28 protein-coding genes and 4 pseudogenes (2 of these 32 cut by a window edge) are annotated in these 57,671 nt (G+C 64.6%); 10 read left to right on the plus strand and 22 right to left on the minus strand.

The features are described 5' to 3' along the window. The 4 genes and pseudogenes from BVH01_RS15080 to BVH01_RS15095 form a co-directional block, all read left to right on the plus strand. Positions 1-371, plus strand: partial view of a sigma-70 family RNA polymerase sigma factor gene (locus BVH01_RS15080; protein WP_075931136.1) — the 3' portion only. It extends 154 nt beyond the left edge of the window; the window shows 371 of its 525 coding nt (coding positions 155-525); the start codon falls outside the window, past its left edge; it ends in the stop codon at positions 369-371. Continuing rightward, positions 368-1,357: a FecR domain-containing protein gene (locus BVH01_RS15085; protein WP_075931137.1), complete on the plus strand. Its 990-nt coding sequence runs from the start codon at positions 368-370 to the stop codon at positions 1,355-1,357. The genes BVH01_RS15080 and BVH01_RS15085 overlap by 4 nt, the downstream gene beginning before the upstream one ends. 327 nt (positions 1,358-1,684) lie before the next feature. Further along, a pseudogene (locus tag BVH01_RS15090) lies at positions 1,685-4,078 on the plus strand (TonB-dependent siderophore receptor). Between the two features lie 196 nt (positions 4,079-4,274). Beyond that, positions 4,275-4,898 (plus strand): LysE family translocator, encoded by a 624-nt coding sequence (locus BVH01_RS15095; protein ID WP_075931138.1) that lies wholly within the window; start codon positions 4,275-4,277, stop codon positions 4,896-4,898. Positions 4,899-4,940: 42 nt separating this feature from the next. On the opposite strand, the gene BVH01_RS25235 is transcribed toward BVH01_RS15095, so the two are convergent. The 13 genes and pseudogenes from BVH01_RS25235 to BVH01_RS15155 all read right to left on the minus strand — a co-directional run bounded on the left by BVH01_RS25235 (position 4,941) and on the right by BVH01_RS15155 (position 18,849). Next, positions 4,941-5,804 (minus strand): methyl-accepting chemotaxis protein, encoded by an 864-nt coding sequence (locus BVH01_RS25235; RefSeq protein WP_371915287.1) that lies wholly within the window; start codon positions 5,802-5,804, stop codon positions 4,941-4,943. Then, a pseudogene (locus BVH01_RS25240) lies at positions 5,796-6,860 on the minus strand (methyl-accepting chemotaxis protein); the annotation flags it as partial. The pseudogene BVH01_RS25240 and the gene BVH01_RS25235, both read right to left, overlap by 9 nt. 359 nt (positions 6,861-7,219) lie before the next feature. After that, positions 7,220-8,452, minus strand: coding sequence for a multidrug effflux MFS transporter (locus tag BVH01_RS15105; protein ID WP_075931140.1), 1,233 nt, complete (start codon positions 8,450-8,452; stop codon positions 7,220-7,222). Positions 8,453-8,482: 30 nt separating this feature from the next. After that, positions 8,483-9,430, minus strand: a complete 948-nt coding sequence (locus BVH01_RS15110; RefSeq protein ID WP_075931141.1) for a helix-turn-helix domain-containing protein — start codon at positions 9,428-9,430, stop codon at positions 8,483-8,485. A gap of 142 nt (positions 9,431-9,572) precedes the next feature. Then, positions 9,573-10,355 (minus strand): 2-keto-4-pentenoate hydratase, encoded by a 783-nt coding sequence (locus tag BVH01_RS15115; protein ID WP_075931142.1) that lies wholly within the window; start codon positions 10,353-10,355, stop codon positions 9,573-9,575. Next, complete coding sequence (locus BVH01_RS15120) at positions 10,352-11,956, minus strand: bifunctional 3-(3-hydroxy-phenyl)propionate/3-hydroxycinnamic acid hydroxylase (protein ID WP_075931143.1); 1,605 nt, start codon at positions 11,954-11,956, stop codon at positions 10,352-10,354. The genes BVH01_RS15115 and BVH01_RS15120 overlap by 4 nt, the downstream gene beginning before the upstream one ends. A 38-nt stretch (positions 11,957-11,994) precedes the next feature. After that, positions 11,995-12,831 (minus strand): alpha/beta fold hydrolase, encoded by an 837-nt coding sequence (locus tag BVH01_RS15125; protein ID WP_075931144.1) that lies wholly within the window; start codon positions 12,829-12,831, stop codon positions 11,995-11,997. A 27-nt stretch (positions 12,832-12,858) separates the two neighbouring features. Next, positions 12,859-13,461 carry an amino acid synthesis family protein gene (locus BVH01_RS15130; protein WP_075931145.1) on the minus strand — a complete coding sequence of 201 codons (603 nt, stop codon included), beginning with the start codon at positions 13,459-13,461 and terminating at the stop codon, positions 12,859-12,861. A gap of 15 nt (positions 13,462-13,476) precedes the next feature. Continuing rightward, entirely contained in the window at positions 13,477-13,926 is a 450-nt protein-coding gene (locus tag BVH01_RS15135; protein WP_027906094.1) for a VOC family protein, read from the minus strand. 10 nt (positions 13,927-13,936) lie between these two features. After that, positions 13,937-14,974, minus strand: a complete 1,038-nt coding sequence (locus BVH01_RS15140; protein WP_075931146.1) for a glycosyl hydrolase — start codon at positions 14,972-14,974, stop codon at positions 13,937-13,939. Positions 14,975-14,984: 10 nt separating this feature from the next. Then, complete coding sequence (locus BVH01_RS15145) at positions 14,985-15,779, minus strand: SDR family NAD(P)-dependent oxidoreductase (protein ID WP_075931147.1); 795 nt, start codon at positions 15,777-15,779, stop codon at positions 14,985-14,987. Positions 15,780-15,804: 25 nt separating this feature from the next. Continuing rightward, complete coding sequence (locus BVH01_RS15150; RefSeq protein WP_075931148.1) at positions 15,805-17,295, minus strand: aldehyde dehydrogenase family protein; 1,491 nt, start codon at positions 17,293-17,295, stop codon at positions 15,805-15,807. Between the two features lie 3 nt (positions 17,296-17,298). Beyond that, positions 17,299-18,849 (minus strand): acetolactate synthase large subunit, encoded by a 1,551-nt coding sequence (locus BVH01_RS15155; protein WP_075931149.1) that lies wholly within the window; start codon positions 18,847-18,849, stop codon positions 17,299-17,301. 251 nt (positions 18,850-19,100) lie between these two features. Here BVH01_RS15155 and BVH01_RS15160 point away from each other — a divergent pair, with 251 nt between their 5' ends. Continuing rightward, positions 19,101-19,865: an IclR family transcriptional regulator gene (locus BVH01_RS15160; RefSeq protein ID WP_075931150.1), complete on the plus strand. Its 765-nt coding sequence runs from the start codon at positions 19,101-19,103 to the stop codon at positions 19,863-19,865. Between the two features lie 320 nt (positions 19,866-20,185). On the opposite strand, the gene BVH01_RS15165 is transcribed toward BVH01_RS15160, so the two are convergent. Then, complete coding sequence (locus BVH01_RS15165; protein ID WP_075931151.1) at positions 20,186-21,529, minus strand: hypothetical protein; 1,344 nt, start codon at positions 21,527-21,529, stop codon at positions 20,186-20,188. A gap of 201 nt (positions 21,530-21,730) precedes the next feature. Then, the gene (locus BVH01_RS15170) at positions 21,731-23,182 is read right to left on the minus strand and encodes an APC family permease (protein WP_075931152.1); all 1,452 of its coding nucleotides are present in this window, start codon (positions 23,180-23,182) and stop codon (positions 21,731-21,733) included. Positions 23,183-23,599: 417 nt separating this feature from the next. Between BVH01_RS15170 and BVH01_RS15175 the strand changes: the two genes are divergently transcribed. The 3 genes and pseudogenes from BVH01_RS15175 to BVH01_RS25250 all read left to right on the plus strand — a co-directional run. Next, complete coding sequence (locus BVH01_RS15175) at positions 23,600-24,658, plus strand: extracellular solute-binding protein (RefSeq protein WP_075931153.1); 1,059 nt, start codon at positions 23,600-23,602, stop codon at positions 24,656-24,658. A 484-nt stretch (positions 24,659-25,142) separates the two neighbouring features. Further along, positions 25,143-26,084, plus strand: a pseudogene (locus BVH01_RS25245) (chemotaxis protein); the annotation flags it as partial. A 390-nt stretch (positions 26,085-26,474) separates the two neighbouring features. Continuing rightward, positions 26,475-26,990 (plus strand): annotated as a pseudogene (locus tag BVH01_RS25250) (methyl-accepting chemotaxis protein); the annotation flags it as partial. Between the two features lie 95 nt (positions 26,991-27,085). Here BVH01_RS25250 and BVH01_RS15185 read toward each other — a convergent pair. The 6 genes from BVH01_RS15185 to BVH01_RS15210 form a co-directional block, all read right to left on the minus strand. Continuing rightward, the gene (locus BVH01_RS15185; protein ID WP_075931155.1) at positions 27,086-33,196 is read right to left on the minus strand and encodes a hemagglutinin repeat-containing protein; all 6,111 of its coding nucleotides are present in this window, start codon (positions 33,194-33,196) and stop codon (positions 27,086-27,088) included. Positions 33,197-33,206: 10 nt separating this feature from the next. Further along, the gene (locus BVH01_RS15190; RefSeq protein ID WP_075931156.1) at positions 33,207-34,970 is read right to left on the minus strand and encodes a ShlB/FhaC/HecB family hemolysin secretion/activation protein; all 1,764 of its coding nucleotides are present in this window, start codon (positions 34,968-34,970) and stop codon (positions 33,207-33,209) included. A 242-nt stretch (positions 34,971-35,212) separates the two neighbouring features. After that, positions 35,213-36,625 carry an HlyD family type I secretion periplasmic adaptor subunit gene (locus BVH01_RS15195; protein ID WP_083659491.1) on the minus strand — a complete coding sequence of 471 codons (1,413 nt, stop codon included), beginning with the start codon at positions 36,623-36,625 and terminating at the stop codon, positions 35,213-35,215. Next, a complete protein-coding gene (locus BVH01_RS15200) occupies positions 36,618-38,303 on the minus strand; it encodes an ATP-binding cassette domain-containing protein (RefSeq protein WP_075931157.1) in 1,686 nt (561 codons plus the stop codon). Before BVH01_RS15200 ends, BVH01_RS15195 begins: the two co-directional genes overlap by 8 nt. Before the next feature lie 49 nt (positions 38,304-38,352). Then, positions 38,353-53,904, minus strand: coding sequence for a Calx-beta domain-containing protein (locus tag BVH01_RS15205; protein ID WP_075931158.1), 15,552 nt, complete (start codon positions 53,902-53,904; stop codon positions 38,353-38,355). Positions 53,905-53,999: 95 nt separating this feature from the next. Further along, positions 54,000-55,382 (minus strand): TolC family protein, encoded by a 1,383-nt coding sequence (locus tag BVH01_RS15210; RefSeq protein ID WP_075931159.1) that lies wholly within the window; start codon positions 55,380-55,382, stop codon positions 54,000-54,002. 222 nt (positions 55,383-55,604) lie between these two features. Between BVH01_RS15210 and BVH01_RS15215 the strand changes: the two genes are divergently transcribed. After that, positions 55,605-56,288 carry a response regulator transcription factor gene (locus BVH01_RS15215; RefSeq protein ID WP_075931160.1) on the plus strand — a complete coding sequence of 228 codons (684 nt, stop codon included), beginning with the start codon at positions 55,605-55,607 and terminating at the stop codon, positions 56,286-56,288. A 17-nt stretch (positions 56,289-56,305) separates the two neighbouring features. On the opposite strand, the gene BVH01_RS15220 is transcribed toward BVH01_RS15215, so the two are convergent. Continuing rightward, complete coding sequence (locus BVH01_RS15220; RefSeq protein WP_256562786.1) at positions 56,306-56,929, minus strand: response regulator transcription factor; 624 nt, start codon at positions 56,927-56,929, stop codon at positions 56,306-56,308. 262 nt (positions 56,930-57,191) lie between these two features. On the opposite strand from BVH01_RS15220, the gene BVH01_RS15225 reads away from it, so the two are divergent. Further along, positions 57,192-57,671 carry the 5' portion of a sensor histidine kinase gene (locus BVH01_RS15225; RefSeq protein WP_075931162.1) on the plus strand. The gene runs 1,509 nt beyond the window's last position, so the window shows 480 of its 1,989 coding nt (coding positions 1-480); the start codon lies at positions 57,192-57,194; the stop codon falls past the right edge of the window.

The following is a 57,671-nucleotide window of genomic DNA, read 5'->3' on the forward strand; positions in this document are numbered from 1 at the left end:
TCGACAGCCACAGCGGCGAACGCTCGTACCTGGCGACCATCGCCCGTGGCCTGAGCATCGATCATTGGCGTCGTAAACAGCTGGAACAGGCCTGGTTGAGCACGCTGGCCAACCGCCCAGAAGCGCGACAGCCGTCGCCGGAGCAGGCCGCGCTGATCATCGAAACCCTGCACGAAGTGGACGCCATGCTGCTGCGCCTGCCCGCGCGGGTGCGCCAGGCGTTTCTGCTCGCCCAGCTCGACGGCCTGCCCTATCGCGAGATCGCCGCGCAGCTCGGCGTGTCCGAGCGCATGGTCAAGAAATACCTGGCCCAGGCGCTGCTGCACTGCGCCCTGCTCGAAGCCGAACTCGACGGGTTGCTGGTCGAATGATCAGCCCGCGCCCCCACACCCTCAGCCACGCCAGCCTGCAGCAGGCCGCCGACTGGTACGTGCGCCTGCACGACGAACAGGCCGATGGCCAGGTGCGCCAGCAATGGCAGCGGTGGCTGGAGCAACACGGCGAACACCGCGACGCCTGGCACTATGTCGAGCGCGTCAGCCAGCGTTTCGGCCAGTTGCAGCAACAGGACGACGGGCAGGCGATGCGCCGTGCCCTGGCCCAGCCGGGTCGCTCCGGCCTGACCCGGCGCGAGGGTTTGAAGAGCCTGTTGATCGTCGGCGCCGGCAGCCTGGTGGCGTGGAGCGCCTGGCGCCACACGGCCCTGCCGCGCCTGGTGGCCGGCTGGAGCGCCGACTTCGCCACCGGTATCGGCGAGGTGCGCGAAGCACGCTTGGCCGACGGCACCCGCCTGTGGCTCAACGCTGGCAGCGCGCTGGATGCCGACTTCGACGGCGCCGTTCGCCTGCTGCACTTGCGCGTTGGCGAAGTGTTGATCGACACCGCCCGCGACTCCCGCCCCTTCTTCATTGCCAGCCGGCACGGCCGCATGCAGGCGTTGGGCACGCGCTTCAGCGTGCGCGAGAGCGATACGCAAACCTGGCTGACGGTGTTCGACGGCACGGTGGAAATCCGCACCGCAGGCAACCAGCAAACCCTGCGCATCCCCGCCGGTCAGCAAGTCACCTTCGACGCCTCGCAGATTGGCGCCGTGCAAGCCGCAACCGGCGCCCGCGAATCATGGACACGCCATGTACTGGCCGCCGAAGGCATGCCGCTGGGCCAGTTGCTCGACGAGCTGGGGCAATTTCGCCGCGGCCACCTGGGCTGCAACCCGGCGGTCGCCAACCTGCCGGTGATGGGCTATTTCCCGCTCGACGACAGCGAGCAAAGCCTGCGCCTGCTGCAGGCCGCCCTGCCGATTCGGGTGCAGCGGCTGACCGACTGGTGGGTAAGCGTCGAACCGAGCGGGGCCTGATCGAAATTAATTCATCGGCGCGGTTCCCTTTTGCAGATCTGGCTCGGTAATCCCTGAGAACCTGTTCAAAGTCTCGCGAGCTAGAGCAATGCAAGGCCTAGGCGGCCCCGCAAAAACAGGCGAGGACGCGGAGTTTACGAGCTGTAAATGAGCAGCCCGACTGGGCTGGCAATCCAGCCTGTTTTTAACGCCGCAGTGCCGACGCGCAGCAGACTTTGGACCAGTTCTGAGAAGCCAACCGATCAGACCACCCCTGGGGCCACCATGCACTTGCCAGCCGCGCACGCGTTCCACCTCTCCCTGCGACCACTCGCCCTGGCGTTGCCCATGGCGCTGTCCCTCGCCCCGACGCTGCTGATCGCCCGGCCGGCCACCGCGCAGGAAAGCCAGGCGGTGCGCACCTACAGCATTGCGCCAGGGCCGCTGAACAGCGTACTCAACCAGTTTTCCGCCCAGGCCGGTATCTACCTCGCCGGCCATAACGACCTGGCCAGCGGCAAGACCAGCCCCGGCCTGAACGGCAGTTACTCGGTCACCACCGGGCTCGCTCTGGTGCTGCAAAACTCCGGGCTGGAGGCAGTCGATCAGGGCGGCGGCGGTTATGTGCTGCGCCCGCTGCCCGCCAGCGGCGCGCTGGAGCTGGACAGCACCACCGTATCCGGCATCGCCCTGGGCAATGCCGAGCTACCGGGCGAGCCGCTGGCCGGCTGCGTGGCCCTGCGCAATAGCAGCGCCACCAAGACCGATACCGCCCTGGTCGATACGCCGCAATCGATCTCGGTGGTCACTCGCGACGAGTTGCGCAATCGCCAGTCGGAGACCCTTTCCCAGGCACTCAGCTACACACCGGGCGTCACCAGCCAGCCGACCAGTTTCAACCGCACGGCGGACCGTTTTCGGATCCGTGGTCTCGATGTCGAGTCCGCCACCGGCGGCTCGCTGCGCGATGGCCTGCGCCTGCAGAACAACTCCTATGACGGCATCCAGGAGCCCTATGGCCTGGAGCGTGTCGAGGTGATTCGCGGCGCGGCTTCGGTGCTCTACGGGCAGCTGTCGCCAGGCGGCATGATCAACGGGGTGAGCAAGCGGCCGACTCGGGAGCCACAGCACGAACTCAACCTGCAGGTCGGCCAGAACGACCGCAAGCAGCTATCCGCCGACTTCAGCGGCCCGCTCGGTGACAGCGATACCCTGAGCTACCGCCTGACCCTGCTCACGCGCGGTAGCGGCACACCCCAGGATCACATCGACGACGACAGGCTCTATATCGCCCCGGCACTGACCTGGCGCCCGAACGAAGACACCTCCCTGACCCTGCTGTCGTTCTACCAGAAGACCGAAACGGGCTTCTCCGCGCCGCTGCCTTACCAGCTGGTCAAGGGCGTGGGCGACGCGGCGTACCAGATCGGTCGCCACGACTTCATCGGCGAGCCCGACTACAACGAGATGAACGGCGAGATGTCGACACTCGGTTACGAGTTCGAGCACCACTTCAACGAGCAGCTGCGCATCAACCACAAGCTGCGTTACTACCAGACCGAAGTGGACTGGAAGTACCTGCAGGTGCGTACCGGCGGTAACGGTCTGAATGCCGCCGTGATCAATCAGGCGGCCACCACAGGCATCCTGCAGCGCCAGTACAGCGACCGCCACGAACGCGCCCGAGGCCTGGCCAGCGACACCAACATCGAGTCGAAATGGCAGCTTGGTGGTGCGCAGCACAGCGTGCTGCTGGGCTTCGATGCCTACGACATGAGCTACGACTCGCACAATTTTCGCGGCGTCGCGCCAGCGCTGGATCTGAGCCGCTACAACTACGGGCAGCCGGTGGTGGTGAACAAGGACCGCAGCCTGGAACGCGGCTCACAGATCGACACCCTGCAAAAAGGCATTTATCTGCAGGATCAGATCAACATCGACGACCGCTGGGTCGCCGTACTCGGCGTGCGCCACGACTGGGCCGACCAGGACCAGCAACAGCATCGCAACGGCGTGCGCACCAGCCAGGACAACGAGGCCACTACCTACCGCGCCGGCCTCGTGTACAAGTTCGATAACGGCCTGGCGCCGTACCTGAGCTACAGCGAATCGTTCTTCCCGGTGTCAGTGGCCGTTGCCGGCGGGCAGAGCTTCGTGCCTACCGAAGGCAAGCAGTACGAAGCAGGGATTCGCTACCAGCCCGAGGGCCGCAACCTGCTGCTCAGTGCGGCGGTTTTCGAGCTGACCCAGCAAAACGTATTCAAGCAGGATCCTGCCACCAACATCGCCTCGCAGACGGGCGAAGTGCGCTCGCGCGGCTTCGAGGCGGAAGCCAAGGCGGACGTGACAGAGGACCTCAGCCTGATCGCCTCCTACGCCTATATCGATGCACGCATTACCTAGAGCAGCATCGCCGGCGAAGTCGGCCAACGCAGCGAGGACACGCCCTATCATCAGGCGGCGCTATGGTTCGACTACAATTTCATGCACCTCAACCTGCCGCAGCTCACCGTCGGTGCAGGCGCCCGCTACAAGGGCACCACCCAGGCCTCCGGCATGGACTCGGCGATGCCCGCCTACACCCTTTTCGATGCCATGGTCAGCTACCAGCTCGACGCGAACTGGGACATCAGCCTCAACGCCAACAACCTCACCAACAAGCGATATACCTATTGCGAGTTCGCCACCTGCACCTATGGCGACGAGCGCCAACTGGTGACCGCGGTGAACTTCCGCTGGTAGCGAACGCCCAGGTCGGCCGCCCCATACGCGGCTGGCCTGGTAACCGGCAGTGGAGGATCTACCGGTCGATATCATGGCGAAATCCGACCTGAGCGATACGGTTGGTAAAACCGCTGCCTGACGATTTCCTTCAATACGGCATAGGTACGGAGCGACAGACTGACGGGCCTTTCTTCCCAGACGAGCGATGCCCGCCATGCAGCAGTTCCTGATCATTGCCGCCGCCCATTTCCTGGCGCTGATTTCCCCCGGTCCGGACTTCTTTCTGGTCGCCCGCACCTCTCTGGCAGCGGGCTGGCGAGTCGCCAGTGGCGCCTGCCTGGGCATCGCCGTGGCCAACGGCGTGTTCATCGTCGCCGCCTTTACCGGCGTGTCGGTGCTACAGCCTGGCAGAGCACCGTTCATCACCCTGCAGCTGGTCGGCTGCCTCTACCTGCTGTATCTGGGCGTGCTGTTCATTCGCCATGCCGGCAGCAGCGTGCTGCAGGCACCGGGCGAGGTGGCGCCGGCCAGCCGAGCCTCCTGGCGGCAGGCGGCCGGCATGGGTTTTCTGTCCGGCATCCTCAACCCCAAGAACGCGCTGTTCTACGTCAGCCTGGCGAGCATGCTAGGCGCCCAGAGCAGTGCCGGCTGGAAGGCGTTCTATGGCCTGTGGATGTTCGCCGTGGTGCTTGGCTGGGATCTGCTGGTGGCCCTGGCCATCGGCAATGGCCGGCTGCTGGGCAACTTCCAGCGCGCCCTGCCGCTGCTCGAACGACTTTCCGGCCTGGTGCTGATCGCCCTGGCCGCGGGCATGCTGGTGATGCTGCTGAAGGGTTGAATGCCCGCAGCGCCAGGAAGCGCTGCAGGCTTTGCCGCCTGATTACACCCGAAAGCGCTGCACCTGGCTCTGCAGTGCACCGCCAAGCTTGGCCAGTTCCTGGCTCGCCTCGCTGGTCTGCTCGCTGGCCGTGTAGGCCTGTTCGGTGATGCTGCGCACGTTCAACACGCTGCGGTTGATTTCCTCGGCCACGGCGCCCTGCTGCTCGGCCGCGGCGGCGATCTGCTGGGTCATGCTCTGCACCGCCGAGATATTCGCGGTGATGCTCGACAACGCCTGCCCGGCATTGCGGGCCAGTTCGACGCTGTCGGTGGTCAGGCTGAGGCTGGCGTCCATGCGCTGCACGGCGTTGCGAGTGCCCTGCTGCAACGCGCCGATCAACCCTTCGATTTCCTGGGTGGACTGCTGGGTGCGCTGTGCCAAGCCACGCACCTCGTCGGCCACCACGGCGAAGCCACGGCCAGCCTCGCCGGCCCGTGCCGCCTCGATGGCGGCGTTGAGGGCCAGCAAATTGGTCTGCTCGGCGACCGACTTGATAACGTCCAGCATGCTGCCGATACGGTCACCCTCGGCAGCCAGGCTGCCGATGGCATCGCTGGTCAGTTGCACCTCGCCGGTGAGGTTCTCGATCTGTTCGATGGCCTTGAGCACGATGCGCGCGCCATCGTTGGCGTCGCGTGCGGCATGATCCACCGCGTTGGCAGTGTCCACGGCGTTACGGGCCACATCGTGCACCGTGGTGGTCATTTCATGCATGGCAGTGGCGACCTGCTCGGTCTCCAGTTTCTGTTCACTGGCCCCGGCGCGGGTCTGCTGGGTGATCGCCGAGAGCTCTTCGGTGGCGCTGGCGATCTGCGTTGCGCCATCGCCGATATGGCCGATCAGCTGGCGCAGGTTGCCGGCCATTTCAGCCAGACCCTGTTCGAGCTGGCCGATCTCGTCGCGGCGCTGCGCGCTGGCCTGGAAGGTGAGATCGCCGCTGGCGATGCGCTGCACGTTCTGCAGGGCCGCACGCAGCGGCGGCGCGATCTGCCGGGTGATCAGCACGGCGCCGAGCACGCCCAGGCTCAATGCCAGAACTAGGCACAGGCCCATGGTCCAGGCGGCGCGATGGGTATCTTCGGCGCGCAGCTGCATCTGGTTGGCATAGAGCGCCTGGCTGATGCTCAGCATGGAATCGCCCTGTTTCTGCACCTCGAAGCTGTCGGCGTCGATCCGCTGCAACGCGCTCTGATGGGTCTGCAGGCTGTCGCGGTAAGCCTGAACGTTGTTGCCCAGCTCGTCGAGCGTGGCCTGCTCGGCACCGCCAAGCGTCTCGCGCAGCACCGCCAGGCTGGCCAGCGTCTGGTCGACGGCCTTGGCCGCCGCCGCGAAGCTCTTGGGGTTGTTGCCGTAGGTGTAGGCACGGGTTTCAAAGCGGGCATAGAGGAACTGCATCTGCAAATCCTTGACCGCCCGGTAGATCCTGTACTGATCCTCGACGCTCATATCGGCGGCGATCAACGTGTCCAGGCCGTCGAGCAACTGCAGTGCCTTGTCGCCGGTGGTTCGCCGCACCAGGCGCGAGGCCTCGATCTGCTGGTAGCTGGTCTTGAGGCCGGCCACCGCGCCCCGATAACCCATCAGGCTCTGCGCCATCTCATCGACGTGCTGGACATTGGCACTGGTGGTGAAGAACGACTGCAGCGCCTGCAGCGTTTTCCCGGTGGCCTCGATTCGGCCATCCAGGGCTTCGGCTTTGTCCACACTGCCCTGGCTCTGCAGGTAACCGGCACGGGCCAGGCGCATGCTGCCCAGCTCGTCCATCAGGCTGTTCACCGCGCTCATGCGATCCATGCGATAGGAAAGCCCGGCGATAGAGCTCCAGCCAGACCAGAAGATCAACAGGCTCATCAGCAATAACAAGCCGAAGCCGATCATCAGTTTCTTCCCAACACTCACGTTCGCGAGCCAGTGATACATGGCAGAAGCTCCTTTCCCCAGACATTGAAAATCACCGCGGCAAGGCGAGCTGCACCCTTATGGTCGATGCTTGCGCCAAACGCGTCGCCCCGGGCGAGCCTGCCCGGTATCGACAGATGCCTGCCAACTGCCGCGCCTGGACAGATCACGGGCAGGCACGAGCGTGCCGCAGATCTGGCCAAGGACAGTTGGAAGCGATGAGCGAATGCAGGCGTACGGCGGGGTCGGAGGCGAGAATGGCAGAGGCCGATAATTCGTTCAAATGCAAATATCCGAGCCTTTATTCCTAATGGCGCATCAATAAATCTAGCGTCGCGACGCGCTTCGGCAGGCCTGAGGCTCTCTTTAGAAGATCCGCCTCAGTTCCCGTTGCCTACCAGAGCGCGATAAAGCTCGGCATGTCGTGGCTTGCGCAATTGATGACGGATGGCCCGGTAACAGGCCAGGCTGCCTAAGCCAGCGAAGCCGATCACCAGACACATGGGCCGTGCCGTGCCGTCGGCCAGCGCGCTGACCACCCAGCTGAACAGCGCGCCACAGGCGAATTGCAGCGAAATGCCCAGGCCCACGGCGGCACCAGCATTACCCGGAAACAGGCTCATCAGGCTGGCGATGCAGTTGGCACCGATCAGGCCGCTGATACCCATGAACAACAGCACGCCAACGGTGATGGAAAACGGCTGCCCCCAGCCGGCCAGGCCAATGACGATCAGCAGTGCGCCAGCGCAGGCGGCTACGGCGCTGCCAACGCCGAGCATCTGCAACGGGCCGAGACGACGCACCAGGCGCGCATTGATGACGGTGGCCAGGATGATGCCGAGGATGTTCAAGCCGAACAGCAGGCTGAAGGCCCGCGGCGAAAAGCCGAAGTGGTGGATGAACAAGAACGGCGACGCGGTGATGAAGGCGAACATGCCGCCCACGGACAGCCCCATGGCGAGGATGTAGCACAGCGCCAACGGGTCGCGCAGCACTGCACCGTAATGAATGAAGGAGGCCAATACCGAACGGGTGCGTGCATCAGCGGGCAAGCTCTCCTGCAGGGACGTCGTCACCGCCAGCAGGCAGGCGCCGCCGAGCAGCGACAGCATGACGAAGATGGTGCGCCAGCCGCCGAGCAGCACCAGATAGGTGCCCAGAATCGGCGCCAGCAACGTGGCGACCATGGCGATCACGTGCATCAGCGACAGCACACGCGCCGCCTCGCTCAGCGGGAACAGGTCACGCACCACGGTTCTGGCCAGCACCAGTGCGCCGGCACCGCCGACCGCCTGCACGAAGCGCAGCACGATCAGTTGCTCGACGCTTGCCACCCAGATGCAGCCCAGCGAAGCGAGGATGTACAACACCAGGCTGCCCAGCAACAGGCGACGGCGCCCGTAGCGATCCGACAGTGGCCCGTACAGCAGCATCCCCGAGCAGAGCCCGGCCAGGAACACGCCGATGGTCAGTTGCACGCGCGCATCCTGAGTACCCAGGTCGCGCGCGATGTCCGGCAGGCTCGGCAGGTAGGTGTCGATGGACAGCGGCGAAAAAGCGGCGAGCGTGGCCAGCAACCACACGAGCCCGCGTGGCCGGGTAAGCGAAGACATTAGGGCGGTCTCGGGTTGGCGAAAAGAGAATCAACCGGAAGCACGGCGGGTTTGCGATGGGTACTCGCCAAACAGGCCGCGGTAGTTTCGCGAGAAGTGGCTCAGGTGATAGAAGCCCATCTGCGCGGCCGCCTCACCGACGCCACACGCGGTTGTCGAGGTGCTGGCCAGGCGCCGACGCACGGCATTGAGGCGCAGGTTGCGTAAATATTCCACCGGTGGAATGCCGGCAACCACCTGGAAGCTGTTCTGCAGTGTGCGGCGGCTGACACGCAGGCGCTCGCACAGATCCAGCACGCTCAGCGGCTCGTCGACGCAGTCTAGGGCCAGCTCCTGGCTCTTCTTCACTAGGTAGGAGCTTACCGCCAGGTTGCCATGGCGCCCGCGATGCTCACGCTGCGCACTGCCGAACAGGTCCAGCAACGCATCGATGAGCCCGTCCTCGAGCAGCCGCTCGGCAGCCACGCTAACGCCCCCAGAGGCCTGCAACAAGTGCTGGAACACCGGATAGACCTGTTGCTGGAAGCGCTTGAGCGCCGCATCCGGCACATCGATCTGCGAAGCACTCTTGAGCAGGTCGAGCTGTTGCTGGGGCAACTCCAGGGCGGCGAGCTTGGCGAAGCGCACGGTGTCCACGGTCACGGCGAAAAAGTGGGTGCCTTCCGGGGCATGCAGCAGAAACTCCTCGCCGTCACGCAGCAGCACCACGCTGTGGGCACCCACCTCGTGCTTCTGCACCACTGGCGCACAGGCCGAGCTGAGCACCAGGGCCAGGCACAGGCGCCCTTTCGGGGCATACCCATGTTGCACGACACGCTTGTCGAGCACTTCCTGGAAGATCTGGAAGCGCTCGGAAGATACCTGCTGCAATTGCGTGCTCAGGCTGCCGCGACCGAGCTGGTCGTACACCTGACGCCAGCCGAGAATCGAGCCGGCGTGTTGTTGCGGGTCATTGAAGGATCGAACTTCTGCGAACATGATCGGTGCACTCCACGGCTTGTGTGTAACGCTTCGCCACACGCGGCTCTGGCGGTGAAAGACGCTGTAGCGAAACGCGCACTTCCCCTTCCCGGCCACATTTATCGTTATTCGCGACACCACCTAAACAGGCGATATGCCACTACAGGCTCTCCGGCCCTTGCCCCGCTTGGAACTGCAGAGCCAAATCCATGCCAAGCATGCTCAGCCGGTAGCCACCAGGCTCGATGGCAACGGGCGGTAACAGCGCACCGGAGAGGATGATCTGTCCGGCACTGAGGCGATGCCCATCGGCCAGCAGCCGGCGGATCAACCAGCAGGCATTGCTCAGCGGCGACTCTTCACCGAGGCTGCTGACTCCGTCGCCCAATGCACGGCCTTCATGCACCAGCCGATACTCCACCTGGGCATGACGCCGCGCGTCGAAGGGCTGGCGAGCGGACAGGCAATAGGCAGCAGCAGCCGAGTTGTCGGCAACGAAAGCGCCGGCCTCGAAACTCCAGTGTTGCCAGCGGCAATCAGCGATTTCGAAGGCCGCAGCCACTTCGCCGATGGCTCTGAGCAACTCCTCATCGCTGTAGAAACCTGGGTTGAGGTCCTGGCCAAGGATCACCGCCAGCTCGATTTCCAGCTTGGGCTGGATCAATTGCGCGAGATCGACCGGCTGCCCCTCGGCAATCGCCATGGCGTCGGTCAACGCGCCATACACCGGCTCGCTCAGGCCGAAACGGCGCTGGGCTGCAGCACCGGCAAAGGCCACCTTCCAGCCGCTCAGCCGTTCATGGCGCGCTTCACGGACCAGCACGCCCAGGCGCTGCAGCTCGTAACCGGCGGCCAGGTTCAGGCCGTCGCCCTGCTCGCGGGGCAGCGCCACCCGCTCACGGGCCGCCTGCAGCAGGCGCTGGGCCAGATTGGCCTGGCTCATGACAGTTGCCCCTGCAGCTTGGCCAGCACGCTTTCGAGGCGCTCGGGCGTGGTGATCGCAGCGACGAAACGGTCCGGGCGTACCACCACCACGCAGTCGCGCACCTTGGAAAACCAGTTGCCGAGCTTGTTATCGACGTCTTCCACGCTGATCACTCCGTCAGCGCTCAGCGGCTGGTTACGGCTGCCGCTGCGCGAGCGATTGACCTGGATGAATCGGGTATTCCAGCGTGCCCAATAGGCCTTGGTTTCGTCGCTGAGCTCGACCGTTGGGTTGACCCGGTAACCGAGCACCGCGTAGGAGTCGCCAAGCACCTCATCGAGCCGGCGCTTGTTGCGCTCGGCATCTTCGACGAAGGGCTGCACGAACAGCTGGCCAACCAGGTCGCCTTCGCGCAGCTCCTCGCGCTCGTGGTGCACCAGGCCCTTGATGAGTGTCGCCTTGGGTTTGAACTTGAACTCCAGGAGGTGCGAACGCAGGTTGTCGACGGTGTTCACTGCCTGGAACAGCCAATCGCGTACGCCGGCCATCAGCGGGTTGGTCAGGCCAAGCACGGCACCCATATTGTCGGCCAGGCTGATCAGGTCAGTGGCGTGACCGCGGCGCTCGACGTCGTAACTGGCGATGATCTTCGGCGACGCGCGGCCCTTGAGCACGGCGACCAGTTTCCAGGCCAGGTTGGCGACGTCACGCAGGCCGGAGTTCAGGCCCTGGCCGGCCCATGGCGGGGAGATGTGCGCGGCGTCACCGACCAGTGCCACGCGGCCTTCGACGAAGCGCGCGGCGACCCGTGAATTGTGGGTGTAGGCGCGGATGCGCACGATTTCCAGCTCGTCCACCGCATCGCCGATGTGGTTGCGAATCAGCTGGCGGATGGTGCCCTCTTCGCACATCCTCGCCTCGTCCTCGCCTTCCTTGAGCATGAACTCCCAACGGCGCTGGCGGTACGGCAGGTAGATGCACACGAACGGCCGCTCGGGGTCGGCGTGCAGTGCAGTGTACGGAGCGTCGAGGGAATCGTTGGTGACATCGACCACCACCCATTTGCGCGGATGGGTCATACCCAGCAGTTCGATGCCGAGTTTCTTGCGCACGCAGGAACGCCCGCCGTCGGCGCCGACCACGTATTGTGCATGCAGCTCGTAGGGCTCGCCATCGGCGCCCTTGACATGCAGGGTCACACCCTCCTCGTTCTGGCTGAGGTCGAGCATCTCGTGGCCCAGGCGCAAGTCGACGCTGGTGTGGCGCGGCAACGCGTCACGCAGGGTGCCTTCGAGCAGCTGCTGCATGAAGATGTTGCGCATTGGCCAGCCATACTCGGCGGCCGTTGGTTTGACCTCGGCAAAGCACACGCCACGGGCGTTGTAATAACGCAGCGGCACATCGCAGATCATGTCGCGAATGGCGACGTCGGCGATGCCGATGCCCTGCAGTACGCGCAGCGCCTCATCGTCCATACCGACCGCACGCGGGTACGGGAGGATGCCCTCGGCCAGTTCCAGCACCACGCACTCTATTGCGTGATGGCCCATGTAGTGGGCCATGGCGATGCCGTTTGGCCCTCCGCCGACGATGACTACCTGAGTCGTCTCGCGTTTCATGCTTTCACCTGTTTCTTGTAGGTTTTGGTGTAGTGCAGCTAGCCACGCCATGCGCGCAGGTAGTCGCCGACCACCTGATTGAACAGCGCGCTCTGGTCGTCGTGAACGTAGTGGCTGGCGTCGTCGATCACGGTGGTCTGAATGTTCGGATTGGCGCTCTGCAGCGCCTCCAGGGTTGGCAGCGGCAGGAAATCCGAACGACCACCGCGGATGAACAGCGTCGGGCAATCCAATGCATGCACCGCCGGCCACAGGTCGGTCGGGGTGATGCTCAGACGCGCCTCGGCAATGCCTTGCTGGTCATGGCGCCAGGTGATGCCCTGCTCGGTTTCCTTCATCGAATGCGCCAGCCGCGAGGCCAAGCCCTCAGCCGACAGGCCCGGACGCGAGCGCTGCCAGAAAGCCCGCGCCTGCTCCCAGTCGGCGAAGTACAGTGGGGTTTCGCGCATCTCGCGGCGGATCCGCTCGGCGCCGTCCCCCACGCTCGACGAGCCCGGGCCGATGTCCTCGATCACCAGGGCCGACAGGCGGCCCGGATGCTGGCGGGCGTACTCCAGGGCATTGGCGCCGCCCAGGGAATGGCCGACCAGCATGAAACGGTCCAGGTGCAGGTACTCGACCAGGTCTTCGAGGTCGCGCACGTAATACTCGGTGCAGTAGGTGCGGCTGTAGGCCCAGTCACTCAGTCCGCGTCCGCGTTGGTCGAGCGCATAGCAGCAGAACGCATCCCCCAGGGACTCGGCCAGCGATTGCCAGGTCTGCGCATAGGCGCGCAGGCCGTGCAGCAGGATCACCGGCGCGGCGTCCAGCTTGCCCCACTGCAAAAAGTGCAGCGGCAGCATCGAGCGGTTGTGGAAAAAGTGACTGTTGGACATGGCGGTTCTCCGGCCGGCGAGGTTCGATCAGGTCAGCCCGTTGTCGCCCTTGATGGCGTCGGCGGTCAGGCCGCCCAGGCGTGCATGCAGGCGCCCGCGGGTGGCGAAGGCCCAGATGATGATCACTTCGTCAGGCGCCGGGCCGTCACCAAAGGAGGCCGATACGGTGTCGTAGTGCGAACGCACATAGAGGGCATCCTTGTGGGCCAGCGGAATGTCGATGGTCACACCCGGTGCGCCGCGCTTGCCGGTCGACGGCACCCATGACTTGCCGCCACCCAGGGCGACGCGAATCGGATCGGCGGCCGGGTTGGTCAGAAAGGCGTTGCCGTGCTCGTACTCACTGGCGCTGCCCACCAGGCAGGCCTTGCCATAGCTGATCACGCTGCGACCGGCGGCCAGCTCATTGATACGACGGCCGAACTCCTTGCCGAGCAGCGGCGAATCATTGATCAGCTCATCGAGGTTTTCGCTGAAGCGCCCGGCGTAGGGGTTATGGATAGCCGCGGCGATCACGTACTTGAACACCGGCTCGCCATCGGCCAGTTGGCCGGTTTCGTTGGCGTGGGTTTCTTCGGTGAAGCTGTACCACTTGCGGATGTGGTAGCTGGCGAAATTCTTGGCTTTCATCGGTATGTTCCTTGCTCAGAGGGGGTCGACGGTGAAGTTGCGGCTCGGTGCCCCGGCCGCCTTGAAACGCGCCTTGGCCAGCGCGTCGTCGTGTTCGGTTTCGAAGAAGAATTCTAGGCGGTTGCCGTCCGGGTCGTGGAAGTACAGGCCGTTGCCGATCTCGTGATCGGTGATCTTGACGATCTCCACACCCTTGCTCAGCAACATGCCGTACAGCTCGCGCAGCGTGGTCATGTCGCCGGCCACTTCCAGCCCGTAGTGCTGCAGGCCCAGCCCGCCCTGATGGGCGCCGGGCTCGGCCTTGATCAGTGCGATGTCGTGGTGCTTGCTGCCAAACGCCATCATCACCCAGGCCTCGCCGCGGGCACTTTCATGCATGCCCAGCACATCGGCGTACCACAGTGCCGAAGCGTCAGGGTCGGTGACGAATAGCGAGATATGGGTGCGCAAGATGTCGATTTTCATCGCATGGCCCTCACTTCTTGATGACGGACGTGTGCCCGGCCTTGATCTGCGCGACCGCAGGCGTCCACAGCACGTCGGCGATCTCGCTGAATTCGCGCCACTGTTTCTGCCAGCCGTTGCCGCCGTTCACCGAGGTGAATAGATGCCCGTACTTGGTGCCAGCGACGATCTGCTGCGGGTTGGCCGGGTTGAAAGCGATGGCCCAGACGCAGGAGTTGGGCTGCTGCGAAAGCGGCAGCACTTCCCAGGTGGCAGCGGCGTCACGCGAGACCAGCACTTTGCTGGTGGTGCCTGGGGTGCCGTCGGAGATGCTCAGGTAGAGGGTGTCTTCGCTGCCCACCGGCGCATTGAGCACACGCACGTAGTACAGGCCGAAGGCTTCGGCGCCGATGACTCCGGTCCAGGTCGCGCCTTCGTCGAAACTGCGGTACACGGCGTTGACGCACACCACCACGATGATCTTCTTGCCATGGTTGGGCAGCACCACGATGTTGTGAACATCGGAGTTGTAGTCCCACAGCAGGCGGTCATCGACACGGGTGAAGGTGTCGCCGCCGTCGCGGCTGTGGAACAGGCCGCCCTCTTCCAGGCCGAACCAAACCTGGTTGCGGTCGGTCGGGTCGTAGGCAAACGCCAGCAGGCGCGGCTTGCTGACGCCCTCGCAGAACTCGGGAATCTCCACCGGTACGCGGTACCAGCTGGCGCCCGCATCGAGGGTGCGCCACAGCACGGCACGCGACGGTGCGCCGGTGCCGACGAAGATGCGCTTGGCATCCTTGGGGTCGACCGCCACTTTCCACACCGTCTCGCCATTGAACGGCGAGTCGACGCGGGTCCACTTGCCGCCGGTATCGTGGCTCACGCACAGGCCGACGTCGGTGCCGGCGTAGATCACTTCCGGCGCTTGCGGGCTGACGCTCAGCGAGCGGGTGATGGCGTCGAACTCGATGTCCTGGCCGAGGCCCAGACGATGCCAGGTCTTGCCGTCGTCGGCGCTGCGGATCACCGCTTGGCCGACGGTGGCCACCAACAGGGTTCCGTTGCTCATGGTTGCCTCCTCAGATGAAGATGCCGCGGGTCAGGCCGCCATCGATACCGATGGATTCGCCGGTAACAGCGGCCGCTTTTGGGGATGCCAGGAAACCGATCAGCCAGCCCATTTCGATTGGCTGCAGGGTGCGGCGGATCGGCGTGGAGTCGATATAGGCCTGCTCGACCTGTTGCGGGGTCTTGCCCTGCTTGACGCCTTCACGCTCGTACAGCTCGTGGATGTGCGGGGTGTCGACCACGCCGGGGTGGATCAGGTTGACGGTGATGCCCGACGGGCCGAGCTGGTCGGACAGGGTCTTGGTCATGTGGGTGATGGCCAGGTTGCGCATGCCCGACAGCACCTTGCTGCCACGACCAGTGAGGCCACCGATGTTGATGATGCGACCGAAGCCGGCGGCCTTCATGTGCGGGGTCACCGCCTTGGCGCAGCGGAAGTAGCCGATCACCTTGGTGTTGAGGTCCGACAGCAGCTCGTCGTCGCCGGCGTGCTCGATGTCGTTGCGCACCACGCCGGACGGTGCAGCAGCGCCGTTGACGAGGATGTCGATACGGCCGAAGTGATCCTTGGCCTGCTGCACCATGCTCGACACGGCCTGCATGTCATTGGTGTCACAGAACAGCGGCAGCACTTCGTTGCCGGTTTGCGCAGTGATTTCCTCGGCGGCAGCGCGCAGGTATTCCATGCGGCGTGCGCAAATCACCACCTTGCAGCCTTCTTCGGAGAGAAAGCGCGCGACTTCTTTGCCGATGCCCATGCCGCCGCCGGTGACGATGGCGACGCGGTCTTTGAGTTGCAGATCCATGATGATTCCTCTTGTTATCGTGTGTTCAGGCGAGATCGACGTAGACGCTCTTGGTCTCGGTGTAGGCGTCGATCACGTTCTTGCTCATTTCCCGGCCCCAGCCGGATTGCTTGTAGCCACCGAAGGGCGAGGCCGGGTCGACCACGTTCCAACAGTTGATCCATACCGAGCCGGCCTTGAGCTGCGCCGCCAGGCGATGCGCCGAGCGCAGGTCGCGGGTCCACAGGCCGGCAGCCAGGCCGTACGGCGAGTCGTTGGCGCGCTGAGCGAGTTCGTCGACGTCGCTCCAGCTCATGACCGTGAGCACCGGGCCGAAGATTTCCTCGCGGGCCACACAGGCCTGCTCGGCGCGGTCGAAGAAAACCGTGGGTTCGATGAAGTGGCCTTGCTCCAGATGCGCCGGGCGCTTGCCGCCGCAGATCAGCTCAGCGCCGTCTTGCACGCCGCGCTCCAGGTAGCCGGTCACGGTGCCCAGCTGGCGCTCGGAAACCAGTGGCCCGAGGGTGCTGCGACTGTCCAGGCCGGAGCCGATGACGTGGGCGGCAGCGTGCTTGCGCAGTTCCTCGAGCACCTGGTCGAGCACCGACTCATGCACGTACAGGCGCGAGGCAGCGGTACACACCTGCCCCTGGTTGTAGAAAATGCCGTCGGCAGCACCCTTGGCAGCGCGCACGATGTCGGCGTCGGGCAGGATGATGTTCGGCGACTTGCCGCCCAGCTCCAGGGACACCTTCTTCATGTTGCTGGTAGCGGCCTGGGCAATCAGCCGGCCGACGTGGGTCGAGCCGGTGAAAGCGATCTTGTCGACATCGGCATGCTGGGACAGCGGCGCGCCGGTACGCGCACCGAAGCCGGTGAGCAGGTTGACCACACCGGCCGGGAAGCCCGCTTCCTCGATCAGCTGGACCAGGCGCACGGCCACCAGCGGGGTCTGCTCGGCGGGCTTGAGCACCGCGGTGCAGCCGGTAGCCAGGGCCGGGCCGAGCTTCCACACGCACATGTTCAGCGGGAAGTTCCACGGCACGATCAAGGCGCACACACCCACCGGCTCGCGCAGGGTGTAGTTGAGCATCGGCGCGCCGCTGGCCGGCGAAACCGGCAGCGTGCTGCCTTCGATCTTGGTCGGCCAGCCGGCGAAATAGCGAACGATGTTGGCAGCGGCGGTGGCCTCACCACGGGCAGAAGCGATGGTCTTGCCGTTCTCCAGGGTGATCAGTTGCGCCAGCTCTTCGCGGTGCGCGTCGATCAACTCGGCCAGGCGGAACAGCAGATAGCCGCGACGGGCCGGGGTTTCCCAGCGCCACGGGCCTTCGAAGGCGGCACGGGCGGCGGCGACGGCAGCATCGACATCGGCCTCCTCGCCCTCGGCGACTTCACACAGCACGGTGGCGGTAGCCGGGTTCTCGACGGCGAACCGCTTGCCGCTGGCCGCCTCCACCCACTGGCCGCCGATCAGCAGGCGCTTGGGCGTGGCCAGGAACTCACGGACGGCAGGTAGCAGTTGAATCTCGCTCATGGCTCACAGCTCCATTTCGATCAGGCAGGGCGCGGCGCTGGCGATGGCGCTCGCTAGGGCCTGACGCAGTTCGATATTGGTACGCACGGTGCTTGCCGGTACGCCGTAGCCTTTGGCCAGGGCCTTCCAGTCCACCCGCGGGCGATCCAGCTCGGTGAGGGCCAGGGCCTGCGGGCCGAAGTCGTTCACGCCGTAGCGGCGCAGCTCGTTCTGCAGAATCGCGTAGCGGTGGTTGGCGGCGATCAGGATGATCACCGGCAGCTGCTCACGGGCGATGCTCCACAGCGTCTGGATGGTGTACTGGGCGCTGCCGTCCGATTGCAGGCAGAACACCGTGTTGCCGCGCTCGGCCAGGGCCGCACCAAAGCCGGCCGGAATGCCCTGGCCGATGGCGCCGCCGGTATTGGTCAACACCCGGTGGCGAGCTGCGCCGGCCGACGCGGTGAAGAACGGGTAACCGCAGGTGCCGCCTTCGATGGACACGATGCAGTCGTGAGTCAGGGCCGCCGACAGCACCTTGCCGATGGACTGCGGCGACAACGCGTCTTCGGCCGGCGGCATCTCGATGCCTTGCGGCGCAGGCACATGAGCCGGCGCCTGCAGGGCGTCGGCCACCGCGCTGATCGCGCCGACCACGTCGTCACCGACTTCGGCCAGTGACAGCAGACGGTCACGCTCGGCCAGGCGCGAGGCGATGCCTTCGTAGCCGAAGTAGCTGATCGGCTCCGGCACACCGGCGCACACCACCAGGTCGTACTGGTCGAGAATCTCGATGGCCACTTCCGGGAAGTACGGCAGGCGGTCGAGATCCGGCAGGCCGCCACCGCGATGGCTGACCCGCGGAAAGGTTTCGGCGAACAGGCGCACACCCGGCAGGTGAGCCAGGCGGCCAGCGGCTTCCAGCCCCTCAGCTGTGAGGCCGCTGTCACCAACGATGAACACCAGACGCTTACCAGCCTTGAGGGCGGCTACTACCTGCTCGACCTTGTCACCGGCCAGGCGACGAACCGGCGCCTGCAGCGGCGCGAAGCGCGAGGCGCCAGCCGACACTTCATTGGCCTGCAGATCCATCGGCAGAATCAGGCTGGCAATCTGCCCGCGTGGTTGCCAGGCGGCCTGCACGGCACTCTGAAAATCCTCGCCGACGCGCTCGGCGCTACGCGAGGTTCGCACCCAACCGGATACCGCGCCGGCCAGGGCCTCGATATCGCTGGCCAGAGGTGGATCGTAGTTGACGTGCCAGGAAGCGTGATCGCCGATCACGTTGACGATCGGCGTGTTGGCGCGGCGGGCGTTGTGCAGGTTGGCAATGCCGTTGGCAAAGCCAGGGCCCAGGTGGGTCAGGGTCATGGCCGGCTTGCCGGCGATGCGTCCGTAGCCATCAGCGGCACCGGTACACACGCCCTCGAACAGCGACAGCACGGGCTTGAGTGTCAACGCGGGATGCTTCGCGATGGCAGCGACCAGGGGGATCTCGGTGGTTCCCGGGTTGGCAAAGCAGTATTCGACTCCGCTGGCGGCAGCGGCCTCGATCAGTAATTCGGCACCATTCATTCGTCTGCCCTCGCAGGCTTGCTTTGTTTTTTGAGATTTATTCCATCAAATAAAAAAACTTCCAAGCAATTTTTGTAGATTTACTCAAAATACGAGACAAATGAGATTTTTAAGCGTAATTTGACAATCAGTTATCATCCTGCGAGATTCTCTGCCCCCGCCTGCGCCAACGGCGTATGCGTGCAGGCCTCGTCAGGGCCCGCAGGTTTTGCAAACGCGAAGCGGCAAGCAGATGCCGCGCAAGGAGTGAGATGAGCAGCTTGAGCAAGACTCTGGGCGTGCTGGATCTGTTCGGCCCTGAGCAGTTGCAGGTCGACCCGGAGACCATCGCCGCGCGCATGGGGCTTTCACGTGCCACGGTGTACCGTTACGTGAAGGATCTCTGCGAGGCGGGCCTGCTGACCCGCGTTGGCGCCGGCAGCTATGGACTGGGGCCGCGGATCATCGAGCTGGACTGGATGATGCGCCAGTACGACCCGATCCTCAGCGCCGGGCGCGAGCTGATGCACGAGCTGGCCGACAAGACCGGCCTGGCGGTGTTCGCCAGCGTTTTCTACGACGGGCATATCATCAACACCTACATCACCGAATCCCACGACGCTTCGCACTTCGCCTTCGGCCGCGGCCACCCGCTGCCGCTGTTTCGCGGCGCCCAATCCAAGGTGCTGGTCGCTTCGCAGAAGGGCAAACGCCTGCAGAAGCTGCATGAAGAAATCGCCCGCGACCCCAGCAATCCGTACAGCGCCTGCAGTTGGTCGGAGTTCGCCAGGATGGCCAAGAAGATCCGCAAGGACGGCTACAGCATCACCCACGACGAGCTCAATACCGGGCACACCGGCATTGCCGCACCGATCGTCAGCGTCGATGAGAAGGAGGTAATGGGCAGTATTTCGGCGGTGGGTACCACGGCCAACTTCCGCCTGCTACGCCAGGAAACGGTGCTCGACATGCTCATCGACACCACCAGGCGCATCGCCCAGAACATTCACGCGCAGCGCTCGATACCAGCGGCGTGAAGCGGATAAGGGAAAAGGAAAACCGACTGCCCGCGAACGGGCAGTCGTGCGACCAAATGCGTGGAGCGAGTCGCCAAGAGGGTTAGGTGAACGCCGCTCGGGTGGCGCGTAGTTCACGATCTTCATGCTGGGTTTGATCTATTTGACTGCAACGTGGCGCAAGCGGCCGTTCCCCGATCCACTGTGGGAGCGCGCCATGCGCGCGAAAAAATCGCGGGCATGGACTAGGCGTCCCCGCCCGTTCCCACAGCTACTGCGCTGATGTCCGCTTCTGCCTATAGCTGCCCATAGCCATGCCTAGAAGGATCGTGAACAGTTTCTTAGAACGGCACGATGACCATCAACTGGCTGTAGACGTTGGTGCCATTGCCGCCAACCTGGCTGCCGATGCCACCGTCGTCGGAACTCTTCTTGGGCTGATAGAACCCCACCAGCGGTGCGATGGTCAGGTGCTCGCTGACCGCCCACTCGGCGTACAGATCGAGCTCACGCGCGTCGCGATTGATGGTGTCGCGGTCGTGCAGCGTGCTGAAGTCGAAGTACAGCGCGCCCAGGGTCAACCCTTGCATCGGCGTGGCCTTGAGGCCAACGTGATGAATACCGGTATTGGTGTTGAACGGGCCGGCGTAGTTGGCCGCCACCTCGCCCTGAAACCAGGTGCCGTAGCCGGTACTGAGGCCAGTGAACAGCGAATCCCAGCCGCCCGAGAAGCGCGTATAGCGGTAGGTCAGGCTGGGCGCCCAGGGCGCATCGGCGAAGGTGTAGCCAGCCTCGGCGTACCAGGCCTTTTCCACGCCGGTATCGACATCCTGCCTGGCATATTCGAAAGCGAAGTTGGCGTTCTCGATACCGGCACTGCCTTCACCGCGAACGCTGTACACGTCCATGTTGTCGCGCTGTGCCTGGATCGGATTGGCCCAGCGCTCATTGACGTCCAGGCCGTGGATCCAGGTCAGCCCCAGGGTACCGGCATCGGTGGTGTAGTCCAGGGTGCTGGCGGCCAGTTCGGTTTGCGCCTGCACGCGGTTGTCGGACTTGAGCCACAGAACCGAGCCATGCACGCCCTCCTGACCACCCAGGCGCAATACCGCGGTGCGGTCGAAGGCATGCCGCGCGGCGGCGTAATAAGCACCGCCGCGGTTGAGGCTTCCGCCGTTCGGCCCTTGAGGGCCGTTACCCAGGTTGGTGCCGTCGTCGTTGATCAGAAAGCCGCGCCCCAGCTTGACTACCTGACGGCCAGCGGAGAAATCCACGCCATCCTGACCGAGCGCGGGGAACAGGTCGCCAGAGCGCCAGCCCAGGTAGGCATCCTCGATCTTGGTGGTGCGTTCGGAGCCGTCCGAATTGCCGCCGGCATCGCCATCGCCCCAGGTCGCCGAACTGACCAGGCTGAAGGCGCCGTAGGCGGTACCCGCCCCGGCCAACCCCTGGTCGCCGCTCAGGCCGTACTTGATGAAGCCTTCGCGCCAGGTCGAGCCGCCGCTGGTGCCGTCGTAGTTCTTGCGGCTGTTCATCATGCCGAATACCGCGAGCACATCGGCGTTGAGATGGGCGTCTTCGTCGCTGTACAGCTCGACAGCACCTGCCGGCGCAGCCAGGCCGATGGCCAGGCTCAGGGCCAGGCCGCCACTGGAGAGGCGAATTGCCCGTTTGCGATGTTCCATGGTGATGCTCCTTTCACGTCCGTTTTATCGTGGTTGGCGTTGGGTCCGGGTGCATGCTTCGCTGGCTTGCCCCGGATACGGTGCCGCCTCGGAACAGCCGCCCTCACCCGCTGGCGGCCGTTTTCGATGAGTGTTCGGTCTGCTCATGACCACCCACCGGCAGCGTTACCGCGCAGTGGGATTGGCATAGAAGGGAGTGGCTTACAGCTTGTGGCTGCCGAGCCTGGCGAAGCACTCCGGCGATTTGCGACGAAGGCGCATGGCCAGCAGCACCCCACCGATCAGCGCCGCCGGAATCACCGCGCAGAGCGCATAGGAAATTGCCTTGCTGGAGCCGGTCAGCACGTCGAAGTGGATGACCGCGATGACCAGCACCACGCACAGGGCCATGCACGAGAAGGCCGGCATAACGAGGCGACGCAGCAGGCCCAGCTTCAGTTGCGGGTTGCGCTTGAAGTACATCAGCACCGCGGCCGAGGTCAGTGCCATCAGCAGCAGCAGGCACAGCGTGGCCAGGCTGGAGAACCAGGCGAACAGCTGCAGGATCGGATCGGCCTCCATCACCGCGAAGATCAGCACGACCACTGCCGCGATCAGGCTCTGCAAGGCCGATCCCATGTGCGGGCTCTGGTGGATGCGGTGGGTAAGCCCCAGTGACTTGGGCAGCAGGCCGTCACGGCCAATGGCGTAGAAGTAGCGCGCCGCAGAGTTGTGGAAAGCCAGGAGCCCTGCGTAGATGCTCACCACGAACAGCACGCGGATCACCTGGGTCAGCTCGGCGCCGACGTAGTGATCGGACAGGCCGTAGATGAAGGTGGTCGGATCGGTCAGGCTCTGCAGGGTCGGTACGATCTTGTCGGTGCCCACGCCGATGACCATCGACCAGATCGAGAGGGCGTAGAAGCAGCCGATCAGTAGCACCGACACATAGGTGGCGATGGGAATGGCCCGTTGCGGGTTCTTCGCCTCTTCGCCATAGATGGTGGTCGCCTCGAAACCGATGAACGCGGCGAAACAGAACAGCAGGCCAATCGACGGATTGCCGCTGAATACCTGTTCGGCCTTGAAGGAATCGAAATTCACTCCGCTGTCGCCACCGCTGTGCAGGATCGCGATGTCCAGCACCAGAATGGCCAGGTACTCGGCGACCACGATCAGCGACAGCACCCGCGCCGACAGGTCGATGTTGCGGTAACCGAGGATCGCCACGCTGACCATGGCCATCAGCGAATAAGACCACCACGGCAGGTCGATGGCGAACACGCTGGACATGGTGCCGGCCATCACACCGCCGAACATGCCATACAGGCCGACCTGCAGAATGTTATAGGCGAACATCGCCAACATCCCTGCCGCGCCACCGGCCAGGCCGCCCAGCCCACGCGATGAGAAGGCGTAGAAACCGCCGGCATTGGTGACGTGCCGCGCCATGGTGGTGTAGCCCACCGCGAACGACAGCAGCACCAGCAGCGCTATCACCAGCAGGGCTGGCGTGCCCGCGCCACTGCCCAGCATGATGCCGATCGGGAACCCGCCGGCCAGCACGCTCAACGGGCTTGCCGCGGAAATCACGAAGAAGATGATGAAACCGACGCTCAAGGCACCGCGCCGCAGCTCGTTCGAGCCTGCAGGCGAACTCATGGATACGCTCATTCTCTTGACCTTATTTTATGAGGCAGTTTTCAAGGGCCGGAAGAAGGCAACGCGCCCGCCTGGCCGACCGAAACGCAATTGTTATTGGCTGTCGAAAATGATCCTAGGCCCTTCCCCTGCGGTGCGTTATCCCAAATTGGCAGCCAAAAAATGCCCCATTGCCAAGATGGTTCACGGCCGTTCAGCACCGCTCCATGACATTGCCAATTCGGGATAACGCCCGCGCAAACACCGCTTCTACCATCGACCCCACACGCGACAGCAGTGATGACGCGCTCCCCCGCTGCCGGCTGAGCGACGCCCACCAGGCCAGCGTACTCGGTTCGCCGGACAACCGATTCACCAGCCACGCCCGCTGAGCCTCTCGGCTCGCTCGATCAGCACACCGGTGGCATTGGTCATTCAAGGAGCGACGCCATGAAACCTCTGATCTGCTTGTTCGTGATGCTGGTCTGCACCAGCGCCCACGCCGAACAGGTGCTGCGCTTCTTCAGTTGGCAGGACTCCTTCGACCCCGCGGTCATCGAGGACTTCCAACGCAACACCGGCATCCGCGTTGAGTACGAGAGTTTCACCACCGCCGAGCAGCTGATGCAGGCCATGCAGTCAGGCACCGCCTATGACGTGATCGTGCCCTCGCATTTCATGCTCAACGACCTGACCGGCAACGGCAAGCTGGCGAAACTCGACACCGGCCGCCTGGCCCACTACAAGCAACTCGATCCCTGGTTGTTGTCGATGCTAGCCGGCCAACCTGCGGCGAAGCAGCATGTGGTGCCTTACCTGTGGGGCTCGGTGGGCATCGTGTTGGATAAAGCCAAGGCCCAGGCCGCCTATCAAGAGCCGCTGCCCACCAGCTGGAGTCTGCTGTTCGAGCCCCAGCAGGTGGCGCGCCTGCTCACCTGCGGCGTGGGCTTACCCGACGCGCCCCAGGAAGTGACCTCGCTGCTGCTCAATTACAAGGGCCGCAACCCGGCAGTCAGCAGCCCACGGCAGATCAGCAAGGCCCTGCAGCCGTTGGCGTCGCTGATGCCCAAGCTCGCCGAACTGAACAACTGGGCATACATCGACGCCCTGGCCGCAGGCCGGCTGTGCATTGCCATGAGCTGGAGCGGCCACGCCCTGATGGCCATCGAGAAAAACCCGGCGCTCAGCTACCTGATTCCCGACGAAGGCGCGGCGATGTACATCGATACCCTGGCCATTCCCGCCAACGCGCCCAACCCGGAACTGGCCTACCGCTTCATCGACTTCATGATCACGCCGGAAAATGCCGTGCGTAATGCTCGGGCCACGCGTTTCTACGCACCGTTGCCGAGCGATTCGGCGCTCATGCAGCGCTTCGCCAACGAGCACCCGATGCAGGTGATGAACGCTACCCAGCGGCGCGGCAGCTACCTGCTGGAGTCCCTGAGCGATGCCCAAAAGGCGGCGCTCGATGGTGCCTGGCAGAAACTCAAGGCGGCTCGGCAATGACGCCAGGGCGCTACCTCGCAAGTCGACTAGTGTCTATATGACACCCCAAGCGACAGGCGGCTGCCAGGCGGCGTCATTTCGTCTACCTGTCCCTCACGAAAGAAATCTTTGCGCCGATAGAGATCAAGTACTCAACCATGCAGTACAGCACGCAGGCCTCGCTGCAATGCTGCTCAAGACAAGAGAGAGCGCCATGTTCAATTCCATGTCCATTCGACTGAAAATCGTCCTGCTCTCCGGCCTGTGCCTGCTTGGCGTGACCGCCCTGATCGTGGGCATGAACCTCTACCAGAGCGGCCAGAACAACGAGCTGACCAGCACCTCCAGCCGTCAGATGCTGACCGACAGCGTCGAGCACCTGCTCGAAGCCCGAGCCGCCGAGCAGGCCATCAAGCTGCAACGCACCTTCGGCGAAAGCCTACTGGTCATCACCGGCCTCGCCGACCAGGTGAACGATGTGCGCGCCCTGGCGGCCAGAACGGGCATGCCGGCTGGCGACCTGAGGGCGGCGATCAACCAGAGCATAAAGACCGCCTTCGAGCGCAATACCAAAGTACTGGGCATCTGGCTGGCTTTCGAGCCCAACGCTCTGGACGGTCGGGATACCGAATTCGTCGATGACAGCGCCCGCGGCTCCAACGAGACCGGTCGATTTTCCAGTGCCTGGACGCGCAGTACCCCGCAACCGATGAATATCATGATCACCGAGGGCGACATCGAAAAAACCGAGCTGAGCATCAGCGGCACGCCCTACAACAGCTGGTACACCTGCCCCCGCGAGCGTAAAGGCGCCTGCCTGCTGGAACCCTACGCCGATACGACCGAAGGCAGGCGCCTGCTGATGACTTCGCTGTCCATCCCGCTGATGGACGGCGACAAGGTGATCGCCACCCTGGGCGTCGACCTGGAACTTGCCGCACTGCAGGCGGCCGCCAGTGAAGCCCAGCGCGGCCTGTTCGACAACGCCGGCCGCGTGCTGATCGTGTCGCCAAGCGGCACTCTCGCCGCCTACAGCACCGACGATAGCCAGATCGGCAAGAACATCGGCGAAGCCCAGGGTGACGAAGGCAAGAAGATTCTCGCCGCAGTGGGCAACCAGGCGTCCAGTGTGTTGAGCCAGGGCAACTTCATCTATGCCATTCACCCGGTCAGCCCCATCGCCGATGCCAAGCCCTGGGGCGTATCCATCGGCCTGCCAGAGGAAGTGCTGCTGGCCGACGCGGTAAAGCTGCAGAACCTCCTGGACCAGGCCCAGACCAGCGGCACCTTCAAGGCGCTAGCAATGGCACTGGCTGCCTGCCTGATCGGGCTGGTGCTGATCTGGCTGACCGCCTCCGGCGTCACCCGGCCGATCAACGAAGTGGCGCACATGCTCGAAGACATCGCCAGCGGTGAAGGCGACCTGACCCAGCGCCTGCGCTACGACAAGCGCGACGAACTGGGCGAACTGGCGAGCTGGTTCAACCGTTTCCTCGACAAGCTCCAGCCGACCATCGCACAGATCAAGCAGAGCATCACCGAGGCACGCGGCACGGCCGATCAGTCCTCGCATATCGCCAGCCAGACCAGTGAAGGCATGCAGATCCAGTTCCGCGAAGTCGACCAGGTGGCCACGGCCTCCAACCAGATGAGCGCCACCGCCCAGGAGGTCGCCAGCAGCGCCTCCAACGCCGCCGAAGCCGCCCGCGGTGCTGACGAATCAGCGCAGCAGAGCAAGAGCATCATCGAGCGCAGCAGCCAGGATATTCGCCTGCTGGCCGACGAGGTCAGCAAGGCGGTCAACGAAGTCGAAGCCCTGGCCCTCAACAGCGAACAGATCGGCTCGGTGCTCGAGGTGATCCGCAGCATCGCCGAACAGACCAACCTGCTGGCCCTCAACGCCGCCATCGAAGCGGCCCGTGCCGGCGACAGCGGCCGCGGCTTCGCGGTGGTGGCGGACGAGGTGCGCAACCTGGCCCGGCGTACCCAGGACTCGGTCGAGGAAATCCGCCTGGTCATCGAACGCATCCAGGGCGCCACCCGCGGCGTGGTGACCACCATGCACGCCAGCCAGCAGCACGCGCAGACCAACGTCGAGCAGATCCAGCATGCCGCCCAGGCGCTGGGGCGCATCAGCGACGCGGTGTCGGTGATCAGCGACATGAACCTGCAGATCGCCAGCGCCGCCGAGCAGCAGAGCGCCGTGGCCGAAGAGGTCAACCGCAACGTCGCCGCCATCCGCACCGTGACCGAAACCCTGACCGAACAAGCCACCGAGTCGGCAAAGGTCAGCAATCAGCTCAACAGCCTGGCCAACCAGCAGATGAAGCTGATGGATCAGTTCAAGGTGTGAGTGCTCGTACGCCCTTGGCAGAGCCCGACAGACCAACACCAAAGCGCCTGGGCATTAGTGCCCAGGCGCTTTTTCTGCATTCGGGCTGTTGCCCCTCAGCGCTGCCCCTGCCTGATCGTGGTGCCGCCGGCTGACTGGATGTTGACCTTGGTGGCTTCACGGCTGCTGCCCACCTCGAGCTCCAGCCCCGACGCCCCGATCGGCCCATCCTCGTCCCCGCCAGCATCCTCTGCCGGTTTGTTCGCAGCACCTTTGGAGGCCCCCTCGCTAGCTGGCTTGGCAGGCTCCGAGCTGCTGCTACCGCTGACCGAGGTTTCCGCCCGAACGGCGAAGTTCGACGAGGTGCTGACGGCCTCCTGCAGATTGACCTTACCCCCGGCACTGATGTCGGTCTGCGCCCCTGACTCGATCTGCGTTCCCACCAGCGTGGTATTACCGCCACTGCGGATGCTCACGCCCTGCCCGCCACTGATACTGCCAACCCGCGCGGTAGAACTCGATGCCGTGCCGTAGCCGACACCGAGCCCCAGCTCACCTTCGTTTTCCTTGCCACCGGTGTCGGTCTTGCTCGACGACGCGCTAACGCCGACGGAAAGGTCGAGGGACGAGCTGTTGGCGGTGTCACGCGCCTCGTTGAACGTCACGTTGCCGCCGGAATCGATGCTGGTCTTTCCGCCAGCCGACAGTTCGGTGCCGGTGAACGTGGCATCGCCGCGGGTGCGGATGGTCAGGTTGCCTCCGGTCTGGATGCTGCCGGTGCGCGCGGTCGAAGCGCTCTCGGAACTCTTGGCCATGTCATAGCCCGCGTCGAGACTGGCGTCGTTTCCGGCGATGGCGACCTTGGCCTCGACATTGATGTCGTGGCTGCTGCCCTTGGCGCTGGAGGTGTCCTTCGCCGCCTGGTAATCGAGCGAACCGGCGTCGATGGTGGTGTCGCCACCCGACTCGAACTGGGTACCGACCAGCGTCGTCTGCTCCTTCGACGTCGAGCTGATGTCGCCACCGGCCTTGAAGCGGCTGGTGACCGCCGTGCTCTGCTGCTCGCTCTCGCTGGAAATGGAGCCCTGATAGGACGCCTTGACCCCAACCCCGGCGCTGGCCTCGGCGCCACCGCTGGCACTGGCATTGGCTTCCGCGCCGGCGTAAACGCCAACGCGGGCATCGTGGCTCTGCGCATCGCTGCTCGACCAGCTGGAATCTGAAACCGCCTCGTCGCGGATCACTCGCGCCGACTGGGTAATGTTGCCAGCCGCCTCCACCTGGGTACCCTGATCGACGATGGTGTCCTGCGCCTGGCGGGTGAAGTTGCCGCCAGACTTGAAGCTGTTGGTCACCTGGGTGATCGAGCCTTCGCTGTTTTTCTCCGACTCGTAGGCATAGCGAAGACCTGCACTGGCCTCGGCCGAGGCACTGGCTGACGCATCGCCCTGACCTTGGGAATTGCCATTGGCGCTGGCCTCGGCCGACGCGCCGGTGCCCAGGTAAACGCCTGCCGTGTGGGTCTCGGCCGAGCTGCTGGAGCGGCTGACATCTTGGGCCGCGACATTCCTGATGTCCTTGGCCTGGATGTTCATGTCGCCACCGGACTCGACGCTGGCCCCCTGGAAGGTCGCGGTGTCCTTGGCGGTCACGCTCATGTTGCCGCCGGATTTGAGGGTCGAGGACGAGTTGGTCAGGCTGTAGCTGGACTCTTGCGAATGCTCGTGGCGCACCCCGGCCGTCGTGGTCGACCCGGCATCCGCACCGGCTTGCGCCTGGCCGCTGGCCACGCCGCCACCGCTCACACCCGCCGAGGCCGACGCGCCCGCCTTGGCTTCGGCATCGTTGTAGATACCGACGGAGGTCGTGTTGGTTTCGCTCTCGCGCCATTCCTCGTTACGCCCGGTCAGTACCTGAACATCCTTGGCATCGATGGCCAGATCACCGCCGGACTCGACGTTCGAGCCCTGCACGGTAACCGTACCGTCGCTCTTCATGCCCAGGCTGCCGCCGACCTTCAGGTTCGAGGCAACGCTGGTGTTCTTGCCCTCGTTGGTGGTGGTGACGCTGGTTTCCGCCAGCTTGAGGTTGGCCGACGCCTTGGCGCTGGCCTCTGCAGAAGCCTCCGACTGCAGGCCGACAGCACTGGCCTGGGCCTTGGCCTCGGCGCCGCTGGAGCTGTCCACCTTGAGGAAGGTAGTGGTCTCGACACGCGTGCTGGTGCGCTTCTCGTCCAGGCCATCGAGAATGGCGATGCCCTCCTTGCCCTCCAGGTTTGCGTCACCGCCGATGTTGGCATCCGAGCCCTGCAGAACGATGGCCCTGTCCGACTTGACGTTGGCATTGCCGCCGACATTCAGGGTCGAGCCTTTGTTGGTGCCGGTGAAGTCGTTCACCGTGGTTTTCTGGCTGCCGTAGAGACCGCCACCAACACCGACACCCGATGTGCTGGTTTGGGTTTCCACGGTCTCCTTGTCCTGCCGGGCCACGACATTGAAGCTGCCGCCAGTCTGCGCATCGAGGTTGCCGCCGATATCGGCGTTACTGCCGGCGAGGGTGGTATCACCACCACTCTTGAGCGTCAGGTTGCCGCCAGTGGACAGATTCGAGCCGAGGTTCTTCTCGGTGCTGACCGACGTGCGTGTGCTGCTGCCGCCCAGGAAGCCGCCGCGTTCGGTGTAGCTGGTAGCCGTATTCTTGTCGACGATGGTGTCGAAGGTCACATCGCCGCCTGCAGCGATGGAGGCGTCGCCACCTGCCTTGACGTCGGCACCGAGCACGGTCACGTCCTTGGCCGCATCCAGACTCAGGTTGTTGTTCGACTCGATGGTGCCGGTCTTGCCGATAGCCGTCGTATAGGTCGTGCCATCGCCCTGCCCGACCGCCAGGGTTTCGTTGCGGATGCTGCCCTCGGTCGAGGTCAGGCTGACGTTGCCACCTTTGATGGTGCCACTGGTGTTGGTGATGTCACCGGTGGTCTTCACGCTCAGCGAATCACGCCCTTCGATGGTGCCGCCGGTGTTCTTCAGACCGCCGCCGGCGATATCCAGATTGTCCGCGGCGATCACCGCACCGCTGGCGATGGCGGCAACGGTGGAGGCTGCCAGGTAGACCCGAGGCACGAGCACTTTCTGCCCCTGGACCTCGGTTTCTTCCATCCAGACGATATCCTGGGTCAGGTTCGCCGCCTGTTCGGGAGTCAATGGCTTGCCAAACTGCAGGCCTTGCCTCTGACCTTCACCATAGGCCTGATCCATCAAGCGCTGCATCTGGTCGACCTCATTGGCGTAGCCATTGATGACGTTGCTGCCGGTCTTCTGGATCAATTGCTGACGAATCAGGTAGGCCTCGTAATTGGCGTCACCCAGGCGCTTTTGCACGTCGTCCGGGTTGAAGCCATAACGCTTGGCCAGATAGTCCGAACCAACGAAGTTTGAGCCGACCCCATAATTGGGGTTGGTCTCGACCAGATATTTGGTATTCGGATTCTTGCTGGTGACGAAGTCGCCATTGGGGTTGGTCGGTAAATTGATGGTCGATGTACCACCAGCCGGGCCGTTGGCCGAGCCAGTGACCAGCGTGGTCTGGGCCACCCGCGCCTGGTCGTCTGGCCACGGTGAGCCATCGTTGACCAGGGTGCCTGTGCCAATGATGCTCATGTTGGTGGCAAAGATGCCGGCGCCGCTGCGCCCGATAACGCTGGCATCGCGAAAAACGCCGCCCTGTATAGCCATTTCCCTGGCCTCGTCGCCCAGTACCGAAGGAAAGCCGCCTCCCGAGAGGTGCCGGGTTTTGGTCCAGCCGGCGCCCGGGCTCCACTCGTCCCAGTTGTAGTCGTCGTCATCCGGGCTATTGGCCAGGTCATCATCACGGCCCGAACAATTGGCAGGCGCACCGTTATAGCAGTAGACAGTGGAATCCGTGCGCGCCCAGGCGATGAAGTCGTCATCACCGCTCGACTCGTCATCGATACGAATCCAGCGCAGGGTTTTCTCGTAGTGGTAAAGCGCCAACTCCTGGTTGGTAAAGGTGCCGGTACCCGTGATCTCGACATTGGGTGCGGATATCACGCCAACCCGGTTCACGCCGCTGGAACCATAGTCGAGCGTCAGTTTGCTGCCGGCACCGTAGGCTATGATCTGCGCTTTCTGCAGGTTCTGCAGCTCACTCAGCGTCAGGCCCACCAACTGCTCGTCGAAGCTGTATTTCTCGTCGTAGAGCCAGGCGTTCATGCCGCTGTCGAACGAACCTTCGTTGGCGATCTTGTCCTCGCTGATAACACCGCCGTAAGAAACCGCGCCGTCGCGCTTGGTCAAGGTGCCGCCACTCCACAGCGTCTCGTTGACGAACGACTGGGTGGTCTTGATATAGGCATCGCCGAAGCTGACGATAGCGCCGTTGTTGACGAGACGGGCACTCCGGATATCGAGCTTGTTGGCTGCGCTCAGCGTACCGCTGGCGTAGTTGCTCAACTGACCACCAGCCTGCAGATTCAGGTGTTCGGCGGCATACAGAGCGCCGTGGTTGTCGATGTTGGTGTTGGCTTTCAGGCTCAACTCATTGAGCGAGGACATACCCGCAGTGCTGCTGTTGCCGATCGAAGCGGCATCGACTGCTAACGAGCCATTGGCATGCAAGAGGTTGCTGTTGCTTAGCGTCGTGCCGGCGTTGACCTTGCCGCCGGCCGAGCCACTGACCTTGCCGGCGTTGTCGATCGAGCGAGCCGCCTTCAGCTCGTAGTCGCCCGTACTCTTGATGGTGGTAGCGCTGCCAACGGACAACGCAGCGGCCGAATCCAGTTTCAGAGCGCCCGTGCTCTGTAAGTTGGCATCCGTCAGCTTGAGGTCGCCACTGGTGGTGCGCAGCGTCAGGGCTTTGCTCGCTGCCTGGCCATCGGCGCCGCTGTAGAGGTTGCCGGTGTTGGTCACCGTCAGGCTGCCAGCCTGCACCGACAGGTCGTTGCCCGCCCCCCAGGTAGTTCCCGCCAGGGTGGTTGCCGCTTGGGTCTGAATCCTGGTGTCACGCCCGGCATAGCGCTTCTTGCCGGTGCTGCTGGTATCACTCAGGGTGGCAGCGGTCACGTTGAGGTCACGGTTCGCGGTCAAGGTCGCCTCATCGAGCCTGGTCGCGCCGCTGCTGGCGCTCAGCGCCAGGTCACGCTTGGCACTCAACTGGGTATTCGCACCTTCGACGACGATGGCGTCGCCGCTGGTCGAACTGCTCAGAGCCAGATCACGCTCGGCACTGAGGCGGGTGTTGATCTCGATCTTGCCTGAGGCGCTGAGCGTGAAGTCATCCCCAGTCGCCGCCGCTTCGCCGCGCATGCGTACGCCAACGCCGCCCTCGGTCGCGAGAATCTTGATGCGGTTGGCGTACATGCCGCCCAGTGCCGTGGAGTCGATAGCATACAGCGGCGTGTCACCGCTGGGCGCGCGCGCCGTGGTCTCGCGGTTGGCGTAGCCATAGTCGTTGGCGCCGGCCACCAGCGCGACATCCTGGCCGTTGAGCTGGCCATCGATCTTCACCGAACGCGCCACCAGATCGAGCACCTTCTGGTTCTTGGCGTCGATGCCGTTGCCTTCCACCAGGATGTCACCCTGGTTGACGGTGAAGCCGGCTACCCGGCCGTCGGCACCGATGGTCGGTACGCCCGTGGTCAGCGTGGCGCGGTCACTGTTGATGAAGCCGCATCCCGAACAGATGATGCCGTAGGGGTTGGCGACGATCACGTCGGCCTTGCCGCCTACCACCTCGGTGTAGCCGCGTAGCGAGGAGCGGTTGGGCGCCACCACTTCGTTGAGGATTACCCGGGCCTCGTTGGTCAGGTTGACGTTGGGCACGATCTGCCCGCCCAGCTGCGACTGCAACGCACCGGCGCGAGTCAGCGCCGAGTTGTTGTTGAGGATCTGCCCGCTGGGGTCGACGTTGTACTGGATGTAGCGGTTGTGCGAGACGCCGGCACCGTTGGCGGTGGCGATATCGATCACCTGCACGCCGTTGGGAGCATTGAATACCGCAGTATTGCCGCTGGCCACTTCGACCCCGGCCGCCCAGGCCGTGTTGGCGGCCAGTGCAGCGCAGATCGGCGTCAGCCAGAAGAGCCCCGGGCGGCTGCCGACCGCGAGCGCCCCTCGGCCACCTTGCCTGCCACGCGCACTTATGTGCTCGGAAACGACGACGAAGGCACGGCGGGAAAAGCTCCAGATGATCCGGAATACATGGTTCATGGTGGTTCCCTCAGATGGCCAGGCTGATGTTGAAGAAGGTCGAATCGCCGCGGGCGTCGTCATCCATGAAGCCCGGCGAGCTAAGCGGATGCGAATGCAGCAGGTCGAGGCTGAGCGGGCCGAGGTAGACGCCGAGGCCGACCGAGACGCTGCTCAGTTCACCCTCTGGCACGTCCGCCACACGGTTCCAGACCCGGCCGTAATCGGCGCCCAGATAAGGCCGCAGGGTCAGCGTCTGCGCACCCAGCAGGGCAACAGGCTTCAACCAGCTCAGGTCGTTGCGCAGGTAATGGCCGTGGTCGCCGCTGAGCGGGGTCTCGGCAAAGCCGCGTACGGTGAAGGGGCTGCCGATGGACATCTGCTCGGAGCCATAGAGGGTGTCCAGCGCATGCTGGCCATAGAAGGCGCTGTTCAGCGACAGGTTTTCGCCAGCGACCTGAAACGGCCGGTAGAAGCTCACGCCGTACTTCAGCTTGGTGAACTGCGCGCGCGGCGCCCAGTCCGGCAGATTGTCGGCATCCTCGAGAGCATGGAACCAGGTCAGACCCCGTGCGACACCGGCATCCAGGGTCAGGGCGCCGCCCAGCACCCGGGTGGTGAAGGACGAGTCGAGGTCGAGCACGGTCAGGCTGCGGCTGCTGACTTCCAGCAGGATGCCTTCCAGATAGTTCTCGTTCTTTTTCTTGGTCAGGCTACCGGACAGCGTCCACATCGAGTCCTGCCCGCGCCAGGCGACATGATCCAGGCGGGCCGAGTAGTTCTTGGAATTACCGTAGGTTTCCAGCTCGGCGCCGCTGGGCGCATCGAGGATGCTAGCGTACTCGGAGGTCGACGCACCGAGGCTCAAGGTGCTGTAGCCGAACGGCACCACATACGACAGGTTGCTCAGGTAGGACGAATGGCGCCCTGTGTCATAGGGCTGGGAGCGCCGGTGGGTAAAGCTGACGAAATCGTTGAGGCCGAACGGGTTGTCCAGCGCCAGGTTGGCGCCCAGCTGGTTCTGCCCGGTAGCCTTCTGGCCGTAATTGTCGTAGGTGGCGCCCAGGTGCAGACGACGCGAGGGCGCATTGCGAAAGGTCACCACGCTGTCGCCGGGCGCCTGACCGGGCGCGATGTCCATGGTGGCGCTGTTCGAGCGCAGGCGGTTGATCTGATCCAGGGCCTGTTCAAGATCACGCAGATCCAGCGGGCGATCGAGCATGCCGGGGGTCAGGTTGGGCAACCACAGCGAGCTCTGTCCGCCATCCTCGACCACGATGCTCTTCAGGCGGCCCTCCTCCACCTGGATCAGCAGCGTGCCCTGGCTCAGATCCTGCGCTGGCAGGTAGGCTCGCGCCGCCACGTAGCCCTTGTCGATGTAGGCATTGGTCAAGGCGCCGAGAATGCGCTCGATTTCCGCTACGCCCAGGCACTGCCCCTGATAGGGCGCCAACAAATCATCCAACTGGCCCTGGCGCAGCAGCGTGACACCAGAAACGCTGATGCTGTGAATCTGCCGGCAGTTCGTCGACACCCGTTCGGATAAAGGGCGTGGTGCCACTTGCAGACGTGTCGGCGGCGCATCGGAGCGGACGTCCTCCTGACGCTGGCGCTCGATCAACTCACGCTGCTGGCTTTGCAATTGCTCGGCCTGGCGGGCCGCTGCCTCGATGTCACCGGGTGTCTGGGCATGGCTCAGGCCCGAGGCGGTGCCCAACATGAGCAGTACGACGGCATGGGAGAGGTGGCTGTGCGGGCGGCTCGCGCGACGCTGCGCAGGGGCGGTTGAACGCATAGTTGATCGCTCGATGGAGATGAGGGCAGAGGTTGGTCCGAGCCACGCAAGCGTGGCGGCTCACCGTCTTTTTCTGGCTATATCGGTGAGCGCGGCCCGGCGCCTTGGCAGGCACGCGGAGCCGCTACCGAATGATAGCCATATGACATCCCACTAAAACTGACAAAAGCTGACATCTAGCGAAGCCGCCCCGCCCTGAGGCGCGACGCGTTCAGGGCAAGGAACTGGCGATGAAGCAAGGTTCAAGGCTCGCTGAAGGAGCGATGCATGCCATCGGTGAGAGGGCCGGCAACGTAGTCGAACAGCGAACGCTCGCCGGTGAGGATGGCGACGCTCACCGGTACGCCGGGTAGCAGTGGATAGCGCGTGCCGGCGTGCTCGAAGGCGTCCTGCGCAGGGCGGATACGCACGCGGAAATACGGTACGCGCTGCTCGTCGAGCACCGAGTCCGGGCTAATGTCGATCACTTCGCCATCGATCGGCTGGAAGCCGCGGGCGATCGACGATACCAGTTGGATACGGGCTGGCTGCCCCGGGGTGACCATGCCGATGTCGCCGACCGGCAGGCGCGTCTCGATCATCAGCGGCTCGTCCGCCGGTACCAGGGTCATCAGCGTGCCACCGGGCTGGATCACGCCGCCTTCGGTGACCACCTGCAGAGTCATCACCACGCCTTCGATAGGTGAGCGCACCACCTGGCGATCGCGGCTGTCGGAGAACTTCGTCAGGCGTTCTTGCAGTTCGGTGATCTGCCGGCGTACTTCGGCGAGCTCCTTCTGCAGCTCCTCGTTACCGCCCGAGTCCAGGCTGGTGAGCGCAGCCTGCTCCTGCTTCAGCCCGGCGTATACGCGGCCCAGGGAAGCCTCGGTTTCCTGCAGGGTGCCGCGCAATTGCTGTTCGTCCTTGAGCAGTTCCAGGTGCTCGTAACGATTGGCCAGGCCTTCGGTCATCAGTTTCTGGCTGATGGCGATCTGTTCGCGCAGCAACTTGAGCTTGGAACTGACGTGACCGACGCGCGCCTTGAGCTCCTTTTCCTCGGCACGGCGCTGCTGGATTTTCTGCTGCTGCTCCTCGGAACGGCTGTCCAGGCGGCTCTTCTGGGCGATGAACAGATCCCGGTTGACCTTGACCTGCTCGGGAAAGTCACGAGCCAGGGCCTCCGGCACCGTCATGTCGGCGGCGCCGGCCAACTGCGCTTCCAGGCGCAAGGCGCGGATACGCAGCGCGGCCAACAGGGCCTCGGTCTCGCGACCTTCGGACAGCATGGCGACGCGCTCGATTTCCGCCAGCGGCTCCCCAGCGGTAACGCGCTGTCCTTCGCGCACCAGGATGCGCCGCACGATGCCGCCTTCCAGGTGCTGCACCAGCTTGGTCTGCCCCAGCGACGTCACCTCACCGGTCGAGTGGCTGGCGATGTCCAGCGGGAAGAAAAGCGACCACAGCAACATGGCGCCGAGCATCAGCGCCAGCAGGCGAATGGTCAGGCGGCTGCCCAGCAGCTCGTCACCGGGCAGCGCCGGGTCGGTCTTGCCGGGCAGGAAGAAACCGGCGAAACGGCTCAGCAGTGGGTGGTTCTCGAAGGTGCCGAGTACCCGGTCACCCAGGCGCCCCAGGCGGCTCGGTGCGTCATTGATCGACATATCGTGCTCAGCCATGGTCGGCACCTCCCTGGGCAGGTTCGCGCGGCCCGTCACGCAACACGCGTGGTACCGGTTTGTGATTGAGGTCGATCACCGTATCGGCAGCGCCGAGAATGAAGCCTTCGTTACTCATCACCACCAGCGTACGGCCTTCGCGTACCAGGCGGCTGAGCAAGGCAGCGATGGCCTTGCAGCCCTCCGCATCGACTCCCTCGGTGGGGTCGTCCAGCACCACCAGTTGGCCACCGCCGATGACGGCGCGCGCCAGCGCCAGGCGTCGGCGGATCCCCAATGGGATGCTGCCACCGCCATTGCGCACGGTCAGCCCCAGGCCTTCAGCACCGCCCTCGACGAAGCTGCCCACCGCCAGTTCACGACACACCTCCAAAACCCGTGCATCGGTCGTTTCCGGCGCCAGCACACAGAGATTCTCGCGCAGGGTGCCGTCGAAGAACTGCGGCTCCTGCGGCAGATAGGCGACCTGCCGGCGCCACCATTGCGGGTCGGCCTGACGCAAGTCCATGCCGTCGACCAGCAGATGCCCGCGGCTGGGCTCCAGCAGCCCGACCAACAGGCGCGACAAGGTGGTTTTGCCACTGCCGTTGGCACCCGTGAAGGCCAGCACCTTGCCAGCCTCTAGCTGGTAATCGAAATGCTCCAGTACCGGCACGGCCTGCTTGGGGTAACCAAAGGCCAGGTCTTCGAAACGCAGGCTGCCGCGGGTCTGCCCCAGGCGCACGCCTTCGCCGCGCTCGCGAGGGATGGCGCACAACTGGCGGGCCAGTTCCAGCGCACGCTGGCCTCGGCCGATCTGCTCGCCCAGACCGAGGGCACGGGTCAGGGCCGCCAGGGCCCGGCTGGCGAGGATGTTGCAGCCGATCAGCGAACCGATGTCGAGGTTACCGGCCAGCACTTCGCGGGCGCCCAGGCCCATGATCACCATGCTGAGAATCAGCGTGCCGGCATAGCTGGCGTTCTGCATGGTGTTCTGCAGGCGATTGAGCTGGGCACGCTGTTCGGCCTGCTCGTCGGCGCAGGCCCGCCACTTTTCCTTCAACACATCGGCTGCGGAAAACGCCCGTACCATTTCCCCACCGGCGGTGAGGTTGTGCTGGTAGCCGGCCATCTGCATGGCGATGCGGCTCTGCGCCTCCATCGGTTCACGCAGGCGGCGTTGGGCCAACAACGACACCAGCGTCACACCGGCCATCACCAGCAGGGCCATACAGGCCAGGAACGGGCTGAGCATGCCCAGCACCACGACGAACACGAAGGCGAACGGCGTGTCCAGCAGGGTCACCAGGTTGGGCGCGCCAAAGCACTGCTGCACGGTGCTCTGCCCGGAAAGGATTTCCCGCCGAGCAGTATGCGGCAGTTGCTCGACCAGGGCGTACTGGCCACGCACGGCACCTTCGAACAGCGTCTCGCCCAGTTCGGTATCTGCCCGCGCGCACAGCCACTGGGCCAGGCGTAAACGCGCGTTGCGCAGCAAGACCTCGAAGCCCACCGCCATGACGGCGCCGATGGTCAGGGTCACCAGGGTCGCATCCACACCCAGCGCCAGGTAGCGGTTGAGCACATGGATGCTGTACAGCGAGCTGGCCAGGCCAAGCAGGTTGATCAACAGCGAGGACAGCCACAGTTCCAGGCGTAACCTGGGTTGCAGGGCGATGCGGCGGAGAAACTCGTTCATCGTGACACTCGGGAAAAGCTCCCTGCGCACGACCGCGCAGGGAAAGGGGTTACACCGTGTAGGGCTGGATGATGTCCTGCGGCAGGCTGTGCGCATCGGGCTGGTTAGCCAGCTCGGCGAGCGCCACCAGGCCGCTGCCATCGCTACCGCTGGCGGTATCAGCATCGTAGTAGAGCCGCGTGACATCACCATTGGAGATCAGGAAGAAGGCGGCACCGTTGTGTTGCCCATTACCGCTGATCGCCGCCTCCAACTCGTCCAGATGCCCATTGCTGCCGGTACCGAACTGGAACTGCCCAGGCGCGAAGCTGACGCGATAGACGTCGGCGTTGCCCTGCCCGGCCAGCTGCGCCAGGGTGTCCATGATGTCCCCCGTGAAGGATTGCGACACCGAGGTCAGGCTGTTCAGGCCACCGAATGCAGTGGGGTCGAAGGTCAGGTGGTCGACCCCGGCCTGGAAGTCGAGGATCGCGTCCATGCCATCGGCTGGCGAGCTGTAGTGGAAGCGATCCGCCCCCGCCCCGCCGCTCAGCACGTCGGCCCCTGCGCCACCGACCAGCAGATCGTCGCCATCGCCGCCGTTGAGTACATCGCTGCCGGCACCGCCGAACAGCCGGTCGTTGCCACCCAGGCCGGACAGGTTGTCGGCACCCGCCGTCCCGGTGAGCAGGTCGTCGCCGGCCCCGGCCTGGTCGTTATTGCGCAGCACCACGTCCTTGCTGATCAGCACGTATGGGCTGTTGGCCGTGGCGCGCAGCACGATGGACATCATCTCGTCGGCCTCCACGGCACGGTCGCCACTGACCTGGAAGCTGAAGCTGGCCGTGGTACTGCCGGCGGCGAAGGTGACGCTGCCAGCTGGCAGGGTGCCACCGAAGTCATCGGCGTCCACGCCCTGCCCCGCACCCGGGGTGACGCTCCAGTAGAAGGTTTCGGCGCTGCCCGTGGGGTTGCGCGTCAGCTGGTAGGTGACCGTCTGCAGGCCACTGTCGCCTTCCACCAGGCTGTCCGGGCCGGTGATGGCCAGGCCCAGGTCGTCGTCGCGGATGGTGCCACCGAGGGTGGTGGCGCCACCGGCGATGGCCGGATGAGTGAAGGTGAGGTTGAACGACTCGTCGCCCTCACGCAGCGAGTCACCGCGGATCGGCAGGCTGAAGATCATCTCCGACACACCGGCTGCCAGGGTGATGGTGCCGGTCAGCGGTATGGTGAAATCGTTGGCGTCTACCGCCCCGACGATGCTGTAACCGATGGTCAGTGCCGCACCATCCGGCCCGGCGCGCAGGATGCGGTAGGTCAGCGGCGTGGTGGTACCCGGAGCGCCTTCCAGACGACTGTTGTCCAGCGCCAGTACGGTCACGGCGACGTCGTCGCTCTGGATGGTCGCCCGCGCGCTGCCCTGCAGCGGGTTGACGCTACTGCCGCCGCCACTGCTGGATAGCTGCACCGTGAACTGCTCGTCGGACTCACCCAGGTCATCACCGTTGACGACGATCTCCAGCACCTTGCTGGTCTCACCAGCGGCGAACTGCAGGGTTCCGGTGGGCAGCACACCACCGACGAAATCACTGCCGTCCGCCGGAGCAGCGCCGCTGCCGGCCACCGACCAGTCGATGCTGGCGCTCGAGGCGGTGTCGCCACTGCGGGTCACGGTGAAACGGAACACCGTGGTGGCGCCGCCATTACCTTCGGCCAGCACGCTATCCACCACGCGGATGGCGAACTGGTTATCGTCGTTGACGATGGTGCCACTGGCACGGTCGTTGATCAGGTCGATGCCCTGCGGCTCGCTGAGCACCACCTCGAAGCCCTGATCCGGGCCGAGTACATCGTCGCCACGCACGCGAATGACGATGTCCTTGTGCGTTTCGCCATCGGCGAATACCAGCGATCCGGAAGGCAGTACGCCGCCGTCGAAACTGCCGGCGTTGGCCGGGTAGGTGCCGTTGCCGCGCAGCGACCAGTCGACGCTGACGCTGCCGGCGCTGTCACCGACGCGCTCCACACGATAGACGAATTCGGTGATGTCACCGGTATCACCCTCGCGCTGGCGGTCGCTACCCAAGGCGGCGATGCTCAGGCCACGGTCATCGTTGAGGATGGTGACGCTTGCCTCGCCGGTGAGGATGGTGGCGCCTTCGGCATCACTGAGCACCACGGAGAAGGTTTCGTCCTGCTCGCCGAGGGTATCGGCATCCACCCACACGGTGATGGTCTTGCTGGTCTCACCCACCCCGAAGGCGACCACGCCACTGACGTAGATACCGCCGAAGTCCTCGGCATTGGCCGGGTTGGCGCCTGACGGCAGCACCTCCCAGAGCACGCTGGCCGGGCCGGACAGGTCACCACCGCGGGTGACGGTGAAGGTCACCGGGGTCTGCATGCCATCGCTGCCCTCCACCACCGTGGCGGCGTCGGCGCTGATCCACAGCACCGGGTCGTCGTTGAGCACCACGGCGCTGACCGGGCCGGTGGTGATGGTGGAGCCGTAGCTGGGGTTCTCCAGCTGCACGGCGAAGCTCTCGTCTTCCTCGCCCAGTTCGTCGCCGCGCACGGCGACGGTAAAGGTTTTACTGGTTTCGCCATCGGCGAACTGCACGGTGCCGGTCAGCGCGGCGAACTCGGCGTCGCTCAGCGGATGCGCGCCGATACCGGCTGCACGCCAGTCGACGCTGGCGGTGCCCACGGCACTTCCGGTACGGTCGATACGGAAGGTGAACAGGGTCAGGCCGCTGTCGCCTTCGACCAGCTCACGGGTCACCACGCTCAGGGCCAGGCTGTCGTCGTCGTTGACGAGGGTGCCGACCTGATCGTTGCCGACGATGTCGGTGTTGCCGGTCGGGTTGGACAGGTGCAGGGTGAACGACTCGTCGCCTTCGTCGAAACCATCGCCGAGCACATCGATGTAGATGTCCTTGTGGGTTTCACCGGCGGCGAATATCACAGAGCCGGACGGCAGTACGCCGCCGGGGAAATCGGCTGCACTGGCTGAGCCGGCCTGCACCTGCCAGTCGACCGAAGTCTGGCCGCTGGTATCACCGCTACGGGTCACGGTGAAATGCAGGCGTCCCGGCGTGCCGTTATCGCCCTCATGAACCTGTGCGACGACACTGGCCAGGGTCAGGTCGATGTCGTCGTTACGAATCACCCCCGCCGCACTGCCGGCGCCGGCATCGACGCTGCTGCCAGCGCCCGGCTGGTAAAGCTCGACACTGAAATGCTCGTCGACTTCGACGTCGCGATCACTGCGCACCGGAATACTCAGTACCATCTCGCTCTGCCCATCGGCGAAGGTCAGCGTGCCGCTGGTGGCGAAGAAGTCACTGACATCGGTGTCGCCATGGTTGATGCGCCAGTTGACCGTGGAGGTGCCCTCGGTGCTGCCGGTGCGGGTCACAGTGAAGGTCAGTGTGGTGCCTTCGACGCCATCAGCGGCGCGCGGGGCGATGGCGAACACGTCGTCATCGTTGCGAATCAGCGCAGTCACCTGCTGGTTGGCGAAGGTATGGCTGAGGCTGTCGCTCGGCGCCTGCAGGCTGACGGTGAAGCCTTCGTCGGGCTCCAGCTGATTGTCGCCAGCGACCCAGACGGTAATGGTCTGGCTCATCTGCCCTTCGGCGAAGGTGAGGTTGCCGAACGGCAACTGGCCGCCGGAGAAATCATCCGCCGAAGCCGGATTGACGCCGCTGCCGGCCACGCTCCAGGCCAGGGTCGTGGCCAGGCCGCTACCAGTACGGGTGACCAGGAACTGGTAGCCCGTGGCGCCATTGTCACCTTCGACCGGCGTTGCGGCCACGCCGATACTCCAGTGCACGTCATCGCTGACGATGGTGCCGGTGGCGCTGCCGACCTTGATGTCGGAGCCGGCCGAGGCGTTGCCGAGCACCACCTGGAAGCTTTCGTCCGGCTCGACCGCACGATCACCGATGACGGTGATGCTGATGGTCTGGCTGCCGGTATCGCCCGAGGCGAAATTCAGCGTGCCACTGGGCAGTACGCCGCCGAGGAAGTCGGCAGCGTCGGCCAGCCCCTGCAGGCTCCAGTCCACGCTGGTGGCCAGGTCGAGGTTGCCACTGCGGCTGACGGTGAAGGTGTAGACGGTCTGCAGGCCATCATGGCCTTCGACGTGACGCGCATCGCTGGCCACGAGGGTCAGCGACACGTCGTCGTTGACGATGGTGGCATCGGCCGTGGCCTGGGTGAACACCACGCCATCGGCGCTGTTCAGGCTCAGGCGGAAATCCTCGTTGACCTCGCCGCTGTAATCGCCGCGCACCGGAACGCGGATGGTCAGTTGCTCCTGGCCGGCGACGAAGGTCACGCTGCCGCTGGTCTGCAGGAAGTCATCCGCCGAGGCCGGATTGGCGCCAATGCCGGCCACGCTCCAGTTGATGGTCTCGGTGCCCGACAGCTTGCCGCTGCGGGTGAGCACGAAGTCGAACCAGGTGGTCTGGCCGTCATCGCCTTCGGCCTGGGCGGCCGGTGCAGCGACGTCGATCACCACGTCGTCGGCGCGGATCAGGCCCTCGGCGCTGGCCTGGCTGATCAACAGGCCGCTGGACGGGTTGCTCAGCACCACGCTGAACCCTTCGTCGTACTCGGCCAGCACATCGCCGCGCACGTTGATGGTCAGGGTGACGCTGGCTTGCCCCGCCGGCAGCACCAGCGAGCCGGAAGGCAGCACGCCCAGGGCGAAGTCACTGCCGTCCGCCGGGTGCGCGCCGCTGCCAATCACGGCCCAGTCGACGGTCTTCGGCTGATCCAGCGAGCCACTACGGGAGATGGTGAAGGTGAATGCGGTGGTGCCGCTGTTGCCCTCGGCCTTGCTGGCGTCGGTGGCGGCGATGCTGATGCTGGCATCGTCATTGACGATGGTGCTGCTGGCGCTGCCGGTCTGGATCTGCGCGCCGACCGGGTTGCCCAGCACGATCTGAAAGGCTTCGTCGCCTTCCACCTGGGTATCGCCGTTGACCAGCACGGTGATGGTCTTGCTCGACTCGCCATCGGCGAACGTTAGACTGCCGCTCGGCAGGCCGCTGTTGTCGCCCAACTGATCGGCCGTGGCGAAATCGGCCACGCCAGCCTGCGCCGACCCCAGGCGCCAGTTGACGCTGGCACTGCCACTGGTGTCGCCGCTGCGCTGCACGGTGAAGGTGAACGCCGTAGTGCCGCTGTGCCCCTCGGCCAGCTCGGTCTGCCCAGCCACGATGTTGAAGGCCGCATCGTCGTTGAGAATGGTGCCCTCGGCGGTGGCCTGGGTGATGGTGTCGCCCGTGGTACCCGTGCCCAGGGTGATCTGCACGCTGTAAGTCTCGTCGGCCTCGGCCACGGCGTCCTGGCTGGACTGCACGCTGATGGTCTTGGTCAGTTCGCCCGGGGCGAAGGTCACCGAACCGGACATCGCTTGGCCGGCCAGGTCCGCTGCATTGGCGCTGCCGTTGAGCAGGATCTGCCAGTTGATGGTCTGGCTCTGCACCGTGTCGTGGCTGCGGCTGATGACGAAGGTCTGCGCCTGGCCCTCCTGCGCCGCCGGGCCGGCGACGATGGAGAAACTCGAGTCGTCGTTGCGGATGGTGCCGGTAGCACTGGTGCGGATCGGGTCGCTGATGTCGCTGCTGAGGTTGCCCAGGACGATGCGGAAGTTCTCGACCTGCTCCGGGGTAACATCGCCGACCACGGTAACCGTGATGGTCTTGCTGGTCTCGCCGGCGGCAAAGGACAGATTGCCACTCAGGGGGCCAGTGAAATCGGCGGCATTGGTGCTGTCGTGCAGCAGCGACCAGCTCAGGCTGGAGGCGCCAGTGGTGACACCAGAACGAGTCACGGTGAAGGTCAGGGTCTGATTGGCATCGGTTTCGGTGATCGAGGCATCGGCGATGCTGATGCCGGTGTCATCGTTGACGATGGTCAGGTCTGGGCTGTTCTGCCCGCTGACCTGGCGATTGACGATGCCGGCACTGTTGAGGGTTTCCTCGTAGAACACCACGCGGAAGCCTTCGTTGTTCTCGACCTGACCATCGCCGCGCACGCCGATATTGATGTTGCCGGTCATCATGTCATTGGCGAAGGTCAGCGTACCGCTGGGCAGCACGCCGCCGGGGAAGTCCGCCCCATCGACCGGATTCGCGCCAACACCTTCGACACGCCACTTCACCGAGCCGACACCGGTGTAGCCGGTACGGTTGACCGTCAGCGAATAGGTGGTGGTCTGGCCCGCATCCGCCTCGCTCTGGCTGGCAGTGGTTGGCGTGGCGGTGTAACGCGTATCGCTTTCCAACAGGGTACCGGTGACGTTCATGCTGCTGGAGCCGCTGGCGAGCGACGCATCGCTGGCGAAACGCACACTGGAGCCGGCGCTGTCGGCCGGGGCATTGAGACGCAGGGTAAAGCCTTCGGTGTTCTCGATGATGCCGTCGGCCTTGAGCAGGTCGAGCAGCGAGACGTTGTAACTGTATTGCCCGGCCGGCACGGTGAAGGTACCGCTAAGGCTGACGAAATCGGCGTTGCTGGTGGTGCCGTTGGTCAGGGTGTAGCCGATGGTCAGCGCGTTATCCATGCGCCCGTTGCGCACGATGGTGAAGTTCAGCGGTTGCCCCTCGTAGCCACTGGCGACCGGATCGGCGTTGCCGAAATAACCGACCCACAGGCGGATATCGTCGTTCTTCAGGGTGGTGCTGGCACTGCTTTGCGCCGGGTCGAGGCCGGTCGGGCCGTACTCGTCACGGTACTGCGAGCTGATGAACGGATGGCTGTAGGCATCGTTCGGCGAGATCAGCGAGAAGTTCAGCAAGGTATCCGGCTCGATCACGGTGTCGCCCGGGAAGGTCACCGTGACCTGCTTGCTGGTCTCGCCCGCGGCGAAGTTCACCACGCCATAGGTGGTGTTGAAATAAGGCGAAGTCACCGCTGCAGCGTCGCCGCCGTAGTTGCTTACCTGCGCCCCGCCATTGCCGCCGCCCCAGTTGATGTTGCTGCCGACGATCTGCCAGGCCACGCTGCTGGCGTAGTCCACACTGCCGCCAGGCTGCGCGGTACGGGTGATGGTGAAGGTGACACTGGTGCTACCGGTGTTGCCCTCGAACAGTTCACTGGTGCTGCTGGTCACGCCGAGCAGGGCTGCCGGCTCGTCGTTCAGCACCCACCCCCCCTGGTTGTAACCGAGCGCCGGCGTCTCGATGTCGCCATCGAGATTCTGCGGGTTGCTCAGCTCCATCTTGACTTCTTCACGCCAGGTCTCGGTCAGCGTGTCGTTGACGGTGTAGAGGGTGACGGTCTTGGTCAGCTCGCCATCGAGGAAGGTGAAGCTGCCGCTGAGCGTGCGCGTGGCGGCGTCCCACGACAGGCCGGGGTTATTGGCCAGGATCGCGCTCATGTCCAGGTCGGCCGGGTCGAGCTTGTACCAGTCGCTGCGCACGTTGTTGGATTCGTTGCCGGTTTCCGAGCCGCCCAGGACGATTTTCCAGTCCACCGAGTCGCGACCGCGTTGGTCGCCTTCGCGGGTGATGGTGAAGACCAGGTCGGCGCCTTCGGCAACATGCTCGCTGCTGACGTCGAAGCGCGTGTCGTCGTTCTTCAGCACCGCATAGTTGTTGGCATAGCCGGGGTTGGCCGTCGAGCCGGATTGGATGCTGCTGCCCGGGCTGGCCTGGTTCAGGTACAGGCGGAAGGCCTCGTTGTACTCGCCCAGGTCGTCCACACGGGTGCGAATGGTCACATAACCGACCGACTGCCCATCGACGAAGGACAGGCGCCCGGAAAGCGCTTCATTTGGCGCGAAATCATCGGTGTCCATCGCGGTATAGCCGCTGACACTGGTCTGCACCGCCCAGTCGACCCAGGCCGGGCCGGCGGTGGAAATGGTGCGATAGACCGCGAAGGTATGCTCGATATAGCCATCGGCCGCACTGCCGCCATCGGCAACGGTATCGCCCTCGAAACGTTCACGCCCGGTGGTGGGGGTGTCCTGGATGTAGAACTCGGCCTCGTCGCGCTGAACCTCGCCGAACAGGTAGACGGTGGACGCGCTGGTGTTGTTCTGCAGCGTGGTATCGGAGGTGTAGATGTTCTGGCTACCAGTCTGCGGCGCGCGCAGCTCATCGATACCGCCGGTATTGGTGAACTGCACCTTGAACCACTGGTCGTCCTCGATGACGTTGTCGCCGCGCACGCTGATGGTGATGGTCTTGCTGGTCTCGCCATTGGCGAAGTTGACCGTACCCGACGGCAGGCTGCCGCCGACGAAATCGGCACCGTCGACCGCGGCTTCCCAACGGCCGCTGGCGAATTCGTAGACATCCTGCCCGCTGAGGTTCCAGCTCAGGCTGGAAGCCTTGGCCGTATCGCCACTGCGGGTCAGGGTAATGGTGTAGGTGGTGGTCTCGCCGTCGATCTTCTCGGCCTGACGTGCCTGCGCCCACTCGATGGTGACCCGCGTGTCATCGTTGGCGATGGTGCTCTGCACGCTGCCGCTGCTGCCGATCGAGGTGCCACCGCTGGGGTTGCTCAGCACCAGGTTGAAGCGCTCGTTGCCTTCCACGCTGCCGACCCCGGTGTCGCCATAGGCGTAGACGCGGAAGGTCTTGCTGGTCTCGTTCGCCAGGAAGGTCACGGTGCCGGACGGATTGAGGTTCACCGAGCCGTTGGTGAAGTCCAGGTAGTCGGTATCGACATGCTGCACGGCCCAATCGACCGTGCTGGTCTGGTTCAGGTTGCCGGTGCGGGTGACGGTGTATTCGAAGAACGCCCCGGTGCCATGCCCAGCATCGCCCTCGCTGCGCGACAGGGTGCCGATAATGCTCAACTCGGCATCGTCGTTGCGTACCACGCCATCGGCACTGGCCGTGGTGATCTCGTTGCCCGGCGAGGCGTTTTCCAGCAGCACCCGCAGCGTTTCGTTACCTTCAAGCTGGCTGTCGCCCGCCACGCGCAGGGTAATGGTCTTGCTGGTTTCGCCGGCGGCGAAGGTCACGCTGCCATACGGGATGCCGTCGACATCGCGCAACACGCCACCGGCCTGGCTACCAAAGAAGTCGGCAGCGTTCACCGAGTTGGCGACACTGGGGTCGACACGCCAGTCGACCGTGCTGACCTGGCTGGTATAGCCGGCGCGGGTCACGGTAAAGGTGAATTCGACGTAGCCGCTGTTGCCCTCGCCCTTGTCTGCCGAAAACGCGCTGATGCTCAGCGACGCATCGTCGTTGGTCAGCGTCGTTGTGGCGCTGGCGGTGCCAATGCTGGCATTCGCCGACGGGTTGGAAAGCGTCACGGTGACGGCCTCGTCGCCCTCGACGCTGGAGTCGCCACGCACGCGAATCACCACGCTGGCGGTGCTTTGGCCATCGGCGAAGCTGAGCGTCCCGCTGGAGGCCTGACCAGACCCCAGATCGCTGGCGTTCAAACCACCGCTCAGTGCCCAGGTCATGTCCCTGGCACCGCTGAACGAACCGCTGCGAGTTACGGTGAAGATCACGTCGCGCTCGCCGCTATTGCCTTCGGCCTGCGTCGTGGCGTTGGCGGCGATGCTGAAGCTGGCGTCGTCATTGAGCACCTGAGTGCTGGCCGTGCCCTCGCCCGCCTCGATGGTGCCGCCAACCGGGTTGAACAACGACACCTGCAGCGACTCGTTGCTCTCCACGGTGTTGTCGCCACGCACGCGGATGGTGATAGTCTGGCTGGTCTGACCGGCGGCGAAGTTGACCGTGCCGCTGGGCAGCCCCGCGTTGTTGCCAAGTGCATCCTGGCTGCCTTGGAAATCGCTGGCATTGATGCCAGTGGCCGGATCCAGGCGCCACTGCGCGGAGCCTGTGCCAGTGGTCACACCAGTGCGCGTGACGGTGAAGGTAAATTCGCTGACATCCCCCGTGGCGCCTTCGCTCTGTGCAGCCGGCGCGCTGATGCTGAAGTTGGTGTCGTCGTTGGTGACCAGGGTGCTGTCACTGGGCTTGATCAGGATGCCGGCGCTGGGGTTGCTCAGGGTCAGGGTGAACGCCTCGTCGGCCTCCACACGGGTATCGCCGCGCAAGGTAAAGCTGACGGTGCGCTCGGACTGGCCAGGAGCGAAGGTCAGGCTGCCGGTCGGCAAGCCGCCGAGGGTGTCGGCCGCGTCGCCGCCGTTGCTGCCGGTGACCTGGTAGTCGACAGTGGCGCTGCCGCTGGGATCACCGCTACGCACGATGGTGTAGATCACCGTCTTGCTGCCGCTGTTGCCCTCACTGATGCTGGCCTGCTCGGCGTTCACCGAGAAACCCTGGTCGTCGTTGCGGATCACCCCATCGGCCGTGCCATCGACCACGGCCTGCGGCGTGCCGTCGTCCAGGCGGGCATTGCTCAGGGTAACGGTGAAGGCTTCGTCGGCCTCAACCTGCAGGTCGCCGTTCACCTGAATGGTCAGAGTCTTGCTCGCCTCGCCGGCGGCGAAGCTCAGGTTACCGCTGCTGGCAGCGAAATCCGCGGCATTGGCGATGCCGGATAGCGACCAGTCCACCAGGGCAGCCGAGGCCAGGTCGCCAGCGCGCGTCACAGTGAAGGTGAAGGCGGTGGTGCCGCTGTGGCCTTCGGCCTTGTCGGCGGCCAGTGGGGTGATGGAGAAGCCCATGTCGTCGTTGTCGATACGGGTCTCGGCACTGGCTACCGTCAGTTCGGTGTTGCCATCGCGGGCCTGGAGCTCGACGCCGAAGGTCTCATTCAGTTCGATGTGCCCATCGCCGGCCACACGCACGGTGATCTGCACGCTGGCCTGGCCTTCGGCAAAAGCCACGGTGCCGGACGGCAGACCGGCGTTAGCGCCGAGTGCATCCTGACCAGTAACGAAGTCGGCCAGGCTGGCGGCATCGACGCCCTGCCCAACCGCGACTTTCCAGTCGACGCTGGTGGCGCGCAGGTCACCGCTGCGGGTCACGGTAAAGGTGAAGCTGCGCTCCTGGCCCGCATCGCTTTCGGCGGCGCTGGCCTGGTCGGCAGCGATGGACAGGCCGAGGTCATCGTTACGCACCAGGGTGCTGGCGGTATCGATGAGTAGCTGGGTCTGGCCATGGGCCGGGTTGGAAAGCGGATTGCCCAGCGTCAGCGTCAGGGTTTCGTCGCTTTCCAGCACGGCGTCACCAGCCAGCGTCAGCTCGATCACCTTGCTGGTTTCACCGGCTGCGAATTCCACCAGGCCATTGAGCGCCGTACCGGCCGCGAAATCGTCGGCCTGCAGGCCGCTGGCGGCCCAGGTCACGCTAACCGGGCCGGACAGATCGCCGCTACGGGTCACGGTGAAGCGCAGCACCTGGGTTTCGCCGGCCGCGCCTTCGTCCACCGCGCTTTGCTGGGACTGGATACTGATACCAATGTCATCGGAAACGATATTGCCCTGGGCCTCGCCGTCCAGGATGTCGGCATGGCCGCTGGCGTTGCCGAGAGTCACGGTGAACGACTCGTCGCCCTCCACGTCGCGGTCGCCACGCACCGCGATCTGGATGACCTTGCTGGTCTCGCCCGGGGCGAAGGTGACGGTACCGGACGGCAGCACGCCGCCAACGAAGTCCGCCGCATCGACCTGGCCGGACAGGCTCCAGTCGACGCTGGTCGTGCCCGTGGTGACGCCGGAGCGGGTCACGGTGAATTCATGGATGACGCTGCCGCCATCGCCCTCGAGCAGGCCGCTACGGGTGGTAGCGATGGCCAGGCCGGTGTCATCGTTGGTGATGGTCGCGGTGGCTGAGGCATTGCCCAGGCTGGCGCCCGTGGACGGGTCGTAGAGCTCGACGCGCAGGCCTTCGCTGGCCTCCAGGCGATAGTCACCCGCCACCTGCAGGCTGATGGTCTGGCTGGTCTGGCCGCTGGTGAAGTTGAGTACGCCGGTCGGCAGCACGCCGCCGACGAAATCGGCGCCGTCCACCGGGTTGCCGCCCTCGCCGACCACGCGCCAGGCCACGCTACCGGTGCCGTTCAGGTAGCCGGTGCGGTTGACCAGGAAATTCAGTTGCGCCGCCTGACCGTCGCCGCCTTCGGCAACGCTGGCGGTCTGCGCCTGGATAGCGAACTGCTGGTCGTCATTGAGCAGCATGCCGTTGACGCTGCCATTGCCTACCGTAGCGCCCGGGCCAGGGGTACCGAGGCTGATCACGAAGCTTTCGTCAGGCTCGAGCTGCGAGTCGGTGGCGATGTGCAGGACGATCTCCATGCGATCGACACCGGCGGCAAATACCAAGGTGCCGCTGGGCAGCACGCCCCCGACGAAGTCGCTGCCGCTCACGCCATTGCTGGCGCCCGGCGCCAGGCTCCAGGTGATGGTGTCGCTGCCGCTCAGGTCGCCGCTACGCTCGACCACATAACGCAGTTCGTGACTGCCGCCGCTGCCTTCCAGGCTATTGGCCTGGGACAACAGGTTGAACACCACGTCGTCGTTGCGAATCAGGCCATTGGCCGATCCGACGGAAATTTCCGCACCGGGGCTCGGATTGCTGAGCACCACCTGGAAGCTTTCATCCAGCTCTACCAGGTTGTCCGGCGACAGCGGCAGGGTCACGACCAGGCTCTGCACGCCACGACCGAACTCAAGGGTGCCGTTGAAGGCCGTGCCATTGAGAAAGTCGGCCGCATTGGCGGCGTTGGCGCCGTTTCCGAACACCAGGCGCCAGTCGACGCTGACGCTCTGGGTCAGGTCGCCCTGGCGCTGTACGGTGAAATTGAGCGAGCGCGGCATGTCGCTATTGCCTTCGGCCGCCACCAGCCCGCTACCATCGAGGCTCAGCCGCGCGTCGTCGTTGATCAAGCTGCCGTTGGCGCGATCCTGGATCACGGTCATGCCGGGTGTGGTGCTGCTGATCACCACCTGCAGCCCTTCGGTAGGCTCGAACTGGCTGTCAGGGGTAGCGCTGAAACGAATCACCGCACTGCTCTGGCCCGGGGCGAACTGCACCGTACCGGACGGCCAGGTGCCGCCGAAATCGGCTGCATCCACCGGGTTGTTGCCAAAGCCCTGCACGCGCCACTGCACCGTACCCGGCAGCGACAGTTCACCGCTGCGGGTGACCACGAATTCCAGGGGCGTGGTGCCGGTAGTGCCCTCACGCACGTTGGCATTGCGCGCGACGATGGAAACGGCCTGGTCGTCCGAATCGATCGTTGCCAGCGCCGCACCGACATCGATCTGGCTGTTGGCGTCCTGGGCCTGCAACGACACGGTGTAGCTCTCGGCGCCCTCGATCTGGGTATCCCCGTTCAGGCGCACGTAAATGACCTTGCTGCTCTCGCCCGCGGCGAACTGCACGGTGCCATTCATGGCCTGGCCGGCAGCGAAGTCGTTGACGTCAGCCGGCAACTCGCCATAGCCGGCGATCTGGTAGCCGATCTGCCCGGCGCTGCTGATGTTGCCGGTGCGGGTAACGACGAAAGCCTGCACGCCGCCCGTGCCGTTGCCTTCGACGGTCGACGGCGTCACGGCTTCGATGCTGTACACCGACTCGTCGGTGCGGATGGTGCCGTAGGCTTCGCCGTTGATGATCTGCACACCGGCCGGCGGGTTGCTGAGAACGATACCGAAGGTCTCGTCCATCTCCGCCAGGTTGTCACCCTTGACCCAAACGGTGACCAGTTTCTGCGTTTCGTTGGCTGCGAAGGTGACATTGCCGCTGGGCATGCCGTCAGCCAGGTTGAGCAGGTTCTGACCGGCGGCGAAGTCGTTGGCATCGGCAGCATGGGTGCCGACGCGCACGAAGCGCCAATCGATGGTCAGGCTTTGATCCAGCAGTTCGGAGCGCGTGACCATGAAAGTGATCGCGGTCTGCTGGCCCTGGCCGCCTTCCATCACGTCCATGGTCACGCCGCGCAGGCTCACGCCGGTGTCGTCGTTGACGATCACCGTGCTGGCGCTGCCGCCGGAAACACGCAGGTTGCTCTGCTCGCTCTGCAGGTTGACGGTCAAGGTCTTGTCGTCTTCGACCTCGCGATCGCCGCGCACGGTGAGGACGATGTCGCGGCTGGTCTCGCCGGCCGCGAAGTGCAGCAAGCCACCATCGATGCCCTCGACGAGATCCTCGGCGTCGACACCGCTGACCGACCAGCGCACCGAACCGCTGCTCAGCGAATCGGTACGTGTAACGGTGAAGCTGATGGTCGTGGTGGTGCCGGTGTCGCCTTCGACGACCTGCGTCTGATTGGCACGAATGGACACCAGGCCGTCATCGTTGAGTACCGTGGTGGTGGCGTCAGCGGTGACGATGGTCAGGTTGCTGCTGGGGTTGCTCAGGCTGACCGTGAGCACTTCATTGGGCTCGACCACGCGGTCGCCGAGCAGCGGAATGCTGATGGTCTTGCTCACCTCGCCAACGCCGAAGGTCAGGCTCCCGGAAGGCAGCGTGCCACCGATATCAGCCTCGTCCAGGCCACTGGCGGCCCAGTCGAGGGTCGCCTCGGCGCGACCATTGCTGCGGGTTACCACGAAGGTCAGCAACTGCTGCTCGCCCTCGTCGCCTTCCAGCACCTGCAGGCGGGTAGCCTGGATGCTGACGGTGGCGTCGTTGTCGAGAATCTGCACCGAGGCGCTGGGCTGGCCGAGCTGGCTACCGGCACTCGGGCCGCTCAAGGTCACAACGGCAGTGCGGTCGCCCTGGGCCAGATAGTCGCCAGGCACCTCGATGCGAATCTGTTGCTGGGTCTGCCCCTGGGCAAATGCGATTGCGCCACTGGGCAACGCGCCACCGAACAGTGCTGCATCCAGGCCACTGAGTGCCCACTGCACCTGGGCAGCGCCAGTGCCACCGCTCCGGGTCACGGTGAACACCAGGATCATGGTGTCGCCAGTATCGCCTTCGAGCACGGCGGCCCCGCCCTGGACGGCAATGACCGATGCAGATTGGCTGCTACCCGTGGGCGGGGTGTTCTGCACGGGCGTGCGGTCGAGCGGTTGGGTACGGTCGGTTCCGGCCGTAAGGCTGCTGCCCAGGCCGCTGTCGTCACGAAAGGTCGGGAAGATGCCCAGCCCGCCGCCGGCGACGCCGCCCGTGCCCTGGCCTGCGGTACCATTGCCGATGCCTGGGGTAACCCCCCCCAACAAGCCGGGACCGAAGCCATCGAGGTTGAGCATGGCCAGCTCCGGCGGAGCACCGGCTGGCAACATGCCGCTGCCGGTCTGATCGCCGGTCAGCTGGGTGCGCTCCGGCTGAGAGGCGACGGTAGTCTGGTCTCGTGCGATGTCCTGGCCGAACAACCCCGTGATTTCCGGGCGGTAGGTGCTGGCGAAAGGTGCCGGCGCCGCGATTGGCGCGGCGCTGACGGGCGCGACGAGCGGAGGCAGCGGGTCGGTCATCACTTCGTTGCTGCGCGCATCGACGGGCTGGGTCTGGATGTCCGAATCCGCCATCCAGTTCTGTAGCCAGGAGGAGGCTTCGATCGCTTGCGGCTGGTCGGCCGCAGCGCGCGCCTGCTCGGCAACCGATTGGCGCAGGCTCTCGGCCAGCTGCGGAGCGATACCGGCCGCACGCAGCATCTGGCTCATGCTGGCCAGCGCCTGCTCGAGCGAGTCGATGCCCTCGGGCGCACGCCCGTTGAGGAAATTCGTCACCACCTGTACGGCACGAACCAGGGTGTCGATCTGTGCGCTCGTCAATTCAGCCATTTCGGCTACTCCTGCTGTTTACAGCCTATCCTGTGGAAGCGCCAACGCACCCGATCCAGGTGCGCGCGTTGCAACGATTTACGGTGTGCGGTGACTCAAGGCTTGCCTGGGGCGCCGTTTTCGAGCGCAGCGACGGGCAGCGCACGATCAGCCGGTACGATGATTCCCGGCTGCCGGAAGATGCCCAGGTTCAACTGGCCAGAGGCGCGCAGCAGGCGATAGGCGGCGATGATTTCGTCGATGCCGGCAGCCGTGGCGTCGCTTTGCGCATTGATCAGGCCGACTTCGCCATTGAGGATATCGAGCAGCGAGCGACGCCCCATTTCGCGCTCCTTGCGCGCCAGGCCCAGGAAGTTCTCGGCGATGTTCACCTGATTGCGCAGGTGCTCGGCCCGCTCACGCGAGGTTTGCCACGAAGCCCAGGCGTTACGTGCTTCCTCCATGGCCTGGATACGCACGTAGTCGGCCTTTTCCTGGGCACTGGCGATAGCCTGATCGGCCGCGCGGGTCACGTAGTTGGCGCGCATGCCCAGGTCGAACTGCCAGTCGAAATTGACCATGGCCTTGGTGTCGTTGCGGTAGCCGGGGGTGTCGTCATAGTCCTGGTAGTGTTCCTGGCTCAACCGGAACGACAGCCGAGGCATCAACTCGCGATTGCGAGCGGCATCGCGCTCGGCCAAGGTGACGTCGGCACGCTTGATCGCCGCCAGCAGATCGGGGTTCTGCTGGCGCACGTTCTCGACGATGGCCTCTTCCGAACTCGGCAGGCGGTCACGGGGGATGGCCAGCGCATCGAGACGCTCAGGGGTGATCGGCGCTTCGCCGAAGATCACCCGATAGCGGTTCAGCGCTTCGCGCATGCGGTTGTCGGCCATTACCCGCCGGGCTTCGGCGCCGGCCAGTTGCGACTTGGCCTGCAGCACGTCGGTGGCGTAGCCACGCCCGGCCTCCATGCGCGCATCCTCCAGGGAGGTCTGCTGCTTGATGTTCTGCTCGGACTGACGCGCGTATGACTGGGTACGCTCGGCCTGAATCACCTGCAGCTGGGCCTCGATGGCGGCCAGGATCAGGTTCTGGATCTGCAGTTCACGCTCGGCTTCTTCCTTGCTCAACACCACCTTGGCGGCCTGAACGCGCGACGAAGTGGCACCGAAGTCGGTGATCAGCTGATTGATTCCCACGCTCGCATCGACCGGGTCATAACGACCGTCGGTGCCCTCTTCACGCTGGGTGTTGCGGCGCCCCGCACCTGCGTTCACGGTCAGCTTGGGATAGTAGGCAGCCTTCTCGACGTCGACCTGCTCACGGGCAGTCTCGGTGTCCGCGTCCACCATGCGCACCAGTTGGTGCTCACGCAGAATGCGATCAAGGTTGGCGGCGAAGCCCTGGTCGGCCGAAGCGCTGGCCGAGCAGACGACGAGACAGGCGGCGAGCAGCTCTCGGCGCGCCCGGAAGGCTGGTTTGATTCGTGGCAACATGGGGCATACCCGTCCTTGTAAACATGATGGCCGGGATTGAACCGGCCTTTCTTCATACTAGCTTTGTGCCACTCATCGAAACTGACAAAAGCTGACATTCCTACCAACGGGCCGCCTTTTTTTTGGCTTATCGGTTAGCCTTCGCTAGGCTTGTCAGGAAATCGTCACCCGAGGATCGGGCTGGCACGCCCCGTTTTTGTAAATCCGTTCGAATCGATAGCCATGATCGACCTCATCCTGCTCGAAGACGAACCGGTGCTCGCCGAAGAGCTCGGAGAGTTCCTCGGCGAATGCGGTTACCGCATTACCACCACCGACAGCCTCGCGGCCTTCGCCAGCGCCTACGACGATCGTCGTCACCAGCTCGCCGTCATCGATCTCGGCCTGCCGGACGGTGATGGTCTGGACCTCATCAGCCAACTGCGCGACACCGGCAGCAAATTGGGAATCGTCGCCTTCACGGCTCGTGGCACCACCGAACATCGCGTCATCGGCCTGCGCCAGGGTGCCGACCACTACCTGCCCAAAGGCTGCGACCTGGTAGAACTGGCCGCGGTACTCGACGCTCTGCGTCGCCGCCTTGGCCTGCAACGCGAAGCCCTGCCCTGGCGCCTGGACATGGCTCCGCGGGAGCTGCGCGCGCCCAACCAGCAGGGTGTTCGTCTGTCCCATCAGGACGCCCTGGTGTTGCACTGCCTGATGCGCAACGCAGGCGGAACTGTATCGCGACGCGATATCGTCAAGGCCCTCGACGAGGACTACCTCACCTACGATCAGAGGCGCCTGGACACCCAGATTCGCCGCCTGCGCCGCAACGTCGAGCAGGCCACCGGCGTGGAGCTGCCGCTTAAGACCCTGCGTAACAATGGGTACTGCTTCTACGAGCGGGTGCAGATCCAGTCCTGAGCCGTCATGAGCGTTGGTCACCTGCATGCCAGCAGGCTCCCGGTGAACAGGTAGCCTTTATTACGCAATGCCCGGATGGGCGCCTCGCGCCCAGCGAAATCGGCAATCTTGCGCCGCAGACGGCTGACGATGGCCTCCAGTCGCCGCTCGTCATACGTCATGTAGTTGGCCCCCAGGCACTCGGCCAGCAGTTGCCGGCTTGCGGTTTGCTGGGGCGCGCGTTCCAGGCACTGCAGTACCCTGCATTCATTTCGGCTCAACGCCAGAGCCCGGCCATCGGGTAAATGCAGACGCTGCGCCTGAGCATCGATAACCCAGCAATCGCCCGCCGAAGTGTTCTGCATCGACAGGCGCCGCATCAGCGCCTCGATGACACCGAGCAGCTCTTCTTCGGCACACGGATGATCCAGACAGTGGTCAGCCCCCAAGGCATAACCGCGCAAACGCTGATCGAGGCGCGTGCGTTCGATCAGCAGAATCAACCCGATATCCGGCCACAGACGCTGCATGCGTTCGGCCATGGCCAGCTCGCTGGCTCCCGGCTCGCCGACCTCCAGCAACACGATATGCGGCGCGAGCATGACGACGTCCAGATCTTGAAGGCTGTCGAAGGTCCCGACCTGCAACTCGCCCAGGTGCACCTGCAAACGCAGAATGACGCCTTGCAGGCTGCCCGCCAGGGCCTCGACTGCCAGCAGCCTTGTCTGCGGCGCTGCAACCTGCACACTCTCGCAACGCTCCACGCGCCTGCACTCCCGGTCTGACCAGGGGTCCCGGCCAATTCGGCGCCACCATACGCGAAGCTTTCGAAAGTAAACCGAGCGAATCTGAGCGCCAGCGTCGACGCCGCTCGCCAGCCGGTTAGAATCCCCTGCATTGCCTCAAAATTCGCAGACCTGACCGATGATTCGTCCACTCCGTTACCTGATGATGCTGTGCCTCATCTGGCCCTGCCTGGCCTGGGCCGACACCGTGCAACTGGACGCCCGCCCCCAGGGCACCAATGGCTTTCTCGAACGGCTGGACGACCCCCAGGGCAACCTGGATGCCAAGGCGGCACTGACCTCCAATGCCTGGAGGCCCGTACCGGGGGCGCTCAACGCCGGCTTCACCCACGACGTGATCTGGCTGCGACTGCAGGTCAAGGCCGGGCAAGCGACACCCCCCGCCTGGGTGCTCAAACTCAGCAATGCGCTGCTTGATGACGTGCAGCTCTACAGCCTCAAGCACGATGGCGACCTCGAGCGCCTGCGCAGTGGTGAAGAGCTCGAGCGCACGCAATGGCCGATGAATTACCGCGCGCCGACGTTCCCGCTGACACTGGAAACCGAACAGACGCAGGTACTGCTTTTACGCCTCACCACCAAGAACGCCATGTCGGTC

It is taken from the genome of Pseudomonas sp. PA1(2017), assembly GCF_001945375.1.
In the GTDB taxonomy this organism is placed as follows: domain Bacteria; phylum Pseudomonadota; class Gammaproteobacteria; order Pseudomonadales; family Pseudomonadaceae; genus Aquipseudomonas.

Bases quoted from the DNA above. Each gene is read 5' to 3' on its own strand.
- BVH01_RS15085 (WP_075931137.1), top strand. From the start codon at position 368: ATGATCAGCCCGCGCCCCCACACCCTCAGCCACGCCAGCCTGCAGCAG.
- BVH01_RS15095 (WP_075931138.1), top strand. From the start codon at position 4,275: ATGCAGCAGTTCCTGATCATTGCCGCCGCCCATTTCCTGGCGCTGATT.
- BVH01_RS25235 (WP_371915287.1), bottom strand. From the start codon at position 5,804: ATGGCCGGCAACCTGCGCCAGCTGATCGGCCATATCGGCGATGGCGCA.
- BVH01_RS15105 (WP_075931140.1), bottom strand. From the start codon at position 8,452: ATGTCTTCGCTTACCCGGCCACGCGGGCTCGTGTGGTTGCTGGCCACG.
- BVH01_RS15110 (WP_075931141.1), bottom strand. From the start codon at position 9,430: ATGTTCGCAGAAGTTCGATCCTTCAATGACCCGCAACAACACGCCGGC.
- BVH01_RS15115 (WP_075931142.1), bottom strand. From the start codon at position 10,355: ATGAGCCAGGCCAATCTGGCCCAGCGCCTGCTGCAGGCGGCCCGTGAG.
- BVH01_RS15120 (WP_075931143.1), bottom strand. From the start codon at position 11,956: ATGAAACGCGAGACGACTCAGGTAGTCATCGTCGGCGGAGGGCCAAAC.
- BVH01_RS15125 (WP_075931144.1), bottom strand. From the start codon at position 12,831: ATGTCCAACAGTCACTTTTTCCACAACCGCTCGATGCTGCCGCTGCAC.
- BVH01_RS15130 (WP_075931145.1), bottom strand. From the start codon at position 13,461: ATGAAAGCCAAGAATTTCGCCAGCTACCACATCCGCAAGTGGTACAGC.
- BVH01_RS15135 (WP_027906094.1), bottom strand. From the start codon at position 13,926: ATGAAAATCGACATCTTGCGCACCCATATCTCGCTATTCGTCACCGAC.
- BVH01_RS15140 (WP_075931146.1), bottom strand. From the start codon at position 14,974: ATGAGCAACGGAACCCTGTTGGTGGCCACCGTCGGCCAAGCGGTGATC.
- BVH01_RS15145 (WP_075931147.1), bottom strand. From the start codon at position 15,779: ATGGATCTGCAACTCAAAGACCGCGTCGCCATCGTCACCGGCGGCGGC.
- BVH01_RS15150 (WP_075931148.1), bottom strand. From the start codon at position 17,295: ATGAGCGAGATTCAACTGCTACCTGCCGTCCGTGAGTTCCTGGCCACG.
- BVH01_RS15155 (WP_075931149.1), bottom strand. From the start codon at position 18,849: ATGAATGGTGCCGAATTACTGATCGAGGCCGCTGCCGCCAGCGGAGTC.
- BVH01_RS15160 (WP_075931150.1), top strand. From the start codon at position 19,101: ATGAGCAGCTTGAGCAAGACTCTGGGCGTGCTGGATCTGTTCGGCCCT.
- BVH01_RS15165 (WP_075931151.1), bottom strand. From the start codon at position 21,529: ATGGAACATCGCAAACGGGCAATTCGCCTCTCCAGTGGCGGCCTGGCC.
- BVH01_RS15170 (WP_075931152.1), bottom strand. From the start codon at position 23,182: ATGAGCGTATCCATGAGTTCGCCTGCAGGCTCGAACGAGCTGCGGCGC.
- BVH01_RS15175 (WP_075931153.1), top strand. From the start codon at position 23,600: ATGAAACCTCTGATCTGCTTGTTCGTGATGCTGGTCTGCACCAGCGCC.
- BVH01_RS15185 (WP_075931155.1), bottom strand. From the start codon at position 33,196: ATGAACCATGTATTCCGGATCATCTGGAGCTTTTCCCGCCGTGCCTTC.
- BVH01_RS15190 (WP_075931156.1), bottom strand. From the start codon at position 34,970: ATGCGTTCAACCGCCCCTGCGCAGCGTCGCGCGAGCCGCCCGCACAGC.
- BVH01_RS15195 (WP_083659491.1), bottom strand. From the start codon at position 36,625: ATGGCTGAGCACGATATGTCGATCAATGACGCACCGAGCCGCCTGGGG.
- BVH01_RS15200 (WP_075931157.1), bottom strand. From the start codon at position 38,303: ATGAACGAGTTTCTCCGCCGCATCGCCCTGCAACCCAGGTTACGCCTG.
- BVH01_RS15205 (WP_075931158.1), bottom strand. From the start codon at position 53,904: ATGGCTGAATTGACGAGCGCACAGATCGACACCCTGGTTCGTGCCGTA.
- BVH01_RS15210 (WP_075931159.1), bottom strand. From the start codon at position 55,382: ATGTTGCCACGAATCAAACCAGCCTTCCGGGCGCGCCGAGAGCTGCTC.
- BVH01_RS15215 (WP_075931160.1), top strand. From the start codon at position 55,605: ATGATCGACCTCATCCTGCTCGAAGACGAACCGGTGCTCGCCGAAGAG.